Here is a 52,422-nt window from a genome sequence, read left to right as displayed (position 1 = left end):
CGGAACGCGGAAAGACTCGCAAGCCAAGAACATACCGGGAGCGTGCCCGCAAAGCCTATCTGGCGATTGCCAAGCAAGGGCGCGTGAAGCCGCGCACGATGCGCAAAGCAATCGGCAAGCAGTTGCGGTTCGTTTCCCGCGATCTGCGCGTCATCGCCGAACTTGCCTCCACGGGCGGCCTGACGCGGCTGCCACGCCGCATGTACAAGGAACTTCTGGTCATTCAGGAATTGGTTCGCCAGCAGCAAGCGATGTACGACAAACGTACGCACAGCGTACCGGATCGGATCGTCAGTATCGCGCAGCCGCACGTGAGGCCGATCGTGCGCGGTAAAGCCCGCGCGAACGTCGAGTTCGGGGCGAAGCTGGCGATCAGCGTGGTGAACGGCTACGCATTCCGGGAGCAACTGTCCTGGGACGGCTTCAACGAAGGTCAGACGCTGCAGGCCGTAGTGGAACGCTACCGCGCTCGATTCGGCTATTATCCCAAAGCGGTGCTGGCCGATCAGATTTACCGCACGCGGGACAACTTGCGCTTCTGCAAGGAGAAAGGAATTCGACTGAGCGGACCGCAATTGGGGCGTCCGTCATCCGCCGATCAGCAGGAGCAGAAGAAAATCGCCAAAGCGGATGCAGCCGCGCGCAATGCGGTGGAAGGCAAGTTCGGTGAAGGCAAGCGCAGCTATGGGCTTGGCCGTATTCGAGCGCACCTTCAGACGACCAGCGAGACCGTAATCGGGCTGCAACTGCTGGTGATGAACCTCGAAAAGAGACTCCGGGTTCTCTTTTTGCCCGTTTTGCAATGGCTATTGTCGAGGCTCGCAGTTCGTTTGCTCGTGTCACCGTAAAATGTGACCCGTTCAGCAAGCCCTAATTAAGCGAAAAAGACGACCCATTCCCCAAAATTTTGGTGATGAGTCGTCTTTGTTTCATATTGCTATTGTTGCTGCTTCAAAAACTACAAGTTCTTCAGTGGCCTCGAGTATCCGGGGCTTTTTGTTTTCTCGCAACAGCATTCCGAACCAACGGGGAGAGAGCCATGTTCCATCTATCCGGTCAATCCCCCATATGGTAATTGACTCCCACTAGAAGTCAGACTTCATAATCGTACTTTTCAAGTAGTCATTGAATTCCGAATATTCATCCTCCGTAATACTCCTTGGGTAACTCATGATGACCAGGTCATGGGGCAAATGCTGCTTGCGATACGCAGGATGTTTATGTTCGTAATGATTTTCTTGAAATCCAAGTCGCATATAAAAGCTTTTGCGTCTAACCGAAATCGGATCTACCGGCGGATCGATTTCCAGAATGACAAGCTGGTGAATGTCACAAAACTGTTTTAAACAACGGGAACCCATGCTATTTCCCCGCATTTCAGGATCGATTGCAAAATGTTCAATATAACAGTAACGCGGGGTTTTCCAATAAAAGAGAATTCCGACAAATACGCCATCTTCTAAAATGACGTCGCAATGATAAGCCGGATGATCCAAAACTGCAATTTGATCGGCCAATACTCTTTGCTCGTGTTCGGGAAAGCTGACCTTATATAAATCAAATGCCCTCTTGAAATAAGTCACAAGTTCCCGTATTTTGCAAACAGAATGTAGAATGGATGCCTTAACATTGGTCTCCCCTCGGTAATTACGATGTAAAATCCAATCATTCCGATAATTCCTATAATTATCTTTCATGTTCTCCCCTTCACATCAAACCCTGACCTTACAGCTGCTTTTGTGGAATCATTTGCACTTTAATTATTTTAGGTACATTGACATTTTGTATACGTTTGTATACAATTCATTACAACATGTTATGTATACAATTGTATACAAGTGGAGGTTATATAATGCGAAATGACGGACTTAAGGACTTTAAGAAAGACAGACATCATCATGGTGAACGTTACAAAGGAAAAGATGGTTCACATCAACGAGGCCCGAAAACATTTCGTCGAGGGCGGGCCATTGCATTTTTAGAAATGTTGAATCTTAAGCGTTCCACCCTTAAACAACAGTTGGATCAACCGGAGTTTGAATCGATTCATCCAATTCTAGTCGGTGAATTAAAAGCCATTGATATGGTCATTAACGAATTTATTCAATTATTTGAAATACACATAAGTGAAGCAGTGGAAGTGTCCAAGACAAACAGTGGAGAAACAGAAACTTTTCTCCCGGCAGGCAAAGATTCTAAACCTGATGCTGAGAAAGGACGGGAATGTGATGAAACAAATTAACAGTTATATCGATTCCGTATTTCGTAACCAAGATGATCTTTTGGAAGAAGTTATTTCATCAATACGGGAAAACGGAATGCCCTCCATTTCGGTATCTCCTTCCTCCGGAAAACTCCTAACGATGCTTGTTTCCATTTCAGGGGCTAAAAATGTGCTGGAAATAGGGGCTTTGGGCGGCTATAGCGGAATTTGTCTAGCGAGAGGCTTCGATGGAGAAGGAAAATTAACTTCCCTCGAATTAGAGGAGAGTTACGCAAAATTAGCATACAATAATCTTGCTAAAGCAGGCTTTGGCAATCAAGTCACCTATCTTACCGGACCCGCTTTGCAAAGTCTAGAAAAATTAGTTGCCGAGAATAAACGGTTTGACTTTTTCTTTATTGATGCTGACAAGGAAAATTATGATCCTTACTTGAACTATTGCATTAAACTCGCTGAACCGGGCGCTGTAATCGTGGCTGATAATGTACTGGCAGGCGGCAGTGTAGCGGATCAGGACGCGAAACCGAAGCGTTATACTGAATTGATGAAGAAATTCAATGAAACCGTATCCCATCATCCTCAATTAGACTCGCTGCTAATTCCACTAGGCGATGGACTGACCGTTGCAAAAGTAAGGAAATGAAAAGATAGCGGAAAGTTATGCACAGAACTCAATACAAAAATCCCGACTGTCACCAGTCTGAAAGGCCGTGGCGCACCCCAGTCAATTGTAATAGGAGACCCTAAAAAGGAACGTAAACAATTGCCTCGCGGTTATGGTTGGCATCGCAGCCCCAAAAAAACCGCATAAAATCGTACTACAAGCGATATATTGACACGAGCCTCGGAGGAATCCGGGGTTTCTTAATTTCGGCTAATTTAAGGTATAGCATATACGAGCATACGGTCATATAATTAAGGCGAAAGGGGCGGAATTTTGAAGAAATTAAGTGCATTATTCTTGGTGTGTTTGTTGGTCTTGGTAGGCTGCGGGGGCGGGGGACAGTCAAAAGATGACGGGCTGGTCCTCGACTATCTCAATACGTTCGTGAATGGAACCGATGTGGATGCCAAGAAGAAGTTTGTCGAAGAAAAGGTTCATCCGGACATCAAGCCTCTATTTGCATTAGGGCAAAATAATGTGACCGACGAGAGCAAGATGTACAAAGATCCGAAAGTTATGGAGTCAAGTGATTACGAGGAAGCCGGAAAGAAAGGAACACTCGTACTGGCACGAGGAACCGTTGACGGGAAAGAAAAAGAAATCATCGTGCTGGTTATGGAAGGGAAAATCGCCTTCGGATTTACCCCTGACGGCGAAGGAGATGTCAAGGCAGGTTACGATGAAATGCGCGCCAAATTTAAAACAGAAGCCTTGAAGTAACCGCTAAGCCCCGGAACACTCCGGGGCTTATCTCTTCCCAAACGCAGTATATTAATGTCTGACATCGCATACAGATATAGATCCATCTTCCCTTCATGCGGGCCATGCATCGGCATAAAAAGTCAACCTTCGTATTTGCTGCCGCCGGATTTTACGCCGATCGTAAGTCCTCTCATCTTATCATTCTTGCCCCGCAATATATCCTCTGCTTGTATTGCTGCGGCGGCATCATACTAATGAATTCCCATCAGGCCTTCCCAGCAGGTTTCCACTCACACCGTTCTCTCCTTCCCCACTGGATGCAAAGAGAGACTTCCTGCGGCCCTTAGTTTCATTATTTTTGGGGGCGTTTTGTGGGCATCGACCCTAACGCCGCTATCATCCTCTTCATGCCCCCACAATAAAAATCCCCAGAAGCCTTGCGGCTCTAGGGATGAAATAATTAATATAATGTCATATATTGATCGCGTTCCCACTGATGAACCTGTGTCCGATACATATCCCACTCGATTTCCTTCAGCTCCATGAAGTGCTGCAGCGCATGCTCGCCGAGCGCATCGCAAATGATCTCGTCGCGAAGCAAGGCTTCCAGCGCTTCCTTGAGGCTCGATGGCAAGCTTGGGATGCCTTCCACTTCGCGCTCTTCGTCCGTCATCACATAGATGTTCCGGTCGGTCGGCGCCGGCAGAGCGGAATTTTTCTTGATGCCGTCCAATCCGGCCTTCAGAATGGCGGCCAACGCCAAATATGGGTTCGCCGACGGATCCGGGTTGCGGACTTCGACGCGCGTGCTGAGGCCGCGGGATGCCGGAATGCGGACCATCGGGCTGCGGTTGCTCGCGGACCAGGCGACATAGCATGGAGCCTCGTATCCCGGAACAAGCCGTTTGTAGGAGTTGACCGTCGGATTCGTAATGGCCGCGAAGCCGCGGGCATGCTTCAACACCCCGGCCATGAAGCGGCGCGCATCGTCGCTCAAGCCCAGCTTATCCTTCTCATCGTAGAATGCATTCTCCTTGCCCTGGAACAGCGAAATGTTGCAGTGCATGCCGGAACCGTTCACGCCGAACAGCGGCTTCGCCATGAAGGTGGCGTGCAGGCCATGCTGGCGCGCGATCGTCTTCACGACGAGCTTGAAGGTCTGAATCTGGTCGGCCGCCTTGATGGCGTCCGCGTATTTGAAATCAATTTCATGCTGCCCCGGCGCCACTTCATGGTGGGAAGCTTCGATTTCAAAGCCCATTTCCTCCAGCTTCAATACGATCTCGCGGCGGCAGTTCTCCCCGAGATCCGTAGGAGCCAAATCGAAATAGCCGCCCTGGTCATTCAGCTCCATCGTCGGGTTGCCCTTCTCATCCGTCTTGAACAGGAAAAACTCCGGCTCCGGTCCGACATTCATCGCCGTATAGCCCATTTCTTCCGCTTCCTTCAGCGCCCGCTTCAGGATACCGCGCGGACATCCGGCGAACGGAACTCCGTCTGTTGTATATACGTCACAAATCAACCGCGCTACACGATCTTCCGTTACCCATGGGAATACCACCCAAGTATCCAGATCAGGCACCAGATACATATCTGATTCTTCAATCCGCACATAACCTTCGATAGAAGAGCCGTCAAACATCATTTTGTTGTCCAGCGCCTTGTTCAATTGGCTAACCGGGATCTCCACATTCTTGATGGTCCCCAGCAAGTCCGTAAATTGAAGCCGGATAAATCGTACATTTTGTTCTTCCGCAATGCGTACAATGTCTTCTCTGGTGTAACCCACAGGGTAACATCTCCTTCTTGTGAACCTGGATTAGATTGGTGTGATCACTTCGTAAAGAAACGAGACAGTTCACCTTGAATCAATGACACTTGACCTGGTCTGTTTCCGGAAATGAGCTGCTGCTTCAGCATTCGATGCAGTTGAGTCTCCGACAGTTCCTTGCGTTTGCTTTCCGAATCTTCGCTTAGCACGGTCGCCTCCTGGGATTCCTTGGAGACCGGATTCAGCACTTGCTTGATCCCGGCGATGTTCACACCCTTCTCAATAAGCGCCTTAATCTCCAGCAGCCGTTCCACGTCATTGAACGAAAATAGACGCTGGTTGCCGGACGTGCGTGCAGGCATAATCAATTCATGCTGCTCGTAGTAACGGATCTGCCTTGCGGTCAAATCCGTCAGCTTCATTACGATGCTGATTGGAAACAAAGCCATATTTCTGCGAATTTCATCCCCCATCGCTCATCAACCTTCCTCTGGTGATCCCTTGCTTCCCTTCATTGTATCTCCCGTCCAAATAGGTGTCAACGGATGTCAGAAAAACTGACAGAAAAATCAGGACAGCTTCAGCAGTCCCCGCTCCACCATGGCGGACAATGCGGTCATCGCTCCCAGCTTCGCATGGGCATAAGTCAAGCCGCCCTGCATGTACGCCGTATACGGATCCCGTATCGGCGCATCCGCCGACAGCTCCAGGCTCCCGCCTTGGATGAAGGTGCCGGCCGCCATAATGACCGGGTGCTCATAGCCAGGCATATCCCATGGGACCGGCACGACATGGGCGTCGACGGCGGACGCCTTTTGGATGCCTTGCACGAAGGCGATAAGATGCTCGGCGGAATCGAACCGGATCGCCTGGATCAGATCCGTACGCGGCGCCGACCAGTGCGGGGACGATTGGAATCCGAGCTCCTCGAACATGGCCGCCGCGAAGACGCTGCCGCGCACGGCTTGTCCCACGATGCTCGGCGCAAGGAACAGCCCCTGGTACATGGCACGCGTCATGCCGAGCATCGCCCCGACTTCGCCGCCGATGCCCGGGGCGGCCAGACGGGCCGCCGCCGCTTCCACGAAGCGCTGCTTCCCGGCGATGTAGCCTCCGGTCTCGGCGATGCCGCCGCCCGGATTTTTGATGAGCGAGCCGGCAATCAGATCCGCTCCAACCTCCGTCGGCTCCAACCGTTCCGTAAATTCTCCGTAGCAGTTATCGACGAATACGATCGCATCCGGAAGAAGCCGCTTGACCCGGGCAACCATGTCCGCGATCTCATCGACGCGGAACGAAGTCCGCCAGGCGTAGCCGCGCGAGCGCTGAATGCCGATCACCTTCGTGCGCGGCGAGATCCGCCGCTCGACCTCCGCCCAATCGACCCGGCCTTCATCCGTCAGCTCCACCTCGCCGTAATGAATGCCCCAATCGCGAAGCGATCCGGTGCCGTCGCCTTCCTGTCCAATCACCTTGTGCAAAGTATCATAAGGCGTTCCGGTAATATACAGCAGCTCATCGCCCGGGCGGAGCACCGCGAACAGTGCAGTCGCGATCGTATGCGTCCCCGATACGAAATGAGGCCGGACCAGCGCCGCCTCCGCGCCGAATACGTCCGCATAGACCTCGTCCAGCACTTCTCTGCCCCGATCATTGTAGCCATACCCCGTCGATCCGGCAAAATGAAAATCGCTGACCTGATGCCGCTGAAAAGCCTGAATGACCTTCCACTGGTTCTGTTCCGCAATCGACTCGATATCCCGAACCCGATCCTTGATTTTCTCCTCTACCCGTTCTGCCAGCTTCATCATCTCATCTGTAAACTGCATGTTTCATTGATTCCCCTTGTTCTCGACAACGCACTTCCCAACAAGCTCCCGTTGTACTTATGATAGATAAGGCTCCAGCTTGTAGCTATGGAGCTCTGCCTCTGCCCGATCTAGACGAACGGTCAGCCGCACATCCTCGCCGTCCGCTTCCTGATCCAGCACTTCGCCGATGCGATGGGCCAGGGCGATCAGATCCCCGCGCGCGCCGGGCAACCGATAGGTCACCGTGCGGCCCGACAGATGCTGCTGGACGGCAAGGCGGACCCGCTGAAGATCGGCTTCGTCATACGCGCTGATCAAAAAATGATTCTCATCCAAAGGCAGCATGTGGCGCTGCTCCTCGGTGCACATATCCTTCTTATTATACAGCACAATCTGCGGCTTCGCCCCGGCGCCCAGTTGCTGCAAAATATCGTCGACGACCCGTATCTGCTCTTCCCGCATGAGAGAAGAGGCATCGACGACATGCAGAATGAGGTCCGCCTCATTCACTTCCTCGAGCGTCGCGCGGAACGAAGCGACAAGCTCATGCGGCAAATGCTGAATGAACCCGACCGTATCCGTCAAAATCGTCGACTTGCCGTTCGGCAGCTCCCACTGCCGGGAGGTCGGATCCAGCGTGGCGAACAACTGGTTCTCCACATAGACATCCGCTTCCGTCAGTTGGCGGAGCAGCGTCGACTTGCCCGCGTTCGTATAACCGACGAGCGCCACCTGAATCGCGCCGCTCTTCTTGCGGCGCTCGCGGTAGACGCCGCGGTGCCGGACCACCTCTTCGAGCTGGCGCTTCAGATCGGAAATTCGCCGCCGGATATGGCGCCGATCGGTCTCCAGCTTCGTCTCCCCCGGCCCGCGCGTTCCAATGCCGCCCCCTAACCGGGACAAATTGCGGCCATGCCCCGACAACCGCGGCAGCAGGTAAGATAGCTGTGCAAGCTCAACTTGAATAATCCCCTCTCTCGTCTTCGCGCGCTGCGCAAATATATCCAGAATCAACTGCGTCCGGTCAATAATTTTCACATCAAGCGCTTCTTCCAGATTCCGCACCTGGGCGCCGGACAGCTCCTGATCGAAGATGGCGGTCGTCGCGTCAAGCTCCGCGATGACCGCTCGAAGTTCGGCAACCTTGCCTTTGCCGATGAACCATTTCGGATCGGCGCTCTCCCGCTGCTGCATCATGACCGACAGCACGGCAACGCCGGCCGTCTCCGCGAGCTGCACCAATTCTTGCAAGGAATCTTCCGGACGGAGCCGGCTTCGCCGGGCTTCCTCCGTGATAAGGGTCACGAGAACCGCCCGGTCCTGAATATCCGTGGATGTCTCATAGAACGTTCTTCGCATGCATTGAAGGTCTCCTTCATCTGATAATGGCCGGCCATCCGATTCTGTACCCAGTATACCTCATTTGCGCTCCCATTTTAAATCTTCCGGCCGCAGCGTCATCAGCTCCAGCTTGCCCGGCGACTGCTCCGGATAGTTCTGGAGCAAGCGCACCGCTTGATTCCGCATCGCCTTCTCCATGACATTGCGCACGAAGCGCGCATTGCTGAACAAGTTGGCGGACAGTATCTTCTCATCCAGAATGACGTTCTTCAGCTGCGAGAGCGATTGCGGCATCAGCACATAATCCTGCTCCTTGGCAATCTGTTCCGCAATCAGCAGCAGTTGATCGACCGTATAATCGGGGAACTCGACTTGAATCGGAAAACGGGAGGGCAGCCCGGAGTTGGTCTGCATCAACCAGTCCATTTCTTCCGAATAGCCTGCCAAGATCAGAACAAACTGGTTCTTCTGATCTTCCATCGCCTTAACTAGTGTATCCACCGCTTCCTTGCCGAAATCTTTTTCCCCGCCGCGGGCCAGGCTGTACGCTTCGTCAATGAACAAGACGCCGCCCATCGCCTTCTTGATCAGCTCACGCGTCTTTTGCGCGGTATGCCCAATATATTCCCCGACGAGATCCGCGCGCTCTACCTCAAGCAGATGACCTTTGCTCAGCAATCCAAGCTGCTGGAACATTTTCGCCATGATCCGGGCGACCGTCGTCTTCCCCGTTCCCGGGTTTCCTTTGAAAATCATATGATACACATGCGGCTGGCACGTGAGGCCCGCTTCCTGGCGGCGGCGATTCATTTGCAGGATAGCATAGAGCTCAAACGCGATTTCCTTCATATGCTCCAGACCGACGAGCCGGTCCAGCTCCTTGCGGATATCGGCAAAAGGCCCTTCCGCCGGCATGGCCGACTTATCCTGACCGGCCGTCCGGGCCTGCTCCTGCTGAGCCGCGGACTCGGCCGGTGTCTCCACCGGGCGGATGACGACATTAATTTGACGCGAAGGTCTTGCTTCTGTATTCGAGCCGGCCGCTTTGAGTCGTACGTTCATATGCGTCACCCTTTCGACGTTCAACTCCCGATCCTGCCATCCCGAGGCAGAATCGTCTATGATGTTCAATATATTCTAGCGTCGAACAGGTTATTAGAAGTTTACGGAATCCACAACTCGTCCCATTTCCATTTCGTATACGCCAGCGATTCGCGGCCCCGATGCCATAGCGGGGACAGCACCTCGCTGCTGACGGTCACGACCTGCGGCTGCTCATAGCGGAGCGCCTGCGCGATCTCCAATGCGCGCATGCCATGGAAATCATGGGTTACGATCGTGGCCGACGTCCAGCCTCGCTCCTTCATCATGCGCTGGCTGAAGCGGAGATTTTCCAGCGTGCTCGTCGATTCGCCTTCCAGCAGGATCCGATCCTCGCTTACTCCGTGATCGATCAAGTAGTTGGCCATGCCTTCGGCTTCCGTGAAGTTCACATCCGGGCGATCCAGTCCCCCGGACACGATAATATAATCGAACCGCCCCTCCTTGTACAGCTCGAGCGCTTTGTTCAGCCGTTCCCGCAAGCCCGGACTCGGTTCGTCTCCCCAGAGCGAGGCCCCCAGCACGATGCCGATCTCTGTGCGGACCGACGGCGCCGCTTCAGGCACCGACGCAATCTTCCACTGCGTATAAGCGAGCCAGAGCAGGCCTGCGAACAGCAGCGTTCCCGCAAGAGACAGCAGTCTCGCACGCAATCTGCCTTTATTCGTATGTACGCCGAGCTCTTTTCCTTGAATCATGGCTACCCTCTCCTCCCGTTCAAAAGAAAAGCGCGCAATTCATATTGCGCGCTTCCTCTGATGCGTAAACAGGCATTAACCATTTCCGTTGCCGTTATTTCCGTTACGGCCAAAGCCATGGCCGTTGCCCTCTCCATTGTTGCCCGGAACGGCCTGATCCTGTCCCGGATCCGGATCCTCGAAGCTGTCCGTCTGATCCGGCGGAGTCGGCGGCTCCGGCTGATCCGGCACCACGGTTCCAGGCACCGTGCCCGTATCATCCCAGCCTCCGGACGAATCGGAACCGTCGGAGTCAGGAGGAAACGGTTCAACCGATCCGTCCGGGTCTTCCCCCGGATCCGGAGGATCCACAGTCGGCGGCTCCGGCGTTTCTGGCGGCTCCGGTATCTGGATCTCTTCTTCCTCGATCTTGACCGTGGCGACGTTGGAACGAGCCGATTCCTCGTCTCCGCTTACCGCCGTCACCACATACGAATACGTCTCGCCGGCAAATACGCCGATATCTTCCGCATTCGTTACCTTCAGTCCGCCCAGCAATTTCGTATAATCCTGCTCGGCCGAAGACTTCCGGTACAAATTGTAGACGATATTCTCGCCCTGCACCGGCTGCCAGCTCAGCGACACGGTCTTCGTCGCTTCCGAGTAGGAAGCGGCCAAGCCGCTAACCTTTTGCACCGGTTCAGGCTGCTTCTCGACATGTTCCGGCTTGTTGAAGGAACCGGACTTCCGATCCTTCAGCGCCTTGCCCACCACTTCGCTGAACATGCGCGAAGGCACCCGGCTGCTCTCATGCAGCACATGATCGCGGTCCGTCTTGTCATATCCCATCCATACCGCGGCCGTCCATTCCGGCGTATAGCCGACGAACCACGCATCCCGGTCGCCCGGCCCGTCATAGCCCGGAACCGAATGCTGCGTCGTGCCGGTCTTGCCCGCTACCTGGCGGCCGCTGATCTGCGCCTGGGTGCCGGTGCCGCTATTCACGACATCCGTAAGCATCTCCGTCATATAATAAGCGGTCTGCTCGCTCATGACCTTCACCGGCTTCGGCACATGATACGTGAAATAATCATGCCCCTTGCGGTCCACAATCTTCGCCACAGCGTAAGAAGGATAATAATTGCCTCCATTGGCGAAAGCATTATAAGCGGTGGACATGTCAATTGGCGTCACGCCGTGCGTCATCCCGCCCAAAGCGATCGACAGGTTCAAATCGTCATTCGTTAACGGGATGCCCAAGCTCTTGGCAAATTCAAAACCGGTCTTCAATTTGATCTCATTCAGCAGCCAGACGGCCGGAATATTGATCGAGCGTCTGACCGCTTCCTTCATATCGACGCTGGTCGTATAGCCGCCCAGGTTGGTCGGACAGTATCCGTTGAAGCATTGCTTCTCATTGCTCAGCTTCGACCACGGGAACCATTTGCCGGTCTCCAGCGCCGGAGCGTAGGACACGATCGGCTTGAAGGCCGAGCCCGGCTGCCGCTTGATGGTCGCCCGGTTCAATCCTTTGCGGGCATAGTCTCGCCCGCCCATCATCGCCAGGATAGCGCCGGTCTTATGATCCGTAATGACCATCGCGCCCTGCACCTTCGTCTCGTCCTTGCTCTTCTCGAACATCTCGTCATTATTGAAGGCGTCGTACATAATGCGCTGCGCATTCGAGTCCAAAGTCGTATAGATCTGGTACCCGCCGCGGAACAACTGGTCTTCGGTAAGACCGGTCCGTTCCACGATTTCCTCTACCATATAATCCAGATAAGAATAATACGGTTCTTCACTATTATTGTTGGCGGCCCCTTCATCCTTGGTCTCTACCGGCACGTAATCGACCGCGGCCGCTTCGTCCCGCTCCTGCGCCGTAATATAGCCCTGCTCATACATCAACTGGAGCACGACCTGGCGCCGCTCCTTCGAGCGCTCCGGATTATTAATCGGGTTGTAATGGGTCGGCGCCTTCGGAATGGCAGCCAGCGTGGCGATCTGCCACAATTCAAGCTTATTGAGATCCTCCGTGCCGAAGTAAGTTTTCGATGCGGCGATAATGCCGTAGGCCCGTTTTCCGAAGAAAATACGGTTCAAATACATCGTTAAAATTTCGTCTTTCGTAAAATGGTTCTCCAACGCCAGCGCGATGGATACCTCGGTCGCTTTCCGGAAGATGGTCTTGTCGCTGGTCAAGAACATGTTCTTCGCCAGCTGCTGGGTAATGGTGCTGCCGCCCTCGGCCAAGCTTCGCGACACGATATCCTTCACCATGGCGCGGCCGATGGACCACAGGTCGACCCCGCGGTGCTCATTGAAGCGCCGATCCTCCGTCGCGATGAACGCATCGCGGACGCGCTGCGGAATATCTTCCGGCTCGGCAATCTCCCGATGCTCAATTCCTTTGCCCAGATGGGCGATAACATTATTATTGCTGTCATATACGGTGGAGATTTCAGCCATCTCGAACATGTCGGCGTCCTTGTACTCGCGCATCAGACGCTCGCCGTTCAGCAAGATGAACAGATAACCGCCCACCGCGATAAAGGCGGCAAACGCAGCCATAAAGAACGACAGCCAAAAGGTTTTGCGCCAACTCCATTTGCCGCGTTTCTTGGGAGGTTTCCCCTTCCCTTTCCCCTTGGTCGGCACCGGTGTGCGCGTGCGTGTACGCTGGGGAGGTTGCTTCTCTCTCGTCATTATAACCGACTCCCTTTTGTTCACAGAAATGAGTTCCCTCTACTCTATCTCCTACGATTTGCATGCTATCCAGCACCTGATGGGACGTTGAATGAAAAGAACAACCCTTCAGGGTTGTTCGGCAGCGGACTATACCATTAGACGCAAAACAGGGGCGAAAAGTTGCATCGCTTCCCTTCGGCCCCCGTTGAAGCTTATTGCGTGTCGTTCTGATGATCCTGCATCAGGGATACGTTACGCTGCGGCGTGAACGTGGAAATGGCGTGCTTATACACCATTTGCTGGCGGCCGTCGCTGTCTATGACGATGGTAAAGTTGTCAAATGCGCGGATAACCCCGCGAATCTGGAACCCGTTCGTTAAATACACCGTCACCGGGATGCTCTCCTTGCGCAATTGGTTCAAAAACGTGTCCTGGATATTAATAGATTTATTCATCGTCCGTACCCCCATAATCATAAGGTTGTGTTGAAATATATTCAACCTCTTACCGAAACTTTCCTGCTATGATTTTACAAATTCGATCGAAATGTTCGTCCGCCCGCTCCGGTTCGCTTACATCCACCCATTCAATATCCTGCATGCGGCGGAACCAGGAGAGCTGACGCTTCGCAAAACGCCGCGTATCGCGCTTCAACCGTTCGACAGCGGCCTCCAGCGACATGTCATTCTCCAAATACGCAGCGATTTCCTTATACCCCAGCCCCTGCATGGAGACGAGCTGACGCGAGTAGCCTGCGTCCAGCAAGCGGCGCACTTCCTCAATCAGTCCGTCCCGGAGCATGACGTCGATTCGATCCTCAATACGTTTATATAGCATCTGCCGGTCCATTGTCAAACCGATTAAGCACAGGTTGTACGGAGAAGCCTTCTGTTGGCCTGCCAGCTGCGACGATATCGTCTGCCCGGTCAGATGGTAAATCTCCAATGCCCGCACGACCCGCCGCTGATCATTCGGGTGCAGCCGATTCGCCGTTACCGGGTCCACAGCCTGCAGCTTGGCGTGCAGCGCCTCGGGGCCATGGGCAAGCGCAAATTCCTTCATCTCCTGGCGAAAAGCCTCATCCGAACCGGCATCGCTGAACTCGAAGCTGTAGCAGACCGATTCCACATACAAGCCGGTCCCTCCGACAATGAACGGCAGCCGATCCCGCGCGGTGATATCGTCAATCAGTTGACGGCATCGTTCCTGGAACTCGGCGACAGAGAAGGCATAATCGGGCTCATGGATATCCAGCAGATGATGAGGTATCCCCCTTCTCTCGTCCGGCGGAAGCTTCGCGGTGCCGATATCCATCCCGCGGTACACCTGCATGCTGTCGCCGGAAATAATCTCGCACTCGAAGGCATGAGCCACATCCAGACTCAGCTTCGTCTTGCCAACTGCCGTAGGGCCGACGAGCACGAGCAGCCTCGGCCTAGTTGGCGACGTTGTTGCCGGCAATGTCAATCACTCCATATGCTAATTTCGTCCCGGTATGCACGATCCGTTCGAATCCGAGCCGTCCGAATTCCTCGCTGCCCCGCAATTCCTTCATGACGACCGTTTTCCTGGCCACGCGGCAAGCTTCGCGAATCGTTTCCGGCTGCACCGCTCCCGGATTGGCCAGGGCGCGCAGCGGGTCGATCGATGCCGATTCCTTCACCGGTTCGCGGAACATCGGATCGAAATAGACGATGTCCACCGAACCGTCGGGAAGGCCGCGCAGCCACTCCCCATGATCGGCCTGCTTCAGTTCGATGCGGCGCATCGCTTCATTGACGGATTCAATGCTGCTCTCATACAAGAGAAGCCCTTCATGCAGCAGGGTAAAAAGCGCCTGCTCGCTCTCCAGAGCCGTCACGCGGCCCGCTTCGCCAACGACATGGGAGAAGACGAGCGCATCGGACCCAAGTCCGGCCGTGCAATCCAGCACCTCATCGCCCGGTTGGGCGCGGCTGGCCGTAATCATCGTGTCCCCTTCGCCGGCCAGCAGCCGCTTGATGCGGACATAGGCCATGCTGGGGTGGTAGATCAGTTCGGTAACTCCCAGCTTTGTGTAGCGTACATCTTTATTCCGGTATACGACAAATTCATCGTCCCCGTACCGGTTCCGCAGAGCGGGCAGCGTACATTTCTGGCGCTCGACGAACCGGTGGCCGAACATTTCGGCCATCTTCCGGGCGCGTTCCCTTATATGCGGGGAGGTCTTGTCCCCCGTAGTTACAATCATGAGCTCCTCCTCATTATATACGCTTCAGAAAGGGAAACACAAATGCGGCACCCGCATTACATGACCCGCTTGAACATTTTCTCTAAATCATAGGTCGTGAATTTGACGACGATCGGGCGCCCGTGCGGGCAAGTATACGGCTGGCGGCATGCGGCCAGCCGGGCCAGCAGCGTTTCCGCTTCCGCATCGGTCAAGCGCTGGTTCGCCTTGATCGAAGCTTTGCACGAGCACATAATCGCCGAGGCCTCTCTCAGCTTGGCGACATCCGGCACTTTCTCGCGCAGCACCCAATCCGTCATCTCCCGCACCAGATCGGCTTCCTCTCCGTTCGGGAACCAGTGCGGATACGACCGGACGAGGAAGGTCTGCCCCCCGAACGGCTCCAGCCGGATGCCGGCCTGCTCCAGCAGGTGCATCCGATCCCGGATGCGCGCGGCCTCCGCCGTCGTGAACTCCAGCGTCAACGGCAGCAGCAGCTCCTGCGACGCCTCCTCGGGATGTCCGAAGCGTTCGTAATAATATTCATAATTGATGCGTTCGTGGGCGGCATGCTGATCGACCAGATACAGCCCCTCCGCATTGGATGCGATAAGATACGTTCCGTGCAATTGACCGATAAGCTCGACGGCCGGGAACGGCGGCAGCTCCGCCTCTGCCGGCTTGCCTGCGCCGGCTTGCCATGCCGCCTGGACGCCCGACGGGCGGGAGCCGAACGGCGTCCGGTTCGGAGCCCGGTCCGGCGCTTGCCCCGGCGCGGCGGAACCGGATCGCGAGCCGCCGTTCGTGCCGGCATAGCTTCCGCGGAGCTCGCGGACCGCTTCCGGTTCCCGCATTAGCCCGGCAGCCGGCTCAGGCGCCCGCTTCTCCGCTGGCGCCGCATCCTGGGGGCCATAATCCCCCTCACGCACGGGCGCCTGACCGCTCTCCGGCGGCACGGCCGCCGCGCCGGAGCTCCCCTGCGCGCCATCTGCAGGCTTCACGGCGGCGCGGGCAGACTCATAACCGTCCGGTTCCGCAGCCGGGGCGGGCGCTTCGCTCTCAGGCGGCAGCGGCGGCAGCTCCGGCTCCGCCGACGGAACGAGCGCGCCCATCGGCTTGAGCCGTGGCTCGTCACGGCCCCCGGCCAGCGATGCGGCAGCCCACTGCCATTCCGTCTGCTCGACATAGGTGCGCACCTTCGCCTTGTCCGGCGCCGCTTGCGGGATGAGCGCCTGCTGCAGCAGGATCTCCCGCAGCGTGGAGGCGATGAATTCGCACAGCTCCGGCTCCTTGCTGAAGCGGACCTCCAGCTTCGCCGGATGCACATTGACATCGACCAGCGTCGGGTGCATCCGCGCATGGAGGACGATCATCGGGAAGCGATTGATCGGCAGCAGCGTATGGTACGCCTTCAGCACCGCCTGGTTCAAGGCGAAGCTCCGCACATAGCGCCCGTTCACGAACCAGGACATCGCGTTGCGGTTCGAGCGGGTCAGCTCCGGCTTCCCGATATATCCCTCCAGCTTGTAATCCAGCTGCTCCGCCTCCACCGGCAGCATGCTCTTCGCCGTCTGCACGCCGTAGACCGCGGCGATCACCTGCTGCAAATCGCCATTGCCGATCGTCTGCAGCAGCAGATTGTCATTATGCTTCAGCGTGAACGCAATCTGCGGATAAGCGAGCGCCAGACGGTATATGTAGTCGGAGATATGGCCGAGCTCGGTCTGCACCGTCTTCATATACTTCAAGCGGGCCGGCGTATTGAAGAACAAATCGCGGACGGCGATATCCGTCCCCTGCATCGACTGCGCCGGCTCGGACGTTTTTACGGTTCCTCCTTCTATCGTCAGCTTCCGCCCGAGGCCGCTGTCATCCGCGGAGCTGGTGAGCTCCACCCGCGCCACGGCGGCGATGCTGGGCAATGCCTCTCCGCGGAAGCCAAGGCTGCGGATCGCGAACAGATCTTTGCCGGAAGCGATCTTGCTGGTGGCGTGGCGCTGGAAGGCGTTCTCCACATCGTCTTCCCCGATGCCGGATCCGTTGTCCTTGACCCGGATCAACTGGAGCCCGCCCTCCTCGACGGTCACGTCTATCCGGGTGCTCCCGGCGTCGATCGAATTTTCCACCAATTCCTTGACGACGGAGGAAGGCCGTTCCACGACCTCCCCAGCCGCGATCTGATTGGCGATATGCTCGTCCAATATATGAATGACGGCCATCTCGGATTCCCCCTTATTCGTTCTTCAGCCCGCGCGCCCGCTTCATGAACGCGTGCAAGGCGTTCATCGCCTCGAGCGGCGTGAGCGAGAGCACGTCGACCTCCCGCAGCTCGGCGATCAGCTCGTCGGCCTCCCGGTTCCGCCGCTGCTCCTCCTTCGCGGGCGGAGCGGCGTGAGCGGCTGGGGCAGCAGAAGCAGCGGATTCCTCCCAGCCGAACAGCGACAGCTGCTCAACGGCCCCGCTTGCGGCCGATCCCGCTTCCGTTGCCGGCGTCGGCTCCGCAGCCAGGCCCTCGGCCAGGCCCTCCTCTGCTGCCGCCGCCGGCTCGGCCTGCTCCCGCACCCGATCCGGCTGCCGTTCCTGCCGCACAGGAACCGCACTGCCGTTGTCACCCGGAGCGGGTTCCGCGCCAGTCTCCCGCAGCGCGCCCGTCTCATAGGTTTTCAACAGATCATAGGAGCGGCGGATAATCGAATCCGGCAGCCCGGCCAGCTTCGCGCAGTAGATGCCGTAGCTGGTGCTCGCCGCTCCCGGAATCAGCTTCCGCAGGAAGGTCACCTGATTCCCGCTCTCCTGAACCGCCATGCAGACGTTCCGCAGTCCGCCGAGCCGTTCCTCCAGATGGGCCAGCTCGTGGAAATGGGTCGATACGAGCGCCTTGCAGCCGATCTCGTCGTGGACGAACTCGATCACGGCTTGCGCAATCGACATCCCTTCGCTCGTCGACGTTCCCCGCCCGAGCTCGTCGATAATGACCAGACTCCGGCGCGTCGCCTTCGCGGTCATCACCTGGATATCCATCATCTCCACCATGAAGGTGCTCTGTCCGCCGATCAGATCATCCGCGGCGCCGATGCGGGTGAAGATCCGATCGACGATCGGCATGACGGCCCGGTCGGCCGGGACGAAGGAGCCCATCTGGGTCAAAATCGACATCAGCGCGACCTGGCGCATATAGGTGCTCTTCCCGGCCATGTTCGGACCGGTAATGAGCAGCATGCCGGCGGCCTGCTCCTCGAGCGCGGTATCGTTCGCCATGAACGAGCCGCTCTCCATGACCGCTTCCACCACCGGATGACGACCGCCTTCGATATGCATATCATAGCCGTCGGTGACCTCCGGACGGACGAAGCGATGCGACGCGGCGACCGCCGCAAGCGACTGATAGACGTCGATCTCCGCGATCGCCTCGGCCAGCGTCTGCAGCCTCCGGATCTGCTCGCCGATGCGCTGGCGAAGCTGGCTGAACAGCTCGTATTCCAGCCCGATCATTTTATCCTCCGCTTCCAGGATGAGCGCTTCCTTCTCCTTCAGCTCCGCCGTAATGAACCGCTCCGCGTTCGCCAAGGTCTGCTTCCGCTCGTAGCGCCCCTCCGGCAGCGCCTGCAGATTCGATCGGGTCACCTCGATATAATAGCCGAACACTTTGTTGTAGCCGACCTTCAGCGACTTGATGCCCGTCTCTTCCCGCTCGCGGCGTTCCAGCTCCGCGATCCACTGCTTGCCGTTCACGCTCGCTTCCCGCAGCTTGTCCAAATACGCGTCATAGCCCGCCTTGATGATGCCGCCGTCGCGAACCGAGACGGGCGGCTCCTCGACGATGGCGCGATCGATCCATTCCACGATATCCTGGCAGTCGTCCAAGCCGGACACCCGCTCGCGCAGCGTCGCCGAGTCGGTCTCCGCGCAGCACCGCTTCAAGCCGGGCACGCGCTCCAGGGAATGCTTCAGCGCGATCAGATCGCGGCCGTTCGCCGTGCCGAACGCGATCCGGCTGACGAGGCGCTCCAGATCGTAGACCTGATGAAGCTGCTCCCGAATATCCTCGCGCCAGATCATATGATGGTACAGCGTATCCACCGCTTCGAGCCGCGCCTCGATCGCCCGCTTGTTCATCAGCGGCTTGTCGATCCAGCGGCGCAGCAGCCGGCCTCCCATCGACGTCTGCGTCCGATCGAGCAGCCACAGCAGCGAGCCCTTCTTCGCCCGCTCGCGCACCGTCTCCGTCAGCTCCAGATTGCGGCGGGTGAACGGATCGAGGACCAGATATTGATCCGGCTCATACGTCCGCACCTGCGTCAACTGGGACAAGGAGCGCTTCTGCGTCTCCGCCAGATACGACATCAGCAAAGCCAGCGCCTGGCGGCGCTCCGGATCGAGCCGCATCCAGGCCGCCTCGCCGAATTGCCGCTGGGCGAGCGCCTCATCCCGCTTCGTCCACGGGGTGAACAGAACCGGCTTGCTCCATGCCTTCGTCACCGGGCGCGCCTCGTCCAGCACCCGTTCCATGCCGATAATCTCCGTCGGCGCATACACGTTCAGCTCGTCCAGCAGCCAGGACTGGCCGGCGGGGGCGGAGGTCGCCGTCACCTCGCCGGTCGACAGATCGCAGGCGGCCAGAGCGTACATGCCTTCATGCTCCGTGAGACAGAGCAAATAATGATTGGCCTTCTCGTCAATCATCTTCCCTTCCATAATCGTGCCCGGGGTAATGATGCGCACGATCTCGCGGCGCACGACCCCTTTCGCAGCCGACGGATCCTCCATCTGCTCGCAGATGGCGACCCGGTAGCCTTTCTCGATCAGCCGCTGTATGTAACCGTCGGCGGAATGATACGGAACGCCGCACATCGGTATCCGGTCCTCTGTCCCGCTATTGCCCCGTCCGGTGAGCGTAATCTCCAGCTCCTTGGCCGCCACAATCGCGTCGTCATTGAACATTTCATAGAAATCGCCGAGGCGGAAAAACAAAATCGCGTCCTCCGCCTGCTGCTTAATCGCCAAATATTGCTCCATCATCGGCGTCATCTTCGCCATTAAACACCCTCCGATACCTGACCTTGAATCGTCCTCATTATATCAAAAAAAGAGCGCGGACTCACGCCTTCGCCGCGCCCTCCTTCCGGACGGCCCATGCCTGGCGGATATCTTCGCGCTCATTCCAGCGCCAGCCCGAATCGATGCGGCGGGCGAAGGAGCGGATGAGAGCCTGCTCCCGGCCGCTTCCCGTTCCTCCTCCGGCAGAGACGGCTTCATATTCCAGTGCGGCCAGCAGCCCCTGCACCGCCGCCCGGGCAACCGGCCGCAGCTCCTCCGCCGGCCGGCCGGCATGATAGGCGCGGATGACCGGATCGCGCAGACTGTCGCGCCGCTTCAAGCGGTGGCGGAGCCTGGCGGCCGCGTTCAGCAGGGCCAGCACTTCCCGCGCCAGCTCCGGCGAGAACAGGAAGCTGGGGAGCGTCCGGTATTCGAAGCCGCCGGCCCCGCCATGCTCCTGGAGGCGCACGTCGCCGAACGTCCCGTAGCGGGGCCGCCGCGGCGCGCCGGACGGATCCTCCAACGCGGCGACCGGCAGAGCGACATACGTGTCCAGCACCCGCGCGAGCTCGGACGTGAGCGGCAGCCCGCTCAGATGGATATGCCCGCCCAGCGGGAAGCGGCCCACCGGCCGGCCGCCGGCAAGCCACTCCAGCGCGGCGCCGTCCCCCGCTTCGAGATGGCGGCGGGCCTCCGCCATCGCGGCGGCGATATTGCGCACGAGCTGCGCCGGTCCCGGGGCCGGATCGGGGCGCAGCTCCATCAGCGGGAAGCGCACCCGGCCCCCGATGCGCACCGCGTCGCAGCCCGCCCGCCCGCCTCGGGGCAGGAAGCGGCTCGCGGCGATCAGCTTGCGCCGGCTCGCGTCATGCAGCACGAACTCCGCGTCGAGCCCCAGCAGGACCTGACCCGGCCGGGCGCGGGCGGATTGCTGTTCGGCGGCCGCCTTGGCCCAGGAAGCGGCATAGCTCTCCAGCACCCATGCCGGCAGCGGCGCCGGAACGGGCTCCACCCGCTCGATGGCGTCGCCGGGACGCGGCTCCTCCAGGACGCCGGCGGGCCCATCGGTCTCGTCAGCGGCGGGGCAGCAGCGGAGCGTGACCGCTCCCGTGTCGCGGCCGAGCGCATAGACCGCCCGCACCGCCAGCCGGGCCAGCCGCAAGTAGGGCGGCCGCGTCCAGCCGTCCAGCGGACGGTAGAAATAGCCGCCCGTCGGCGACTGGAAGCAATGCGCCGCGGCGACCGCCTCAAGCTGGCTGACCCAGAAGCAGACCGTGCGCACGAAGCCGGCGCCGTCCGGGTCGCTTCCCGGCTCCGCGCCCCAGGCGGCCCGGTCGAGCACCGGCAGTCCCCACAGCCGCAGCCGCTCCCGCATCGCCGGTCCGCTCCACGGCCCGGCGTGGCGGTTCAAAATCATCCTCCCGTCGCCGACGGAGCCAATCCCCCCTGCCGCGTCCGGCAGGCGGACCGCCCCAGGCTCCTCCAGCCATAGGACATCGACGCAAGGCTGCGCTCCGGCTGCCTCCGGAGGCGGCGGCTCGGCATAGCGCCGCCATTGACGGTATCCGGCGGCATGATCGGTGTACAGGCGGACACCGCCGCCCAATTCCAGACGCTGCATCGCCTCGTCCCCCGTTCATCATCGTGCTCATGATTGCCCGCTATCGGCAATCCGGCAATTTTTTCAAAAAAAAGGAGGGCTCCCGCCCTCTTCGATGATGCTGCTGCTGCATATGCATAAGTATGAAGTTCAACGGATGAGGGCTTCAGGATGTTATCCGGGATATCTCCGCAGGCGGTGAGGGTCTGCGGACCTAATCACAACTCCTCATCCGTTAAATCCGGATCCAGATCGTCGAACTCTTCGTCCTGGATGCCGAAATCAAAGTCCTTGTCTTCGAAATCGTTGCAACCGTTCGGGCAGACGCGCACACATACCTTCGTCTCCGCTACCATCTCAACCGCGAATTCGCGCTCCACGCGAATCGTAACCCCTGTCCCGGACGAGGAGACGCTGGCCTCGACGCAGTTCGGCTCCTGGATCGCCTCAGCCGATACCTCTTCCGTCGTGCGGCGATGCTTCGGATCGACATAAGACAATCCGACGAGCTCGACGTAGGATACCGTCTCCTTGGCTACATCCGTCTGGGAATTGTTGTCGTACGAATACCAGATGTTGATGTCATACGTACCGATGACCTCAATTCCATCTCCGGCTCTCACCGATTCATATTGATGGTTGATAATCCAGGCTCCCAATATACTGGTCGGATGATGAGGCGGAGTGACGGTATGTGTAACGACGGAGAACTTGCGACCTTTGCCGCAAACTGCTTTCGTGATAATCTCACGGCAGTGGTGTTTATCTGAAATTGCCATCGTGTGGACCTCCTCCATACAATCATTCAATAAAGTGTATGCAGGACGTGGGCGAATGTTGAATAGACAGATTTAAATATAGAGAAAAAAGATATATGCTTCGGAATCCGGCTTCTATTCCGAAGCGGCGCGGGCGCTGCGCCTGCGGTCTTTATCATGATGCCGTGCCGGTGGTATGCGGCTCGCGGCCGCCGCGCTTCTCCTTGTTGCCGCCGGAGATTCTAGCGATCGGCATTTCCGGGAGCCGCTGCTATCTATCGCGCCAGCTCTTCTTCCACTACTCCATCCTTTTGGCAGCATAGCGAACGAGAAAGAGAGAATCCGTTCCGCACCGTCATACATAGTATATCTTTATGATGGAAGAGGCTGTCCGCATGCCATCTGGCTGGCCGTTTCAGACGGCCAGTTGTTTTTTTTGCTTGTCCTTTTTCGCGATTTTCAAAAAGCTGTGCAGTTCCCGAATCAACTGCAGCACCGCAGAGCGGACCTCGAATTCCCGCCGCGTCGCCGGCAGTTCCATCGCCCGGAACAGATCCTCCAGCTCCAGCAGCAGCTGCTCGGTCTTGCCCGTATAGTGCGGCTCCTTCACGTCGCGGCTGAGCTGATCGAACAGCTTGGCCACCAACAGGCATTGCGGAAGCTGTTCATATACCTGCGAGATGAGCTGCAGCATATTTTGAACATGGTCAAGCTGCGTCTTGCGCATATAGAAATAGACCAGCCACCGTTCATCCTCCCGCACGTCATCGGAACGAAGCAGCAAATTTTCGAGCGCCCGGGAAGCGAGCCGGATGCCTTCATCCGCCAAGGCGTTCGCCTCGATAATCTCGCGTCCGTCCCAGGCGCAAGACGGATCGCGCAGACAGCGGCCAATCTGCTGGAAAATGAGGGAGAAGCGATCATCGACCTCGCTTCGGATGCGAACGAGCTTGTCCTCCTCGCTCGGCATATAGATCAGATTGACCAGGGACGCGGAGCCAAGGCCGACGAGCAGCAGCAAGACCTCATTGAGCACCCCTTGCAGCGTCACAGCCCCCGCGCCATAAATATGGAAGGTGACGACCGAGCTCGTGACAATGCCTTCCTTGAAATTGAGCCGCACGATGACCGGAAAAGCCACCAATATGTATAAAGCCAGCACCCACAGATGAAAGCCAAGCAGTCCGAACAGAAGCGACGCCAGAAGCAGTCCGACGAGCGAGGCGAAAAAGCGGGCCGAGACGGTCTGGATGCTCCGCTTCCGCGTCACATCGACCCCCAAAATAGCCAACAGGCCCGCGCCGAGCGGGTTGGGGCTTCCGATCAGGCCCGCTGCAATGATCGCGCAGATCGAAGCGATTGCCGTCTTGATGACACGAATGCCGACAAATCGGAAAATCATAGAATTGCTCCTTGCTGTAGAGGGATTGTGTAGACTTTTATTATAATCCACAATCCCCTTGCACACCAAACATTTTGCGGCAGCCGATTCCCCGCCGGAGAGGGCGGCAGCGTGTTCCGCGCTCCGCCTGCCGCCCTGCGGCTTACGATCGGTTCAACCATGTCCGTTCCAGATAAGCGACTCCCTGGTACATCAATGTCGCGACGACGGCAATAATGACAAGGGACGCCATCACCAGCGTGAAATTGAACACCTGGAAGCCATAAATAATCAAATACCCAAGCCCGATCTTGGAGACAAGAAATTCTCCGACGATAACCCCGACCCAGGCCAAGCCGACATTCACCTTCAGCGTCGAGACGATCGCCGGGAAGGAGGCCGGCAGGATGACTTTGCGGAAAATGACGCTTTTGTCTCCGCCGAACACCCGTACGACCTTAATATAATTCGGGTCGACCTCCCGGAAGCTGTTGTATACGACGATTGTCGTAATAATGACGGTGATCGATAACGTCGTGACGACGATCGCCGCGAAGCCGGCTCCGAAACCGACGATAAAAAGCGGGCCGAGCGCTACCTTCGGCATGCTGTTGAACACGACCATGTACGGATCCAGCACCCGCGCCAGGAAATCCGACCACCAGATCACGACCGCCAGCAGCGTGCCGAGCAATGTCCCCAGCACGAAACCTGCGACCGTCTCCCCGACCGTCATTCCGAGATGCGGCCAGATCGACCCGTCGGCGAAGTCCTGCACAATCTGCCGCCATACTTTGCTCGGATAGCTGAACAGCAGCACATCAATCCATTTCAAGCGGCCAGCCAGTTCCCACAGACCGACGCAAGCGATGAGAATGGCAACTTGGGTAAGCGAGACGATCCAGGCCCTCTTCCGCCGGGCGGCCCGATAGCGCGAATACGTCCGTTCGAGCAGCCGGCGGGATTCCTCCGTCCCGCTGTTTGTCTCAGTTCGGCCCTGCATGTTCGCCCTCCTTTCCGTCCGAAGCCTCCAGCTCTTTCCACAGCTCGTGGAACATCTCGTTAAAGCCGGGCTGCTCTCTGGCATAGAAGGGCTGCGCCTCCCGTATCGCATCCGGGATGGCGAAGGCTTTGCGCACGGAGCCGGGATCGCGATTGAGCACGATCACCCGGTCGCTGACCGCGATGGCCTCCGACAGATCGTGCGTCACCAGGACGGCGGTCTTCCGCCGGGCCTTCAATGTATCGACGACCAGATCCTCCAGCTGCAACTTCGTCTGATAATCGAGCGCGGAGAACGGTTCATCCAGCAAGAGCAGCTCGGGCGAGGTCGCCAGCGTCCGCACGAGGGCGACCCGCTGCCGCATGCCGCCGGACAGCTGATGCGGATACGAGGCTTCCGTGCCGCCCAACCCCATCCCGCTCAGCAGTTCCCGTACCCGCTCCTCGGATTCCCGGTTCCACTGCTTCGTCAATTCCAGGCCGAGGCTTGCATTTTCCAGAATCGTGCGCCATGGATATAAATAATCGCTTTGCAGCATATAGCCGACCCGCGGCGAAGGTCCCGCGACCGCATCGCCATAGACGCGGACGCTGCCGTGCGTCGGCTCCAGCAGCCCTGCAATAATAGAGAGGATCGTCGTCTTGCCGCAGCCGCTCGGGCCGACCAGACTGACGAATTCCCCCGGCATAATCGTGACGGACAGCCGATCGATGGCAAGCTTCGCTTCGCGTTCCGTCACATAGACATGGGTGACTTGAGACATTTCTACCGCTGGGATCACGCGTCCGCCTCCTTCTCTTCTGCCCGCCGCCTACTTCACCTGCCGCTTGGCTTCCTCCGCAAATTCATTGTTGACGATCCGGCCATGCTCGATCCGCCCCTTCAATTCGCCGGCCGAATCCAGCACATCCAGCAGATTGCTCCACTCCTTGCCGTCCAACACCGGATCGGACGCGAAGGAGCCCTGTTCCTTATACCGCTTCACCGAGCTGACGACGATTTCCCGATCCGTATCCTTGAAAAATGACATAAGGACGTCGGCAATCGCTTCCGGCGATTCCGAATCCACCCACTTTTGCGCCTTAAAGACCGCATTGGTGAACTTCTGAACCGTTTCCTTGTTCTTCGTCAGGTAGCTTTGCTTCGCCATGAAGACCGTATACGGAAGCAATCCGCTCTCCACGCCGAACGAGGCGACGACCACCCCTCTGCCTTCCTTCTCGAAAATGGACGCCTGCGGCTCGAACAGCTGCACGTACTCGCCCGTGCCCGAAGCGAATGCGGAGGCGACGTTGGCAAAATCAATATTTTGAATCAGCTCCAAGTCGCCGTGCGGATCGATGCCGTGCTTTTTGAGCGTGAACTCGCCGGCCATTTGCGGCATCCCGCCTTTGCGCTGTCCGAGGAAGACCTTGCCTTTCAGATCATCCCAAGCGAATGTGCCGTCGGATTGGCGAGCCATCAGGAAGGTGCCGTCGGTCTGCGTCAGCTGCGCGAAGTTGATGACCGGATCCTCCGATCCTTGCTGCGCGACATAGACCGACGTCTCCGAGCCGACAAGCGCGACATCGATCGCCCCGGAGAGCAGCGCCGTCATCGTCTTGTCCCCCCCGAACGTCGTCTGGAGCTCCACCTCCAATCCCTCTTCCTCAAAAAATCCTTTGCCTATCGCGACATACTCGGGCGCATAAAAGATCGACCTGGTGACTTCCCCGACCTTCACCTTCACTTGACCGCTCTTGCCTCCGCAAGCCCCCAGCACTGCCGAGCACAGCAGCAGCACGGCGAGCACGGTGAAGCCAAGCCGTCTATGCTTCATCGAATGAACCCTCCTCTGCGGGAAAAATAAAAACCGTTGCTCCGCTCCTGCTCCTGCTGTCCTTCCAGCCGCGCCGGCCCGGCCCTGGAGATCATGTTCACGGATATGGCATCGTATGCAGGCGGCGAAAAAATGGTTATTCGCACAGCGCGAAAAAGCCGCATCCTTCCCTTACGGGATGACGCGGCTTCCTCGCGAATTCGGTTCGTTTCTTTGTTACAGGCTATATACATCCTTCATTTTGGCGGTCAAATAATCGACCAAATATTGCGGGTTCAGCGCTTCCCCGGTCACCTGCATCACGATCTCGGCAGGCGCAAGCAGCTTGCCGTGCTGATAAATGCGCTCGGTCAGCCACTCCTTAATCGCGAGCAGTTCGCCGCGGGCGATGCGATCATCGACATCCGGCATCCCCTGACGCAGCGCATGCATGAACTGAGCCGCATACATATTGCCGAGCGAGTAAGACGGGAAGTAGCCGAATCCGCCGCCCGACCAATGGACATCCTGAAGGACGCCTTCTCCCGCATGCTTCGGACGAACGCCGAGATAGGATTCATATTTCTCGTTCCATACATCCGGAAGATCGTCCACGGACAAGCCTTCGTTGAACAGCATCTTCTCGATTTCGTAGCGGATAATGATATGTAGATTATACGTGACCTCGTCCGCTTCAATGCGTATCAGCGACGGCTCCACCCGGTTCACCGCCCGGTACACCATCTCGCCGGTCACCTGTCCGAGCTGGGACGGGAAGGTCTGCTGCACCTGTCCATAATATCTCGACCAGAAGGCGCGGCTCCGTCCAATCAGATTTTCCCAGAAGCGCGACTGGGATTCATGGATCCCCATCGAGGTGCCGGAAGCAAGCGGCGTGCCTGCATATTTGGCGCTGATATTTTGCTCGTACAGCGCGTGCCCGCCCTCGTGGAGCGAGCTGAAGATCGCATCGGCCATATCATGCGTCTTGTAGTGCGTCGTAATCCGCACATCGCCAGGGTTGAGCCCGATCGCGAACGGATGAACGCTCTCGTCGAGACGGCCGGCGTCGAAATCGTAGCCGATCTCCTTCAGCAAAAATTTGCTGATTGCCTTTTGCCCTTCGATCGGGAATTCCTGGAAGAGAAAATCCGCGGCCGGCTGCTTGCCCGAGGCCTGTACCGACTGCACGAGCGGAACGAGCTGATCGCGGAGCTGCCCGAATATCGAATCGAGCTTCGCTACGGTCATGTCCGGCTCATACGCGTCCAGCAGCGTATCATAGCGCGTATCCCGCACGCCCCAATAATCGATAAATTGCTGCGTCTTCGCCACTATGTCCCGCAAGTACGGCTTAAACGACTCGTAATCTCCAGTTTTCTTCGCATCCTCCCACAGCGTCTCGGCATGGGAGGTCAGCACGACATACTCCTGATGAAGCTTCGGCGGGATCAACCGGCTGCGGTTGTATTCCTTGCGGGCATCCTTCACCATTTTGCGATCCGCCTGACTCAGCGAATCGAATACGCCAGGCTGCTCCAATTCGTCCAGACAATTTCCCATCTCCGGAGAGACGGAGAGCGCGAACATCTCCGCCGACAGCGCGCCGATGGCATGGGCCCGCTGCTCCGCCCCTTTGCGCGGAGCGCCTGTCCGCAAATCCCACTGCATCAGGCCCAGCGCTTCCTCATAACTTTTCATTTTCATCAACATATCGTGAAATTGCTGCAATACCGGCTGTTCATTTGTACTCATGAAAGAGCTCACCTCATTTTTCTTGATTCCACGGGCGATCCTGGTATTCGTGTCCGCTCACCTCTTGATGATACGTGGTGTTCGGGATATAATCAACTTTCAAAAGCGGCAGTCCCGCTGCAGCTCTGAAGAAGGAGTTGATAGGATGTCAGTCAGCATGGAAGTTACGCCGGGAGCGGCCGAGGCGCTGAGACGGAAGCTGGACGGGCCGTCCGGCGAAGAAGGCTATGTCAAGCTTATCTATGATACAGACGGCTGCGGGTGCGCGGTGAACGGGGTTCCCGCCCTCTGGGTGGTGAGGGAACGGAGCGCCTTCGATGAGGAGCTGCCGAACAACGCGGGCCTGCCCCTGCTCATCGACCGCCATCAGACCGTATTTTATGAAGAGCGCATGAAGCTCGATGCCGGAGCGATTCCCGGCTCTTTCGTGCTCAGCAGTCCGCAGCAGATTTATTCGACGCATGTCATCTGTTCGGATCGCCGCCAGGCTTCCGAGGCAGCTTCTGAGGAGGAATAACGATGAAGAACAACATGGAATCCATTTTGGAATTCAACAAGCAATTCGTGGACAAGCGGGAGTACGAGCAATTTTTGACGAACAAGTACCCGGACAAAAAGATGGCCATTATCACCTGCATGGATACCCGGCTCGTCGAGCTGCTTCCCCGGGCGATGAATCTGCGCAACGGCGATGCCAAAATCATCAAAAACGCGGGCGCCATTATTTCGCAGCCGTTCGGCAGCGTCGTACGGAGCGTGCTCGTCGCCATCTATGAGCTGGGAGCGAATGAAGTCGTCGTCGTCGGCCATTATGGATGCGGCATGACCGGACTGAATTCCGAGGGCATTATCGAGAAAGCGAAGGCAAGAGGAGTTCAGGATGTCGTCCTGGACACGCTCACCAATTCGGGCATCAAGCTGCACCACTGGCTGCGCGGCTTTGACGACGTCCACGAGGGCGTGCTGAACAGCGTGCGCATTTTGCGCAAGCACCCGCTGCTGCCGAACGATATCCCGGTGCATGGCATGGTCATTCATCCGGATACCGGCGCGCTGGAATGGATAGCGGACGGATACCGTTACCTGGAGGATCTCCAAGCCGATCCGGAACTGGCGGACAAAGAGACGCATACCCCTTCGGCCACCCGTTGAACGAACGGCGAAAGCTCCTGGCACAGAACATTCGGTTCTGCGCCAGGAGCTTTCGTGGTTATTGGCATAAATCGCGGAAGGAACGCTCCAGCTCGGCGACATCCATCTGCTCGCCGATCATGACGATAACATCCTCCACTTCGCCCTGCGGCGCAATGGGAACGAACTCGGTCGCCCGGTAGGCGTACTGGAACATATAGCGCTTCGTCGTATCGGTAAAGGTGACGATTCCCTTCGCCCGGTATACGTTCGAAGGCTGTCCGAGCAGCCACCGTTCGAACCGCTCGCTATCGACCGCTTGCGGGATGGCGCGCGTCCATACGGTAACCTTGTCGTGCGCGTGATGCCCTGGCGCGCTGCCTGGCTTTGTATTTTGCCCGGCGGGAGCGGCGCCCGTCCGAATCGCATCCAGCCAACGCGAACGGTCGATGGCAGCCCGCTCGGTGACGAGCATGTCGGCCTCGGCATTCCACGTGCGGAGATGGCGCCGCACCGCTTCCAACTGCGTCTCATTCACCCGGTCGGCCTTGTTCACCAGGATAAGCTGAGCCGCGCGAACCTGCTCCTGCAGCAGATTCATGAGCTTCCGGTTCGGCTTGTCCCCTTCTTCCAGCATCGCGGCCAGATGAGAAGCATCGGCCAAGGTCACGATATGATTCAAAACGACACCGGAATAAAGCGATATCTCCGTAATCGAGTCGACCAGCTCCATCGGCTGGGCGATTCCGGTACACTCCACATAGATGATGTCGGGCCGCTCGGACTGAACCAGCTCGTACAGCTTGAGACTGAAATCGCCCCGCATCGAGCAGCAGATGCATCCGTTCAGCAGCTCGGTCATCGCCACCTCCTCAGGCAGAAGCTTCCCGTCAAGATTCACCTCGCCCACCTCGTTCATGACAACAGCGGGCTTCATGCCGGACTCAAGGCTCCATTGCAACCATTGCTGAAGGAGCGTCGTCTTGCCGCTCCCGAGGAAGCCCGCCAGGATGACGACGGGAATTTTTGGCGCGTTGTCTGATATTTCGTTCGTCATTACGTACTCTACCCCATTTCCACTTGCCTGAACTCGCAGCAACCGCATAAGCGGGTTGATGATGAATAAAGCTTGCAACTATGTAATCAATTACATATAATGGAATATGAAAAGGTCTGTCCGTTTCCGCCTGAAGACGGGATGCAGACCCATTCCTGTATTGGAGGTTATCCCCCGTGCTTAATACATTATCTTACGGACTACTCGGACTTCTTGCAAGCGAGTCTTGCTCCGGCTATGATCTGATGCTTCGCATCCAGCCGTTCTGGCAGGCGAAGCACAGCCAGATCTACCCGCTGCTGGCCAAGCTGGAACGGGAAGGTTACGTGCAATATGTTCGGATTGAACAGAAGGACAAGCCGGATAAGAAGGTCTATTCGCTGACGGAACAGGGGAAGCAGGCGGTGTTGGACTGGTTGGGCGAGCCGCCGGCGGAGCAGCTGTCCCGCGACGAGCTCAGCCTGAAGGCCAAATGCATCTGGATGATTGACCGCGAACTCGCCATTCCGTTGTTCTTGACGCGCAAGAAGCAGCTCGAGACAAAGATCGCTTACCATGAAAAGCTCCTGCAGCGCATTCCCGAGGAAGAACGGCATGTCCGCTCCAAAAAGTTCGGAAGCTACATTTTGCTGCACCGCGCGATCTCGCTTGCGACGGCCCAGATCGAATGGTGCCGCTGGGTCGTCCGCATGCTGGAAGATGAAGACTCGACCTCCTGAGCCGATGCGGCCTGAGGCGCCTCTCCCGGCGGAACGGGATTCTACGTACGCCCCTGCTCCCGGTTCCGCCCCTTCAGGCGCTGGGCTGCCCTCCGCGCTTCCATGACCGGCTCGCGGTCTCTCAGCTTATGGCGATGAAGAATGCTCTCGTCTTGCTCGCTGCCCGTGCTGCGCCACCGCCAGCCCCGGGCGAGACAACGGGCCTCGCAGAGAGCCGCCAGCTCCGGATCGGCAATGGGGAAGTTCCACTCGGCATATATCCCGTCCGGAGGGCCCCCATGACGATACGCCTCAACCCGCTCCGTCAATTGAGCGATAAGCTCCCTTCCGTCGATCCCAAGCTGCGCCCATGCGACCGACGGGGCGTGCGCCAGCGCGCTGCGCAGCATTTTGCCGGCTCCGGCCAGATTGCCTCTGCGCTCATGGTACAAGCCGACCGCGATCTGAACGAGCGTCAGCCACCAGACTTTGCGTTCAGCCGCTGATTCCGCCTTCCATTGCTCTTCCATAATCTCATGGCATTCGAACCAATCCCTCGTGCCGTGGAATTCCAGCATATATTCGATGTACGCTGTCGGATACTCCATGCGGCTCCCCCTCTCATCTATCCGGTTTCTATCCGGTTTCGGTAATCCCGCGAATCTCGAATGATAAATCGTAAGAAATCCGCCTCAACGGATCGTTTTTTTATGATATACGGCACAGACAATTTCATTGTAGCAAGTTGAATATTTTTTTGAAACCTCTTTCGGGACGGCCCGTATTAGTATCGGGATACATCTATTCTACTGGAGGAGGCAGTTCATGCGTAAATGGATTATCGTTATGATGGCGTTCCTGCTCGTGTTTGCGGTGACAACGCCATCGCTGGTGGATGCCAAGCGGGGGGGATCATTCCGTTCGGGCGTGAAGAAGTATCAACCCGCTCCGAAGAAGGCGGAGACGAACAACCAGGTGAATCGTTCGGACTCGACCGGCAACACCAAGACAACCGGCACGAACACGGCCGGGAACCGCGGATTTTTTAGCGGCGGCAGCTTCATGAAGGGCCTGATGATCGGCGGACTGGCCGGCATGCTGTTCGGCGGATTGTTCGGCAACATGGGCTTCTTCGGAGAAATACTGGGATTGATGGTGAATCTCATGGCGCTCTTCGCCCTGTTCATGCTCGTCGTCATGGTCTTCCGCAAATTCAAGGATCGGCGCAAGCCGCCGCGGCCGGAAAGCGGGCGGTGGAACTAAATGCAGCTTCGCATTAGCATGGATGAGATCGTGAACGCCGTGTGCTTGCACCTGGCGATGCGCAGACAGGTTCAACCGACGGATATTGAAGTCGAGCTCTGTTGGGATGAGGAACACGGATTCACCGCCGAGGTGTGGGTGAACGGCCGTCATCAATATCTGGTCGAGACGAACCTGCTGGAAGCGATCGAGCAATACGTCTACAAGGAATACGGGCAGCGTGCCTTCCGGCACCAGATTCGCCTGGAAGTAGATGATGAGATTTGGGCTCAAGTCGATACCAGCTTATAATTGCGGCGGACAGGGAGGGCGGCCCAAGCTTGCCTTCCCTGCCCCTGGCATCACATTCATACATGTAGGCGGCAGACAGGAAAACGAATACGTTTTTCACGTTTCGCCGTTTTTTTCATCATTTTTCGCCTCCATTTCATGCCTTGGGTAACATTTTTTTCGATTTGTAACAACATTGTCTTATGATTTTAATGTTCATTTAATGTTCCTTTCGTAGAATGACTATAACGGAAATAATCAGAAGTTGAAGGAGGTCCGTTACTATGAAAACTGTTTTTATCGATTTTCAGGAGCGTAAAATTCCCGTGTTTTGCACAAATATATCGCACAAAAATACATTCACGCTGCTAATGGAAGCATTGAACACGAAGGTGCGTACAGGCAAGAAAGCGATCAAGACCTGTCTCGAATCCTTAATCAGCATCGAGATCATCGGGTCGGAGGCGATCCTGCACTCCAAGCGGGAGATGGATTCGCTTGCGCTGTCACTGTATTGAGCCGGACTGGACATGTCCTCAGCCTTGAATCGAATAGGGAACTTCGCCTGAACCTGAACCGCGGCGTCTGTCCTCACATCGGACAGGCGCCGTTTTATGTCGGAAAGCCCCTAGCCAGCCCGGGCCGCGTGCAAGAGGCCGATTTCGTTCACTTCTTCCTATGAAAACGAAGGTATGGATTGTCATCATCTGACAACATTCGCTATAATGGGAAGAAGAGCGGAGGGGATGACCGGTAATGAAGGACGTACGGATATTAATCGTTGATGACGAATGGGAAATCACCGAGCTTATCTCGTTGTATTTGAGGCGCGAAGGGTATCAGGTCTTCGTGGCGGATAACGGATATTCTGCCTTGCACATGGTCAAGGAGACCAATCCGGATCTTATCATTCTCGATATTTTGCTGAAGTCGCTGGATGGCTACGAAGTGTGCAAGGAAATACGGAAAACATCCTCCGTCCCGATCCTGTTTATCAGCTGCAAAAGCGAGGACATGGATATTATTATGGGTCTGACTGTAGGCGGCGATGATTATATCACGAAGCCGTTCAGCCCCGGCCAACTGGTGGCCAGAGTCAAGGCTCACTTGCGCAGAACGCTGCAATCCTGCTCTATCCCGCCTTCACCATCTGCCCACCAATTGCATTATGGCGAACTGGAGATCAATCTGCTCAGCCACGACGTGAAGGTCGGCGGCAGAACCGTCTCGCTGTCTGCGAAGGAATTCGATTTGTTGACCTATCTTGCCAAATCCCCGAACAAAGTATTCAAGCTCGAACAGCTGTATCAGCATATATGGAATTCCGAGAGCTTCGGCGACACGCGCACGTTGATGGTGCACATTAGCAATCTGCGGAAAAAAATCGAGCGCGATCCCGCCCACCCCCGTTATATCGTCACCGTTCGCGGCGTTGGCTACAAGTTTCAATATGAATAAAACCGACGACACTGCCCGTATGGAGCCAATGATGCCCTGCGGGCATGTTTGCATGCGGATTTTCTGGCGCCCGCCGTTCGGTTATAGTACAATAACGCTTAGTGACTGAAGTCAGAAAGGAAGTAGTGCACGATATGTATATGGCAAAAGACTGGCAAGATTACGAAGTCATCGATACCGGGAGCGGCGAGAAATTGGAACGATGGGGCGATGTCATCCTGCGCCGCCCGGATCCGCAAATTATATGGCCTATCGAGCGGGAGGCGAAGCATTGGCACCAGGTTCACGGCCACTACCACCGCAGCTCTTCGGGAGGCGGCAGTTGGGAGATGAAGAAGCCGATTCCGGAACGCTGGTCGATACAGTACCGCGACTTGAAGTTCCATATCCGCCCGACCAACTTCAAGCATACCGGACTTTTCCCGGAGCAAGCGGTGAACTGGGCCTGGATGATGGAGAAAATATCGCAGGCGAACCGCCCGATTAAAGTTCTGAATCTGTTCGCCTACACGGGCGGCGCTACCGTCGCATGCGCTTATGCGGGCGCGGAAGTATGCCATGTGGACGCGGCCAAAGGGATGGTCCAGTGGGCCAAAGAAAATGTGCAGTTGTCCGGCCTCGGTTCCCGGCCGGTTCGCTTCATTACGGATGATGTATTCAAATTCGTACAGCGGGAGGAGCGCCGCGGCAACAAGTACGACGCCATTATCATGGACCCTCCATCCTATGGCAGAGGGCCCGGCGGCGAGACATGGAAGCTGGAGCAGAGCTTGTACCCGTTCCTCGCCTCCTGCATGAAAATCATGTCCGACAACCCGCTGTTCCTGCTTATCAACTCGTATACGACCGGGCTGTCCCCGTCCGTACTGAGCAATTTGCTCAGCATGACGATGAAGAAGCGGTACGGAGGAAAAATTTCTAGCGGCGAGATCGGACTGCCGATCACGCAATCGGGTCTCGTGCTTCCATGCGGCATCCTGGGACGCTGGGAGGCATGAATCCGGTGCCGAACATAGACGTCCTGCATGAAGACAATCATGTCATCGTCGTCGTGAAGCCGCCGAACCTGCTGTCTCAGGCCGATGAGACCGGGGATATGGACATGCTCACGGCGATCAAACAGGATCTGAAGATACGCCACAACAAGCCGGGCAATGTATACCTCGGCCTCGTCCACCGGCTGGATCGCCCCGTAGGCGGCGCGATGGTGTTCGCGAAGACCTCGAAGGCGGCCTCCCGGCTGTCGGATACGGTGCGCAAGCGGGAGCTGGGCAAGGAATATATCGCCGTCGTGCATGGCGTTCCGGCTTCCCCGCAGGGCACCCTGAAGCATACGCTGCTCAAGGATGCCCGGACCAATACGGTCCGCGCCGTGCCGCCCGGCACGGCGGGAGGCAAGGAAGCGGTACTCGACTATGACGTGCTCGGGAGCGCCGAAGGCATGTCGCTTGTCCGGATTGCGCTGCACACCGGGAGACCGCACCAGATTCGCGTCCAGATGAAGCAGTTGGGCTGCCCGCTGTACGGAGATCAAAAATACGGGGCCGAGTTGAATCGGCCGGGCCAGCAGCTCGCGCTATGGTCGCGGCGGTTGACCTTCCCCCATCCGGTTACGAAGACGGAGATGGAGTTCTATTCCGCCCCGCCTCATGAATACCCTTGGACCATATGGAAGGACAGCATCCTTGGCTGATGCTGCCGTGGTCTTAAGGGAAGGGAGTGGCACACGTTGAACAAATATCGATTGAAAGACGGCAAGAGATTCATATACGCCATGGTGGTCATCCTGCTGCTGACCGCCTGCGGCCCCCTCGCCTCCAATCCTCATGCGCATCAGGGCCAGGCAGCCGCGCTGGAGGCCGGAGAGGAGCAACAGGCGGACCCGGATACCGCCGGGGAAGCGGTGCCGGTGTCGACAGACGAGATTTACGCCGCGGCGGAAGCCGAAGAGCCCCCTGCTGAAGCCGAACCGTATACGCTGAGCGGCAGGCTCCTGGCCGTGGGCGATATTATGATGCACTCGCCGCAGTTCCCGGCTTATTTGAATCCGAAGACCGGCAAATATGATTTCCGCGGGTTCTTCACGAACGTGAAGCCGATTTTGCATGAAGCCGACTGGTGCTGGGCGAACCTGGAGACCCCCTTGCTCGGGAGCGAGAAAGTGTATACCGGCTATCCGATGTTCAATGCGCCGCCGGAGCTGGCCGACGCGTTGAAGGACGCCGGCTTCAACATCGTCACCGCCGCGAACAATCATACATTGGACCGGCGGGAGCGCGGGGCGCTGCGAACGAGAGAGGTGCTGCAGGATCGCGGATTCGTCACGAAGGGCATCTCGGCTTCCCTTTGGGAATCCAAGCAGCCGACATTGATGGAGAAGAACGGGATATCGATGGGGGTTCTTGCTTATACATACGGGACGAACGGAATCCCGCTTCCCAAGGATAAGCCGTACCTCGTCTCCCTAATTGACGAAAAGCGCATGATCGAGGATATTCGGAAGACCCGCTCGGCGGGAGCCGATGTCGTGGTCATCGCCCTGCACTTCGGCACCGAGTACGAGCCCAATCCGAATAAGGAACAAGTCCGGCTGGCGCGCAAGCTCGTCCAAGCCGGAGCGGACATCATTCTTGGCTCGCACCCGCATGTGCTTCAGCCTTATGAGCAGTTGACCGTAAAGGATAAGCACGGCCAGACCCGGGATGGACTTATTATTTATTCTTTGGGTAACTTTATATCGAATCAACGGGGAGACGGCACGGATGTCGGTGTTATCTTCGGCGTCACGATCGAAAAGCATATGCCGGAAGGAACCATCGAGCTGAAGGATATATCGGCGGAGCCGACCTGGGTGTACATTAACGGGCCGCATGAAAAGCGAAAATATAGCGTCATTCCGTTATCCACGGTCTTAAAGGATAAGACGGATACACGGTTCACCAAGCGGCAGCGGCAGCAGATGTCCAACATGAAGCAGCGGGCGGCCAGCCACATCGCCTCCATGTCCGAAGTGCCGGTGCTGCTTCAGGCACTGCCGGCCCGCTAACGATAACGGCCCCGGCATCACGAGGATTAACGCTTCGTCCCGGCCGCTACCGCCTCCGCATCGGGTGCGGGGGCGGCCGGCTTGTTCGCCAGCTTGCCCAGCAACAAAATGAGCAGCTGCTGATTATGGGTGGAGATCCGATGCAGCGTATCATTCCAATATGCTTCTCGAATCTCGATGCCGCGCCGCATCTCTTGTTCTCCGAACGGGGTAGCCTGAATCCACACGATTCGCCGATCGGACGAGTCTCGTTCACGCATAATGAGCGCGTTCTTCTCCATCCGATCGAGCAATGTCGTAATCGCTGCCGGAGTCGTCGCCAGGTGCGGCAGCAGATCGGAAGGCTTCACCTTGCCGTACTCCGCCACCAGTTCAAGCACGACGAGCTGGCTTTCCGTCAGACTGGGCGCCAGCGCCTCATCCATTACTCCCTTGTAATCCTTCGACAACTTCGACCATAGCTTGGCAAATTCGGTTGCATGCATGTCCTCTGCTTCCCCCTTTTCTCCGTGCCGAGTTCAATTACGCGAATATCCGATTCCCAAAAACAAGTAAATTATACCACATGATCCACGCGCGGTCATCATTTCAGCCACGCTCCCGTACATGGTTCCCCTTTCCCGCGCGGCTCCGGGGCCGGATCCGGCACGCCGCGAGCCCGGTGCGCATAAGATAAAGCATAGGCGAATGTCCCGATTGATTCCATACCGAGCAGCGAGGAGGAATGCTGATGAAGTTCACCGACGACGAGCTTATCCACAAGGCCGTGAAGGCCGGGTTCCTGCAGCAAGACCCGCAGTGGGTCGACCGGCTCGATGAACCGGTGCCCCTGCGGGTCCTGTTAGAATGGATAATCCGAATGCATGATGATCTGCATCCTCCGCACAAACCGTTTGATTAATCGCCGCGCGGGCCGATCACGACCGCCGCTGCAATCTCTTCCCCTTTTTCCATAGGCACGAGAGAGCGGCCTTGCGCCTTCCGGTCCATCAATGGCGCTTGTTCGGTCAGCAGCGTATGGGCCTGTCCCGCATCGGTAATGAACGTAATCGGATAGGCGGTCTTGCTGAAGAAGGCGCCGATCAGGCGGGTTCCGTTCGGTTTCACGCGCTTGCCCTCCTTGAACTCGAAGGTGGCGATCCCTTTGCCGCCGCGTCCTTGGGTCGGATAGTCGAGCAGCAGCGAACGCTTGCCCCATCCAAGATCCGACATGACCGTAATTTCTCCTTCGTCTCCCATGACTTGAAGCGCCGCGGCGACATCATCGTCTTCCTTCAGTTGAATGCCGCGCACGCCGCCGGCGGCCCGTCCCATCAGGCTGACCTCTTCTTCGGCGAAGCGGATCGACATCCCGAGCTTCGTCACGAGCATAAGATCATGCGAGCCGTCGCTCGGCAGTACCGTCAGCACTTCGTCGGCGCTCGCTACCTTGCATGCCGCGATAGCCCCGGAACGGTTCGTCTCATACTCCTTGAGCAAGGTGCGCTTCACCTGGCCGCGCTTGGTGACGAACAGCAAGGAGGAGTGCTCGTCGGCGAACGATTTGACCGGAATAACGCTGACGATGCGATCTTCCTTCCCGATCGGAATCACATTCACGATCGCCGTGCCATTGTCCTTCCATTTGAATTCGGGCAGCAGATGAACCGGCAGGGAAAAGTATTGCCCCCGCTGCGTGAACAGCAGCAGCCGATCCAGCGTATTGACCTCGAACACATGGCGGATATAGTCGCCTTCCTTCACGCCGGAGCCTTCCCATTCCCCGCCCGAACGGGTGAATGAGAGCAGGCTCGTCCGCTTGATGTAGCCTTCGTTCGATAAGGTCACGATGACATCCTCGGCATTGACGATCACTTCCAGGTTGACCTTAATCTCCTCAACCTCGCCCTGAATGACCGACCGTCTGTCGATGCCGTATTTATTGCGAATCTCGTTCAGTTCCTTCTTAATCACGGAGAGCAGCTTGCGCTCATTGTCCAGTATCGCGCGGAACTCCGTAATTTTTTTCCGGATGTCGTCAAGCTCCTTCGTCAGGGCCGTCAGCTCCAGATTGGTCAGACGATATAATTGCAGCGTCAGGATGGCATCGGCTTGCCGCTCCGTAAAGCCGTACTTGTCCATCAGATTGGCTTGCGCATCCTGACGGTTCTTGGAGCCCTTGATCGTCGCAATGACATCGTCCAAAATATCCAATGCTTTGACCAAGCCTTCCAGCACATGGGCCCGGTCCTCCAGTTTGTTCAGATCGTAACGGGTACGATTCGTAACGACTTCCTTCTGATGGCTGATGTACTGCTCCAGCATCGGCTTGAGGCCGAGCTGCTGCGGCGCCTTGTTCACGATCGCGACCATATTGAAGTTGTAGACGATCTGGAGATCCGTCTTTTTCAGCAAATAATTCAGAATTCCGTTCGCATCCGCATCCTTCTTCAGCTCGACGACGATACGCAGGCCGTCGCGGCCGCTCTCGTCCCGAACCTCCGCAATGCCGTCCACCTTCTTCTCCAGCCGGATGTTCTCCATGGAGGTGACGAGCCGCGCTTTGACGACTTGATACGGAATCTCGGTAATGACGATCTGCTGCTTGCCGCCGCGGATATCCTCGATCTCCGTCTTCGCCCGAATGTAAATCCGGCCCCGGCCGGTCCGATACGCATCGCGAATGCCGTCTTCCCCCATAATAATCCCGCCGGTCGGGAAATCCGGCCCATGCACGATCTGCATCAGATCGTCCAGTTCCATCGCCGGCTTGTCGATCAGCGCGGTGCAAGCATCGATGATCTCGCGCAAATTGTGGGTAGGAATCTCGGTTGCGAAGCCGGAAGAAATCCCGCTGACCCCGTTCACAAGCAGGTTCGGAAAACGCGCGGGCAGAACGGAAGGCTCCTTATCCGTATTATCGAAATTCGGACGGAACTGGACCGTATCCTTCTCAATATCTCTCAGCAGCTCCATCGCAATCGAAGACAGCCGCGCTTCCGTATACCGCATCGCCGCTGCCGGATCGTCATCCTGCGATCCCCAGTTGCCGTGGCCGTCCACGAGCACATGCCCCATCTTCCAGGGCTGGGCCATGCGCACCATCCCGTCATAAATCGACGCATCCCCGTGAGGATGGTAGTTCCCCATGACGTCCCCGACGGTCTTCGCCGACTTGCGGTACGGCTTGTCCGGCGTATTGCCGGATTCATACATCGCATACAGAATGCGGCGCTGGACCGGCTTGAGGCCGTCCCTGACATCGGGAATCGCACGATCCTGGATTATATATTTGGAGTACCGGCCGAACCGGTCGCCGACAACATCTTCCAGAAACGCTGGTTTGAATTGTTCCGATACGCTCATCAGTTTCTCACCTTTCTATTCCTCGAACTCCGCAAAATCCACATTCTCCACGATCCAGCGCTTGCGCGGCTCCACCTTGTCGCCCATCAGCGTCGACACTCTGCGTTCCGCCTTGGCCGCATCCTCGATGCGAACCTGCAGCAGCGTGCGGGTCTCCGGATCCATCGTCGTCTCCCAGAGCTGCTCCGGATTCATTTCCCCGAGCCCCTTGTACCGCTGAATCTCGGCGCTCGATCCGTACTGCTTCATATAGTTGCTTAGCTGTTCATCGGACCAGGCGTAGCGTACCGACACATGCTTGCCCTTTTTATGCGTAATTTTATATAAAGGAGGCTGCGCAATGTACACCTTGCCTTGATCGATCAGCGGCTTCATATAACGGTAGAAGAACGTCAGCAGCAGCACCTGAATGTGCGCGCCGTCGGTATCGGCATCGGTCATGATAATGATCTTGGCGTAGTTGCTCTCTTCCGCCTCGAATTCCGTGCCGATGCCCGCTCCGATCGCGTGAATGATCGTGCGGTACTCGTCATTCTTCAAAATGTCGGCCAGCTTGGCTTTTTCCGGATTCAACGGCTTGCCCTTGAGCGGCAAAATCGCCTGAAAGCGCGAATCCCTGCCCTGCTTCGCCGATCCGCCCGCCGAGTCCCCTTCGACGATGAAGAGCTCATTGCGCGTATAATCCTTCGATTGGGCCGGCGTCAGCTTCCCGTTCAGGTTCGAGCTTTCGCTGCGCTTCTTGCCGCTGCGCACATCTTCTCTCGCCTTGCGGGCCGCCTCACGCGCCTTGGAGGCCTGGATCGCCTTTTTGACGAGCATCTGGGCAACCTGCGGATTTTCCTCCAGAAAGATGCTCATATGCTCGGACACGACCGTATCGACCGCGCTTCGCGCAGACGCGCTGCCCAGTTGATCCTTCGTCTGCCCGACGAACTCGACATCCGACATTTTCACGTTGATGACGGCCATCATGCCTTCGCGCAGGTCGTTGCCGTCGAGATTTTTGTCCTTCTCCTTCAGCAGGTTGTTCTTGCGCGCGTATTCATTCATCACGCGCGTGTAGGCGGTCTTGAAGCCCGTTTCGTGGGTGCCTCCGCCGCGCGTCGGAATCGAGTTGACGAACGAAGCGATCGTCTCCGTATAGCCGTCATTATACTGGAGCGCGACCTCTACTTCCGTATCGTCTTTCTCTGCCGCGAAATGAACGACTTCACTCAACACATTCTTGCCTTCATTTAAAAAGCGGACAAATTCGCTTGCCCCGCCTTCATAGTAGAAGGTATCCTCCTTGCCGGTGCGCTCGTCCTTCAGCGTGACCTTCAGGCCAGAATTGAGGAAAGCGATCTCCTGCAGCCGCTCCGCCAGATTGTCATAGCTCAAATGAATGTTGCCATGGAACACTTTGGCATCCGGCTTGAAGGTCACCTTCGTGCCGGTCTTGTTCGTATTTCCGATAATCTCGAGACCGGTTACCGGTTCCCCGACATGCTCCGTTCCGTTTTCATCCGTCCACGATTCGAAGCGCTGTCTATGAATATGCCCGTCCCGGAAAATCTCCACCTCGAGCCACTCCGAGAGCGCGTTCGTTACCGAAGCGCCGACTCCGTGCAAGCCGCCTGATTTCTTATAGCCCGCGCCGCCGAACTTGCCCCCTGCGTGCAGCACCGTATAGACGACCTGCGGCGTCGGTACGCCTGTCTTATGCATGCCTGTCGGGATGCCGCGCCCGTTGTCACGGACCGTCACCGACTGGTCCTTATGAATCGTTACATCGATCTGAGAACAGAACTTGGCCAAATGCTCGTCCACGGCATTGTCCACAATCTCCCATACCAGATGATGCAGACCCGAGGAACTCGTACTGCCTATGTACATGCCCGGCCGCTTGCGAACCGCGACAAGCCCTTCCAGGACCTGTATATCGTCCGCTCCATATTCCCCGTTCCGGTTCTCCGATGCTCCCTCGTTGCCCGGCAGCTGTTTGAACAAATCGATTTGCTCGACCATTCCAGCTCCTCCTTCAATCCTTCATTCAAATGTATCTGTCATAATCAAAAGAAAATCTGTCGCACCCGTAGGAAAGGAGAACACTCCCACCATGTATATCGTCCGGATGCAAACAGATGTTTCGCATTCTTGATAAGTTTGTCCGAAAATCTATACGAACAAGGAAACAAGTACTTGTATATTCTAATTCAATATATCCTGTTTCGTAAAGACGCGGAATGCGACAATCAATCCGGCGGCTCCCCATACCGTTAATACGGCAAGGGAGAAAGGAAGCGTCATCCCTTCCACGGGAGCCGGGGTTCCCGCCAAATAATCCGTCAGCTTCAGGTTAATCATGAATAAATATTTCGATGTCGGCCAGGAAGAGGCCATATTGTATAGAATCGATCCGGCGATCAAGGTGGCCATCAGTGTCACGATGCTGGCTGCCGTACTGCGGACAAGCACCGAAATCATGAAGCCGAGCGCGGCGACGACAATGCTCGAGAACCAGACAAGTCCGAGCTGCATCAGCATATAGAGCCAGGAAGGCACCGTATGCACCGCCTCGAAATTGACATCCGTTCCGCTCAAAGAAAAACCGGTGAAAATCGGGTAGGTCCAGCCGCCGTAACCGAAGACGAGCCCGGAGATAAGATAGGACAGCACCGCTGTCAACAATACGATGATGCCGGTGAACATCATGAGCACAATCCATTTGCTGAGCAGCACCTTCCAGCGCCGGATCGGCCGGGTGAGCAGCATCTTGATCGTGCCCGTCGAACGTTCGGAGGACACGATGTCGCTCGCGATCGCCATGACAAGCAGCGGAATGAACAGCGTGACGGCATTGTCCAAAAAGGTACGGGTAAAGGTAACCCCGTTCGGGTCGCTCGGATTGATATTGTGATCGAGATTATATTGAAGCTGCTGCAGGACGATGCGCCGGTACTTCTTCCATTCCTCCGGCACCCGGTCGCTGCCGAGCGAGTTCTGAATGTCCGTAATCCGCTGCTGCAGCTCCAGACGCCAGTCTTGCTGGAATTTTTCGCGGTTGTTTTCCGCAATTTTCATTTGTGCGTAGGTGAAGACCGGAATAATGATGATAAGGATAAGCAGGATGACATAGAAGCGTTTCTTCCTCAACACTTTGATCGTCTCGTTCTGAATCAAAGGCAACAGGCTACTCAATGCGTTCCCCCTCCGTTATCTCCAAAAATAGCTGTTCCAGGGTCGGCATGATGCGTTGAATTCCTTCGACTTCAATACCCGCATCCAGCAAGCTTCGGTTCAGCCCCGCAATCCGATCCGGTGCCGTCTCCGTCAAAATCGCGTCCTCAGGCAGCCCGACAAGCGCCGCCGCGTCGATGACGCCTTCTTCCCGGGTGTAGAAGCGGACCGCTCCGCTGCGCTCCAGAACCTCCCGCGCCTTGGCGGCCGGATGCGCCTGCCAGATAACGAACTGATTCCTGCCGGTCAGCAGCCGCTCGACATCATCGACAGCCAGCACCTTCCCGCGGCTAATAATCGCGACGCGATCACACATCAGTTGAATCTCGCTCAGCAAATGGCTGGAGACGAACACGGCCATGCCGCTGTCGGCCAGCTCGCGAATGAAGGCGCGCAGCTCCTTGATGCCGAGCGGATCGAGCCCGTTCGTCGGCTCATCCAGAATAAGCAGCTTCGGCCGCCCGAGCAGCGCCTGCGCGATACCCAGGCGCTGACGCATGCCGAGAGAATAAGTTTTGACCCGGTCATGGATCCGGTTCGACAGGCCGACGATGTCGACGACCTCCTGAATACGTTCGGATCCCAGTTCCGGCATCATGCGGGCGAAATGTTCTAAATTTTCCCATCCGGTCAAAAAGTTATACATCTCGGGGTTCTCGACGATCGATCCGACATAGCGCAGGGCCCGCTCCGGCTCGCGGTTCACATCGAATCCGCATACTTGAATGCGCCCCGATGTCGGCTTAATGAGATCGACCAGCATGCGAATCGTCGTCGTCTTGCCCGACCCGTTCGGGCCGAGAAAGCCAAAGATTTCTCCTGCCCGCACATCGAAAGTGACATCGTTAATGATGGATTTGCGGCCGATTCGCTTCACGACTTGCTGCACCGACAGTACGATGGATGAATCCATGCTCATAAGCTTCCTCCTCTCACGCGCTCCTTACCGGATGCTCTGGACGATGCGCTCGGCGATCGCCTGATAGCCTTCCCCGTTCGGGTGAAAATGATCCGAAGACAAATAACTTCCGATATTCTGCTGGAACAAGTCGGACGTCGGCACGAGCAGCATGTTCTCGTCCTGGTTAATGATGCGGAACGCCTCATCATTCCATTTCTGCACGACTGTATTCCCGATCTGCCTCATTTCCTTCAGATCCGCGAACGGATTGTACAGCCCGACATAGACGATAAGCGCATCCTTATTCCAACGGCGAATGCCCTCCAAAATCCGCTTCAGATCGGCCGTCCCCTTCTCCGTCTTCGCCAGCAGCGCACGCTCATCCATCGCGGATGGACTCATCTGCTCACTCTGGGCGCTCTGGAACAGATCATTGCCGCCAATGGTGAGCAGAATGACATTCGCCTTCTTCAGCACATACCCGATGCTCTCCTGCTCGACGCGTTCGGCTAACTGCTCCGCCCTCAAGCCGTTAATCCCCATATTATTAAGCAGCGTGACCGGTTTATCCGTACCTTCCTTCAGCAATGACACCGTCCGGCGCACATAGCCCTCGCCCGTGCCGTCACCGGTGCCTCTCGTCAGCGAATCGCCAAGCGACGCAATCAGCAGTTCCTTCGAACGGCTCGTCTCCTCTATTGGAGGCAGCTTCATCTCCGGCTTATCCGTGAACGGCACGGACGCCGGCCGCAAAATATCCGCTACCCCGAAGCCAAAACCGATGACGAGCAGAACCGTAGACAAACATCCGAATATAACAATCCAGCTCCATAACTGCGAGATCGGTCTGCGCTGCATATCCATCCTCCCTCAACATCATTGCCCGGGCAACCGGAACTGTCTCTAAATATGGCCGACTTGCTGCGTATACTGCCATACGACTGACAATACATACTATATTTTATTAGAATACCTGTTCGCGTACCGATTTGCAAACGAGCCCTCTCCCCGATCTGAAATAAAAAAGCCCTCTGGGACAAGCGGGCTCGTTCATTGACTCCCAAGTCGCAACAAGAGAGCCGCCGGCATTCTCCCAGCCTTTGACTGCTCTTTTCATCATTCTCCCTTTCAGTCAGGTTCATTTCGCAGTCATACCGGTCCATTCTCTTTTGCATACTCTCCCATCTCGTCAGGAGAGGTTGTCTTCCATTGGCGCGCTCCCCCTTCAGTCAGGCCACTTTGTTCTCCTTGATGCGCTCTCCCTTCTAATCAGGCCGTTCTACCTCTTTGATCCGCGGACCCGCGCTGCCTTCGCGTCACGCTACTCGGCCCGCTATTGGCCCTATCCCTTTTGTTCAGGCTCGCCCCGATGTGCCGCCTGCATGTCCTTTGCATACTATCCCTTTCAATCAGGCAGCGCATGGTAGTCGTCTCCATCTACATGGTTGAGATCCTTCAATGTCTTAATGAGGAATAATTATGAACTCTTCCATCCTACACCACTACTTTTTCTCGACTGGCGTAATCATAGACAGCAATATTGAACATGGGAATAAAAATACCGTGTGATAACCGGCATTCTGAGCGATAGGGAGAGTATGTATAAGGGGTTAACACAGACTCAATCACCTGCCTCCTGAATGGAGGGGAGAGTGCTTGTAAGCGGCTCATTGCTACCCTTCTTCGATGTCGCACCAAAAAAGCTCCACTCGCGGAACCTCCCCGATCCGCAGTGCGCGGTTCAGGTCGATCCCGAACGAATGGAGCCATCTTCATTCCGCTTACATATATTTGTATTGGGCGGCGACAAGGCCGTAGTACGTTCCTTGCTTCGCCATCAGTTCTTGATGCGTGCCCTGCTCCTGAATCACCCCGTGATCCAGCACGATGATGTTATCGCAGTGGCGAATCGTCGACAGCCGGTGGGCAATGATGAACGAAGTCCGGCCCTGCAGCAGCGTTTTCAGCGCCTCCTGGATTTTCAGCTCGGTCTCGGTGTCAATGCTCGCCGTCGCCTCGTCCAGAATGAGAATGCGCGGATTCGCCAGCAGCGCCCGAGCGAACGAGAGCAATTGCCGCTGTCCCATGGAGAGCAGATTGCCCCGCTCCTGCACCTCGGTATCATACCCGTCCTTCAGGTTGACGATGAAGTCATGCGCGAATACCGCCTTGGCGGCCGCCTCGACTTCCGCATCCGTCGCATCTAACCGTCCGAAGCGGATGTTGTCGCGAATCGTGCCCGAGAAGATAAATGTATCCTGCAGCACGATGCCGATCTGGGAGCGGAGACTTTCCAGCGTCACATCCCGAATATCGATGCCGTCTACGAGCACGCGGCCTTCCGTCGGATCGTAGAACCGGCTGAGCAGGCTGATGATGGTGCTTTTCCCGGAGCCGGTATGGCCGACGAGGGCAATCGATTGGCCCGCTTTGGCGGACAGGGAGATGTTGCGCAACGCCGGGCGGCCCTTCTCGTATTCGAACACGATGTTTTCGAAGCTCACGTCGCCGCGCACTTCCGGCATCGTGCGCGCATGCTCCTTCTCCGCGATGGTCGGGCGCTCATCCATGAATTCGAAGATGCGCTCCGACGAAGCCATCGCAATCAGCATTTGCGAATACATCTGGCCGAGCCGGTTAATCGGTTCCCAGAAGTTCCCGATATACTGGGCAAAAGCGAACAGAACCCCTACCGTAATGGCCTCGGTCTGTACGAGATGCGAACCGAGCATGAACAGGATGAACGCTCCGATCGCACTCGTAATCTCGATGACGGGGCCGAACGTTTGGTTCATGGCGGACGCCCGATCCCATGATTTCTTGTTGACTTGGTTCATGTGCTCGAAATATTCCATGTTCGCTTGCTCTTGCGCGTACGCCTGCGTTACCCGGATGCCTTGAATCGCTTCGTTCAAGTGAGAGTTGATCCGCGACTGCTTGATGCGCACATCCTGCCAGGCGAAACGGATCTTTTTGCGCAGCTTGGTCGAGATCAGGAACATAATCGGAACGGTAATCATGACCGCTACCGCCAGCTGCACGTTCAGGAACAGCAAAATGATGATGATCCCGAGCAGCTGCAAGCAGTCTACGAGCGTATTGACGGCGCCGTTCGTGAACAGATCCTGCAGCGAGTTGACATCGTTCGTGATGCGAACGAGCACGGAACCTGCCGGACGCTTGTCGTAGAAATGAAATGACAGCTTCTGAATATGCTTGAACAGGTCGGCCCGCAGATCGTAAATGATCCGCTGTCCGATCACGTTCATGAACTTGATGCGGAACGCGTTGGCCGCCCACTGCACGAGGTACAGGCCGAATACCGTTCCGGCGATAATATAGAGCAGCCGTGTCGAAGGATCCCCGACCGCCGGCTGTATCGCATGGTCAATCGCGTAGCTGATAAGGAACGGAATCGCCAGCTTCGTAATGGTGCCCAGCACCATCATGACGATGAGCACTGGGAGCAATTGCTTGCGGTATGGCTTCATATAGACGAGCAAGCGGCGCATCTGGGCCCAGTTGAACGGCTTTTCGATGATCTCGTCATCCTGATAGACGAACCGGGAGCGCGTCTGTGATGGATCCTGCGAATTGTCCCGCCCTTTTCGGCCGGCGGCAGCCGCTTCGTTCATCGCGCTCATGCTCTCACCTGCTCTCTCATGCCTGCCGCAGCGCCCTGCAGCTGGTCTGCATATTGAGTATGATAGATATCCTGATACGTGCCCGGCACCTGAATCAGCTCGTCATGCGTGCCCCGTTGAATAATCTCGCCCTTGTCGAGGACGATAATCTCGTCCGCATGACGCAAAGACGAAATGCGGTGGGCAATGATGAAGACCGTCCGCCCTTTCATCACTTCTTGGAAGCCGGCCTGAATCTCATGCTCCGTCTCCATGTCGACGGCGCTGGTCGCGTCATCGAGAATAAGAATTTTCGGATCCTTCAACAACGCCCGTGCGATCGCGATCCGCTGCTTCTGACCTCCGGAGAGCCCGAGTCCGCGTTCCCCGACAATTGTATCGTAGCCGAGCGGGAGCTCCATGATGAAGTCATGCGCCTTGGACAGCTTGGCAACCCGAATTACCTCCTCCATCGTGACGTCATCGCGCCCATAGGCAATATTATTATAGATGGAAGATGAGAACAGGAACGTCTCCTGGAATACGGTCGCCATCTGGCTCCGCAGGCTCTGAATATCCAGATTGCGGATATCCTGTCCATCCAACAAAATGCTGCCCTGCTTTACGTCATACGCCCGCATCAGCAGCTGGATAATCGTCGTCTTGCCGGAACCGGTTCCCCCGAGCAGTCCGATGACCTTGCCTGGCTCCGCATCGATCGTCACATTGCGGATAGCGTCGACATCGCCTTCATAACGGAAGGTAACGTCGTTGAACTGGACGTGGCCTTTGACCTGGCTGTCATCGAGCACAATCGCATCCTTCCGGTTCTGAACGTCTATCGGCGTGTCCAGCAGCTCCAGCACCCGTTCTCCCGACGCCTTCGACTGCGTATAGTTGTTGATGTGGAAGCCAACGCCCCACATTGGCCCGATAATGTACCAGATCATGCTGAAGAATGATACCAGTTCGCCCAGTGACATTGAACCGTTGATAACCTTCGTTCCCCCAACCGCGATGAGGAGGACGATACAGAAGCAGGCCAGCATTTCCATTAACGGAAAATAGCGTCCCCACAAGGTCGATGCATAGATTTGGTTTGCCTTGTACGCTTCGTTCCGATCGGAGAACTTGTCAACTTCATGGTTCTCGCGCGCGAACGATTTGACGGTGCGCACGCCGGTAATGTTCTCCTGGACCGCCGTCGTCAATTGGCTGAACGCAATCCGCATTTCCCGGAATGCCGGATGAATCTTCGATTCGAAACGAAAGGCGACAAAAACGAGCAGCGGAATGGAGACAAGAGTAGTTAGCGTTAACCCCCAATCGATCGAGAACATCATCGCGGCGCCGAATACCACCATCAGCACCATGTTCAGTATCTGGGCGAACCCGAACCCGATGAAGTTGCGAATCGCTTCCAAATCGGCGGTCAGGCGAGACATGAGGTCGCCCGTTCTTGCTTTGTCATAATACCGGAATGATAAAAATTGCAGCTTGCGGTAGCAGGCGCCTCTCATTTCATAGGCCACATGATTCCCCAGGCGTCCGCCAAAAAATCCGTGCAGAAATTGCAAAGTGCCTTTGATACTGACAACGACAACTACCGTTATTGCCAGCCAAGGCACCGATTCGAACCGCTTTTTTGCTATCACGTCGTCGATGAGGATGCGCAGCAGATTGGGATAAACCAATCCGAGCGCCGTCGCAACAATCAAGCAAAACACCGATGCGAACAGCAGGCCTCGTTTGGGCCAGTAGAACGAGCCGAGCTGTTTGAAGACGTTCATCGGACTTCTCCTCCCCTAAAGTGTCTTTCGTGGTGGCTGCTCAAATCACCTGTCCCCGCCGACGCGGCACACCGGAACGAATCGGAAGGCACACATTTTGAACGCGCACTCATTAGATGTATTGCAGTTTATCATCGGCCCCATTCAACGGCAAAACGGCAATTCGCTCATAATTCCGGGTATGACTTCCTATTTCGGGAATTCAGAGAACGAATCCGATGATCTCTTTTAAATCATCGGATTTCCTTCGATCCTAGCCGCTACAGACGCAATAACGCTTACCCCGTTCATACGTGGTAAGCGTTATCTTCGAATCGATGCCTTTTTGATATAGAAAGCCGTTCAACTCATCTCAGTTCAATGTGTCCCGCACCGCCTCGATCGCTTCGCGCAGCGGCTCGGCGTCATAATCCGTCCGCGATGCCTCGTCCAGACGCTCGGCATGAGCGCGAAGCGCATCCTCCCATTGCCCGCGCAGCAGCCGGACGGTCCGGCTCATCTGCTGCAGCGCATGCTCCGCGAAGGCGTCGCGATGGTCGCGTACGGATAATTGAATCGCTTGCGACGCTTTTTCTTCAAGCGCCTGACGCAGCTCCTCGCGGCCTCCTCCTTCGAAGAAGGCCTTGGCGCTACGGAAATAAGCGCGCAGCCAACGGACCGACACGTCCGCCGGTTCGGCCGGCTCCTGCACTTCCGGGGTCGGCCATGATTCCAGCGGTTCCGCCGCCAAAGCGAAGCCTGGCAGCCGCTGCTCGCAATAGTCGAGCAGACGCGCACGCTGTTCCTGAAGGATTCGCTTCGCCGTCTGCTCCAATCGAAGCGATGTCGCGTACAGCTCATTGGACAATTCCTTGCGGAACAGGCGCAGCCATTCGCGATAGCACCGCTCCAGCGCGGCGTCGCCGCCGCGGGCATCCTGGCGCAGGGAGGCCGGATTGAACGCGTACGCGAAGCTGTCGTTGAACCGGTACAGCATCCGCTGTCGAACGTGGTACAGCAGTTCGTCGGCTTCCTGCTCCAGCCGGGCGCGCTCGTCGGCATGCAGCCATTCGCGGGCGCGCGCCTCGCATTCGGCCGCCGCCTGCCGGACATGCTCCGCTTGACGCGCCCGCTCCGATGCGTCCGCATGAGCGGCATCCCACATCGCCTGCAGCTGCGACAGCACCCGGCGCAGCTCCTGGCGGGATACTTCCGCGCTCAGGCCAGCCAGATCCTCCGAGGCGAAGCGCAGGAACCGCTCCTCGAAGGCGGCAAGGCCGGAAGCTTGCCACTCCGCCCCGTTGCCCGAGAGCCGGGCTTCCAGCCCCCGCAAGCTCGAGACCGGGAACAAGCGCGGACGGCGGATGCCGAATTCCGTCAGCCGGCCCGACACGTAGCTTACTACCCCTTCCAGCTCCTCCTCGGATGCCGCCAGATCCGCAGCGTTGACGAGGAAGAACATCTTATCCAGCTCGAAGGCGTCCTTCACGCGGCCGAGCTGGGTCAGGAACTGGCGATCCGCTTGAGAGAAGGCATGGTTGTAATAGGTCACGAACAGGATGATATCCGCATTTTTCATATAATTGAAGGTGACGCCGGTATGGCGGGCATTGATGGAGTCTGCGCCCGGCGTATCGACGAGCACGAACCCTTCCCGAGTCAGCGGGCTGTCCAGATACAGATCGATCCGCTCGACGAAAGCGGATTTCCATTCATCCTTAACGTAGGCGCGGTACTCCTCCCAGCCGACATCGAGCGCCGCCCCAAGATGCGGGCGCGCGTCATCATACCCCCGCTTGACCGCCTGAATGAAGCTGTAGTGCGGACGCCCGGTCGGGTGGAGCGTCTCCGGCGAATGCCGGTCCAGCGCCTTCAGCACCTGATCCATGTTCATAGCGGCAGCCCCGCGCTCGCCCATGCTCTCCAGCGCGAAGCGGACATCGTCGAGCAGCTTCGCCGCGCTCTTCATCGTAATGCGGGCCGTGCCATGCGGATGCTCCACCGTCGGCGCCGCGATCGTATTAATGGCAGCCGTCGTCGGATTCGGCGAGACCGGAAGCGCGTCCTGGCCCATCAGGGCGTTGGCGAACGACGATTTCCCGGCGCTGAATGCCCCGAACAA

At 57.0% G+C, this 52,422-nt stretch carries 46 protein-coding genes; 15 read left to right on the top strand and 31 right to left on the bottom strand.

Annotated features, from left to right (window positions below; translation table 11 throughout):
* On the top strand, nt 1-848 hold an 848-nt coding region (locus ABD76_RS28955), incomplete at its 5' end, for a transposase (RefSeq protein WP_197260313.1).
* Between the two features lie 237 nt (nt 849-1,085).
* On the opposite strand, the gene ABD76_RS28950 is transcribed toward ABD76_RS28955, so the two are convergent.
* Nucleotides 1,086-1,697 (bottom strand): GNAT family N-acetyltransferase, encoded by a 612-nt coding sequence (locus ABD76_RS28950; protein WP_197260312.1) that lies wholly within the window; start codon nt 1,695-1,697, stop codon nt 1,086-1,088.
* A gap of 155 nt (nt 1,698-1,852) precedes the next feature.
* Here ABD76_RS28950 and ABD76_RS28945 point away from each other — a divergent pair, with 155 nt between their 5' ends.
* The 3 genes from ABD76_RS28945 to ABD76_RS28935 all read left to right on the top strand — a co-directional run bounded on the left by ABD76_RS28945 (nt 1,853) and on the right by ABD76_RS28935 (nt 3,608).
* A complete protein-coding gene (locus ABD76_RS28945; protein ID WP_197260311.1) occupies nt 1,853-2,242 on the top strand; it encodes a hypothetical protein in 390 nt (129 codons plus the stop codon).
* Nucleotides 2,229-2,867, top strand: a complete 639-nt coding sequence (locus ABD76_RS28940) for an O-methyltransferase (protein WP_197260310.1) — start codon at nt 2,229-2,231, stop codon at nt 2,865-2,867. The genes ABD76_RS28945 and ABD76_RS28940 overlap by 14 nt, the downstream gene beginning before the upstream one ends.
* Before the next feature lie 294 nt (nt 2,868-3,161).
* Nucleotides 3,162-3,608: a hypothetical protein gene (locus ABD76_RS28935; RefSeq protein ID WP_197260309.1), complete on the top strand. Its 447-nt coding sequence runs from the start codon at nt 3,162-3,164 to the stop codon at nt 3,606-3,608.
* Nucleotides 3,609-4,050: 442 nt separating this feature from the next.
* Here the strand turns inward: ABD76_RS28935 and glnA are convergent, their stop codons facing one another.
* From glnA to ABD76_RS28840, 19 genes are all read right to left on the bottom strand, one after another.
* Complete coding sequence (gene glnA, locus ABD76_RS28930; protein ID WP_197260308.1) at nt 4,051-5,379, bottom strand: type I glutamate--ammonia ligase; 1,329 nt, start codon at nt 5,377-5,379, stop codon at nt 4,051-4,053.
* A gap of 44 nt (nt 5,380-5,423) precedes the next feature.
* Nucleotides 5,424-5,834, bottom strand: coding sequence for a MerR family transcriptional regulator (locus ABD76_RS28925; RefSeq protein ID WP_197260307.1), 411 nt, complete (start codon nt 5,832-5,834; stop codon nt 5,424-5,426).
* Between the two features lie 96 nt (nt 5,835-5,930).
* Nucleotides 5,931-7,190: a methionine gamma-lyase family protein gene (locus ABD76_RS28920; RefSeq protein WP_197260306.1), complete on the bottom strand. Its 1,260-nt coding sequence runs from the start codon at nt 7,188-7,190 to the stop codon at nt 5,931-5,933.
* Nucleotides 7,191-7,247: 57 nt separating this feature from the next.
* Nucleotides 7,248-8,531 (bottom strand): GTPase HflX, encoded by a 1,284-nt coding sequence (gene hflX, locus ABD76_RS28915; RefSeq protein WP_197260305.1) that lies wholly within the window; start codon nt 8,529-8,531, stop codon nt 7,248-7,250.
* Between the two features lie 60 nt (nt 8,532-8,591).
* Nucleotides 8,592-9,575, bottom strand: coding sequence for an AAA family ATPase (locus ABD76_RS28910; protein WP_197260304.1), 984 nt, complete (start codon nt 9,573-9,575; stop codon nt 8,592-8,594).
* A gap of 101 nt (nt 9,576-9,676) precedes the next feature.
* Nucleotides 9,677-10,312 carry a YdcF family protein gene (locus ABD76_RS28905; RefSeq protein WP_197260303.1) on the bottom strand — a complete coding sequence of 212 codons (636 nt, stop codon included), beginning with the start codon at nt 10,310-10,312 and terminating at the stop codon, nt 9,677-9,679.
* 75 nt (nt 10,313-10,387) lie between these two features.
* Nucleotides 10,388-12,997, bottom strand: a complete 2,610-nt coding sequence (locus ABD76_RS28900) for a transglycosylase domain-containing protein (RefSeq protein WP_197260302.1) — start codon at nt 12,995-12,997, stop codon at nt 10,388-10,390.
* 194 nt (nt 12,998-13,191) lie between these two features.
* The gene (gene hfq / locus ABD76_RS28895; RefSeq protein WP_040730128.1) at nt 13,192-13,434 is read right to left on the bottom strand and encodes an RNA chaperone Hfq; all 243 of its coding nucleotides are present in this window, start codon (nt 13,432-13,434) and stop codon (nt 13,192-13,194) included.
* Between the two features lie 49 nt (nt 13,435-13,483).
* Nucleotides 13,484-14,401 carry a tRNA (adenosine(37)-N6)-dimethylallyltransferase MiaA gene (gene miaA / locus ABD76_RS28890; RefSeq protein WP_197260315.1) on the bottom strand — a complete coding sequence of 306 codons (918 nt, stop codon included), beginning with the start codon at nt 14,399-14,401 and terminating at the stop codon, nt 13,484-13,486.
* 13 nt (nt 14,402-14,414) lie between these two features.
* Nucleotides 14,415-15,209 carry a class I SAM-dependent methyltransferase gene (locus ABD76_RS28885; protein WP_197260301.1) on the bottom strand — a complete coding sequence of 265 codons (795 nt, stop codon included), beginning with the start codon at nt 15,207-15,209 and terminating at the stop codon, nt 14,415-14,417.
* Between the two features lie 56 nt (nt 15,210-15,265).
* The gene (mutL, locus tag ABD76_RS28880) at nt 15,266-17,407 is read right to left on the bottom strand and encodes a DNA mismatch repair endonuclease MutL (protein ID WP_197260300.1); all 2,142 of its coding nucleotides are present in this window, start codon (nt 17,405-17,407) and stop codon (nt 15,266-15,268) included.
* Between the two features lie 13 nt (nt 17,408-17,420).
* Nucleotides 17,421-20,225: a DNA mismatch repair protein MutS gene (mutS, locus tag ABD76_RS28875; RefSeq protein ID WP_197260299.1), complete on the bottom strand. Its 2,805-nt coding sequence runs from the start codon at nt 20,223-20,225 to the stop codon at nt 17,421-17,423.
* Between the two features lie 61 nt (nt 20,226-20,286).
* Nucleotides 20,287-21,600 carry a putative amidoligase domain-containing protein gene (locus ABD76_RS28870; RefSeq protein WP_242069872.1) on the bottom strand — a complete coding sequence of 438 codons (1,314 nt, stop codon included), beginning with the start codon at nt 21,598-21,600 and terminating at the stop codon, nt 20,287-20,289.
* A 443-nt stretch (nt 21,601-22,043) separates the two neighbouring features.
* On the bottom strand, nt 22,044-22,604 hold the full coding sequence (locus ABD76_RS28865) for an outer spore coat protein CotE (RefSeq protein WP_197260297.1): 561 nt from the start codon (nt 22,602-22,604) through the stop codon (nt 22,044-22,046).
* A gap of 394 nt (nt 22,605-22,998) precedes the next feature.
* The gene (locus ABD76_RS28860) at nt 22,999-23,985 is read right to left on the bottom strand and encodes an aromatic acid exporter family protein (protein ID WP_197260296.1); all 987 of its coding nucleotides are present in this window, start codon (nt 23,983-23,985) and stop codon (nt 22,999-23,001) included.
* A gap of 142 nt (nt 23,986-24,127) precedes the next feature.
* Nucleotides 24,128-24,967 carry an ABC transporter permease gene (locus ABD76_RS28855; protein WP_197260295.1) on the bottom strand — a complete coding sequence of 280 codons (840 nt, stop codon included), beginning with the start codon at nt 24,965-24,967 and terminating at the stop codon, nt 24,128-24,130.
* Nucleotides 24,951-25,748: an ATP-binding cassette domain-containing protein gene (locus ABD76_RS28850; RefSeq protein ID WP_197260294.1), complete on the bottom strand. Its 798-nt coding sequence runs from the start codon at nt 25,746-25,748 to the stop codon at nt 24,951-24,953. The genes ABD76_RS28855 and ABD76_RS28850 overlap by 17 nt, the downstream gene beginning before the upstream one ends.
* Nucleotides 25,749-25,778: 30 nt before the next feature.
* Complete coding sequence (locus tag ABD76_RS28845) at nt 25,779-26,786, bottom strand: ABC transporter substrate-binding protein (protein ID WP_197260293.1); 1,008 nt, start codon at nt 26,784-26,786, stop codon at nt 25,779-25,781.
* A gap of 216 nt (nt 26,787-27,002) precedes the next feature.
* Complete coding sequence (locus tag ABD76_RS28840; RefSeq protein ID WP_197260292.1) at nt 27,003-28,520, bottom strand: carboxypeptidase M32; 1,518 nt, start codon at nt 28,518-28,520, stop codon at nt 27,003-27,005.
* A 145-nt stretch (nt 28,521-28,665) separates the two neighbouring features.
* On the opposite strand from ABD76_RS28840, the gene ABD76_RS28835 reads away from it, so the two are divergent.
* Together ABD76_RS28835 and ABD76_RS28830 are read left to right on the top strand one after the other, a co-directional pair.
* Complete coding sequence (locus ABD76_RS28835; protein WP_197260291.1) at nt 28,666-29,037, top strand: iron-sulfur cluster biosynthesis family protein; 372 nt, start codon at nt 28,666-28,668, stop codon at nt 29,035-29,037.
* Nucleotides 29,038-29,039: 2 nt separating this feature from the next.
* A complete protein-coding gene (locus ABD76_RS28830; RefSeq protein ID WP_197260290.1) occupies nt 29,040-29,672 on the top strand; it encodes a beta-class carbonic anhydrase in 633 nt (210 codons plus the stop codon).
* A gap of 58 nt (nt 29,673-29,730) precedes the next feature.
* Here ABD76_RS28830 and ABD76_RS28825 read toward each other — a convergent pair whose 3' ends face one another.
* Entirely contained in the window at nt 29,731-30,708 is a 978-nt protein-coding gene (locus tag ABD76_RS28825; RefSeq protein WP_197260289.1) for a CobW family GTP-binding protein, read from the bottom strand.
* Nucleotides 30,709-30,884: 176 nt separating this feature from the next.
* On the opposite strand from ABD76_RS28825, the gene ABD76_RS28820 reads away from it, so the two are divergent.
* Complete coding sequence (locus ABD76_RS28820) at nt 30,885-31,427, top strand: helix-turn-helix transcriptional regulator (RefSeq protein WP_197260288.1); 543 nt, start codon at nt 30,885-30,887, stop codon at nt 31,425-31,427.
* A gap of 41 nt (nt 31,428-31,468) precedes the next feature.
* Here the strand turns inward: ABD76_RS28820 and ABD76_RS28815 are convergent, their stop codons facing one another.
* The gene (locus ABD76_RS28815) at nt 31,469-32,014 is read right to left on the bottom strand and encodes a DUF309 domain-containing protein (RefSeq protein WP_197260287.1); all 546 of its coding nucleotides are present in this window, start codon (nt 32,012-32,014) and stop codon (nt 31,469-31,471) included.
* 217 nt (nt 32,015-32,231) lie between these two features.
* Here ABD76_RS28815 and ABD76_RS28810 point away from each other — a divergent pair, with 217 nt between their 5' ends.
* From ABD76_RS28810 to ABD76_RS28780, 7 genes are all read left to right on the top strand, one after another.
* Nucleotides 32,232-32,669: a hypothetical protein gene (locus ABD76_RS28810; protein ID WP_197260286.1), complete on the top strand. Its 438-nt coding sequence runs from the start codon at nt 32,232-32,234 to the stop codon at nt 32,667-32,669.
* Nucleotides 32,670-32,960 carry a YxcD family protein gene (locus ABD76_RS28805; RefSeq protein ID WP_168179359.1) on the top strand — a complete coding sequence of 97 codons (291 nt, stop codon included), beginning with the start codon at nt 32,670-32,672 and terminating at the stop codon, nt 32,958-32,960. It begins immediately after the preceding gene.
* Between the two features lie 263 nt (nt 32,961-33,223).
* Nucleotides 33,224-33,457 carry a hypothetical protein gene (locus ABD76_RS28800; protein ID WP_006675416.1) on the top strand — a complete coding sequence of 78 codons (234 nt, stop codon included), beginning with the start codon at nt 33,224-33,226 and terminating at the stop codon, nt 33,455-33,457.
* 238 nt (nt 33,458-33,695) lie between these two features.
* Nucleotides 33,696-34,397 carry a response regulator transcription factor gene (locus tag ABD76_RS28795; RefSeq protein WP_197260285.1) on the top strand — a complete coding sequence of 234 codons (702 nt, stop codon included), beginning with the start codon at nt 33,696-33,698 and terminating at the stop codon, nt 34,395-34,397.
* Nucleotides 34,398-34,531: 134 nt separating this feature from the next.
* A complete protein-coding gene (locus ABD76_RS28790) occupies nt 34,532-35,395 on the top strand; it encodes a class I SAM-dependent methyltransferase (RefSeq protein WP_197260284.1) in 864 nt (287 codons plus the stop codon).
* Nucleotides 35,392-36,090 (top strand): RluA family pseudouridine synthase, encoded by a 699-nt coding sequence (locus ABD76_RS28785; RefSeq protein WP_197260283.1) that lies wholly within the window; start codon nt 35,392-35,394, stop codon nt 36,088-36,090. Before ABD76_RS28790 ends, ABD76_RS28785 begins: the two co-directional genes overlap by 4 nt.
* A 36-nt stretch (nt 36,091-36,126) precedes the next feature.
* Entirely contained in the window at nt 36,127-37,443 is a 1,317-nt protein-coding gene (locus tag ABD76_RS28780; protein ID WP_197260282.1) for a CapA family protein, read from the top strand.
* Nucleotides 37,444-37,469: 26 nt separating this feature from the next.
* Here the strand turns inward: ABD76_RS28780 and ABD76_RS28775 are convergent, their stop codons facing one another.
* Nucleotides 37,470-37,928: a MarR family winged helix-turn-helix transcriptional regulator gene (locus ABD76_RS28775; protein ID WP_197260281.1), complete on the bottom strand. Its 459-nt coding sequence runs from the start codon at nt 37,926-37,928 to the stop codon at nt 37,470-37,472.
* Between the two features lie 245 nt (nt 37,929-38,173).
* On the opposite strand from ABD76_RS28775, the gene ABD76_RS28770 reads away from it, so the two are divergent.
* Nucleotides 38,174-38,344: a hypothetical protein gene (locus ABD76_RS28770; RefSeq protein WP_197260316.1), complete on the top strand. Its 171-nt coding sequence runs from the start codon at nt 38,174-38,176 to the stop codon at nt 38,342-38,344.
* On the opposite strand, the gene gyrA is transcribed toward ABD76_RS28770, so the two are convergent.
* From gyrA to ABD76_RS28730, 8 genes are all read right to left on the bottom strand, one after another.
* The gene (gene gyrA / locus ABD76_RS28765) at nt 38,341-40,788 is read right to left on the bottom strand and encodes a DNA gyrase subunit A (RefSeq protein ID WP_197260280.1); all 2,448 of its coding nucleotides are present in this window, start codon (nt 40,786-40,788) and stop codon (nt 38,341-38,343) included. The genes ABD76_RS28770 and gyrA overlap by 4 nt on opposite strands.
* A gap of 15 nt (nt 40,789-40,803) precedes the next feature.
* Nucleotides 40,804-42,795 (bottom strand): DNA topoisomerase IV subunit B, encoded by a 1,992-nt coding sequence (gene parE, locus ABD76_RS28760; protein ID WP_197260279.1) that lies wholly within the window; start codon nt 42,793-42,795, stop codon nt 40,804-40,806.
* Nucleotides 42,796-42,978: 183 nt separating this feature from the next.
* Nucleotides 42,979-43,968, bottom strand: coding sequence for an ABC transporter permease (locus ABD76_RS28755; protein WP_197260278.1), 990 nt, complete (start codon nt 43,966-43,968; stop codon nt 42,979-42,981).
* Nucleotides 43,961-44,926, bottom strand: a complete 966-nt coding sequence (locus tag ABD76_RS28750) for an ABC transporter ATP-binding protein (RefSeq protein WP_197260277.1) — start codon at nt 44,924-44,926, stop codon at nt 43,961-43,963. Before ABD76_RS28750 ends, ABD76_RS28755 begins: the two co-directional genes overlap by 8 nt.
* 24 nt (nt 44,927-44,950) lie before the next feature.
* Entirely contained in the window at nt 44,951-45,766 is an 816-nt protein-coding gene (locus ABD76_RS28745) for a GDSL-type esterase/lipase family protein (RefSeq protein WP_197260276.1), read from the bottom strand.
* 923 nt (nt 45,767-46,689) lie between these two features.
* Nucleotides 46,690-48,552 carry an ABC transporter ATP-binding protein gene (locus ABD76_RS28740; protein WP_197260275.1) on the bottom strand — a complete coding sequence of 621 codons (1,863 nt, stop codon included), beginning with the start codon at nt 48,550-48,552 and terminating at the stop codon, nt 46,690-46,692.
* Nucleotides 48,549-50,321: an ABC transporter ATP-binding protein gene (locus ABD76_RS28735; RefSeq protein ID WP_197260274.1), complete on the bottom strand. Its 1,773-nt coding sequence runs from the start codon at nt 50,319-50,321 to the stop codon at nt 48,549-48,551. The genes ABD76_RS28740 and ABD76_RS28735 overlap by 4 nt, the downstream gene beginning before the upstream one ends.
* Nucleotides 50,322-50,673: 352 nt before the next feature.
* On the bottom strand, nt 50,674-52,422 hold a 1,749-nt coding region (locus ABD76_RS28730; protein WP_197260273.1), incomplete at its 5' end, for a dynamin family protein.

This window comes from Paenibacillus dendritiformis (genome assembly GCF_015845845.1).
Lineage (GTDB): Bacteria > Bacillota > Bacilli > Paenibacillales > Paenibacillaceae > Paenibacillus_B > Paenibacillus_B dendritiformis_C.
Note: the sequence above shows the minus strand (reverse complement) of the source record. Positions and strands in the feature narration are given on the sequence as shown.

What these genes read in the sequence shown, in the direction of transcription:
- ABD76_RS28805 (WP_168179359.1), top strand. Translation starts at nt 32,670, where the DNA reads ATGCAGCTTCGCATTAGCATGGATGAGATCGTGAACGCCGTGTGCTTG.
- hfq (WP_040730128.1), bottom strand. Translation starts at nt 13,434, where the DNA reads ATGAATAAATCTATTAATATCCAGGACACGTTTTTGAACCAATTGCGC.
- ABD76_RS28860 (WP_197260296.1), bottom strand. Translation starts at nt 23,985, where the DNA reads ATGATTTTCCGATTTGTCGGCATTCGTGTCATCAAGACGGCAATCGCT.
- ABD76_RS28950 (WP_197260312.1), bottom strand. Translation starts at nt 1,697, where the DNA reads ATGAAAGATAATTATAGGAATTATCGGAATGATTGGATTTTACATCGT.
- ABD76_RS28785 (WP_197260283.1), top strand. Translation starts at nt 35,392, where the DNA reads ATGAATCCGGTGCCGAACATAGACGTCCTGCATGAAGACAATCATGTC.
- ABD76_RS28920 (WP_197260306.1), bottom strand. Translation starts at nt 7,190, where the DNA reads ATGCAGTTTACAGATGAGATGATGAAGCTGGCAGAACGGGTAGAGGAG.
- parE (WP_197260279.1), bottom strand. Translation starts at nt 42,795, where the DNA reads ATGGTCGAGCAAATCGATTTGTTCAAACAGCTGCCGGGCAACGAGGGA.
- ABD76_RS28795 (WP_197260285.1), top strand. Translation starts at nt 33,696, where the DNA reads ATGAAGGACGTACGGATATTAATCGTTGATGACGAATGGGAAATCACC.
- ABD76_RS28810 (WP_197260286.1), top strand. Translation starts at nt 32,232, where the DNA reads ATGCGTAAATGGATTATCGTTATGATGGCGTTCCTGCTCGTGTTTGCG.
- ABD76_RS28750 (WP_197260277.1), bottom strand. Translation starts at nt 44,926, where the DNA reads ATGAGCATGGATTCATCCATCGTACTGTCGGTGCAGCAAGTCGTGAAG.
- ABD76_RS28910 (WP_197260304.1), bottom strand. Translation starts at nt 9,575, where the DNA reads ATGAACGTACGACTCAAAGCGGCCGGCTCGAATACAGAAGCAAGACCT.
- ABD76_RS28770 (WP_197260316.1), top strand. Translation starts at nt 38,174, where the DNA reads ATGAAGTTCACCGACGACGAGCTTATCCACAAGGCCGTGAAGGCCGGG.
- ABD76_RS28940 (WP_197260310.1), top strand. Translation starts at nt 2,229, where the DNA reads ATGAAACAAATTAACAGTTATATCGATTCCGTATTTCGTAACCAAGAT.
- ABD76_RS28925 (WP_197260307.1), bottom strand. Translation starts at nt 5,834, where the DNA reads ATGGGGGATGAAATTCGCAGAAATATGGCTTTGTTTCCAATCAGCATC.
- ABD76_RS28845 (WP_197260293.1), bottom strand. Translation starts at nt 26,786, where the DNA reads ATGAAGCATAGACGGCTTGGCTTCACCGTGCTCGCCGTGCTGCTGCTG.
- ABD76_RS28800 (WP_006675416.1), top strand. Translation starts at nt 33,224, where the DNA reads ATGAAAACTGTTTTTATCGATTTTCAGGAGCGTAAAATTCCCGTGTTT.
- ABD76_RS28855 (WP_197260295.1), bottom strand. Translation starts at nt 24,967, where the DNA reads ATGCAGGGCCGAACTGAGACAAACAGCGGGACGGAGGAATCCCGCCGG.
- ABD76_RS28870 (WP_242069872.1), bottom strand. Translation starts at nt 21,600, where the DNA reads ATGCGGGAGCGGCTGCGGCTGTGGGGACTGCCGGTGCTCGACCGGGCC.
- ABD76_RS28945 (WP_197260311.1), top strand. Translation starts at nt 1,853, where the DNA reads ATGCGAAATGACGGACTTAAGGACTTTAAGAAAGACAGACATCATCAT.
- ABD76_RS28830 (WP_197260290.1), top strand. Translation starts at nt 29,040, where the DNA reads ATGAAGAACAACATGGAATCCATTTTGGAATTCAACAAGCAATTCGTG.
- gyrA (WP_197260280.1), bottom strand. Translation starts at nt 40,788, where the DNA reads ATGAGCGTATCGGAACAATTCAAACCAGCGTTTCTGGAAGATGTTGTC.
- ABD76_RS28825 (WP_197260289.1), bottom strand. Translation starts at nt 30,708, where the DNA reads ATGACGAACGAAATATCAGACAACGCGCCAAAAATTCCCGTCGTCATC.
- ABD76_RS28790 (WP_197260284.1), top strand. Translation starts at nt 34,532, where the DNA reads ATGTATATGGCAAAAGACTGGCAAGATTACGAAGTCATCGATACCGGG.
- ABD76_RS28865 (WP_197260297.1), bottom strand. Translation starts at nt 22,604, where the DNA reads ATGGCAATTTCAGATAAACACCACTGCCGTGAGATTATCACGAAAGCA.
- ABD76_RS28775 (WP_197260281.1), bottom strand. Translation starts at nt 37,928, where the DNA reads ATGCATGCAACCGAATTTGCCAAGCTATGGTCGAAGTTGTCGAAGGAT.
- ABD76_RS28840 (WP_197260292.1), bottom strand. Translation starts at nt 28,520, where the DNA reads ATGAGTACAAATGAACAGCCGGTATTGCAGCAATTTCACGATATGTTG.
- mutS (WP_197260299.1), bottom strand. Translation starts at nt 20,225, where the DNA reads ATGGCGAAGATGACGCCGATGATGGAGCAATATTTGGCGATTAAGCAG.
- ABD76_RS28885 (WP_197260301.1), bottom strand. Translation starts at nt 15,209, where the DNA reads ATGATTGTAACTACGGGGGACAAGACCTCCCCGCATATAAGGGAACGC.
- ABD76_RS28740 (WP_197260275.1), bottom strand. Translation starts at nt 48,552, where the DNA reads ATGAGCGCGATGAACGAAGCGGCTGCCGCCGGCCGAAAAGGGCGGGAC.
- ABD76_RS28735 (WP_197260274.1), bottom strand. Translation starts at nt 50,321, where the DNA reads ATGAACGTCTTCAAACAGCTCGGCTCGTTCTACTGGCCCAAACGAGGC.
- ABD76_RS28835 (WP_197260291.1), top strand. Translation starts at nt 28,666, where the DNA reads ATGTCAGTCAGCATGGAAGTTACGCCGGGAGCGGCCGAGGCGCTGAGA.
- ABD76_RS28900 (WP_197260302.1), bottom strand. Translation starts at nt 12,997, where the DNA reads ATGACGAGAGAGAAGCAACCTCCCCAGCGTACACGCACGCGCACACCG.
- ABD76_RS28815 (WP_197260287.1), bottom strand. Translation starts at nt 32,014, where the DNA reads ATGGAGTATCCGACAGCGTACATCGAATATATGCTGGAATTCCACGGC.
- ABD76_RS28905 (WP_197260303.1), bottom strand. Translation starts at nt 10,312, where the DNA reads ATGATTCAAGGAAAAGAGCTCGGCGTACATACGAATAAAGGCAGATTG.
- hflX (WP_197260305.1), bottom strand. Translation starts at nt 8,531, where the DNA reads ATGCGAAGAACGTTCTATGAGACATCCACGGATATTCAGGACCGGGCG.
- ABD76_RS28745 (WP_197260276.1), bottom strand. Translation starts at nt 45,766, where the DNA reads ATGCAGCGCAGACCGATCTCGCAGTTATGGAGCTGGATTGTTATATTC.
- mutL (WP_197260300.1), bottom strand. Translation starts at nt 17,407, where the DNA reads ATGGCCGTCATTCATATATTGGACGAGCATATCGCCAATCAGATCGCG.